The 57671-nt window shown below is 73.3% G+C and carries 48 protein-coding genes and 4 pseudogenes (1 of these 52 running past the window's edge); 33 read left to right on the top strand and 19 right to left on the bottom strand.

Annotated elements, in window-relative coordinates:
• Positions 1–1487, bottom strand: the 5' end (the start) of a protein-coding gene (locus tag QRN56_RS00260) for a S41 family peptidase (RefSeq protein WP_285100461.1). It extends 1957 nt beyond the left edge of the window; only the first 1487 of its 3444 coding nucleotides appear in the window; the start codon lies at positions 1485–1487; the stop codon falls past the left edge of the window.
• A gap of 404 nt (positions 1488–1891) precedes the next feature.
• Between QRN56_RS00260 and QRN56_RS00255 the strand changes: the two genes are divergently transcribed.
• The 7 genes and pseudogenes from QRN56_RS00255 (at position 1892) to QRN56_RS00225 (ending at position 7490) form a co-directional block, all read left to right on the top strand.
• Positions 1892–2749, top strand: a complete 858-nt coding sequence (locus tag QRN56_RS00255; protein WP_285100460.1) for an ABC transporter ATP-binding protein — start codon at positions 1892–1894, stop codon at positions 2747–2749.
• An 80-nt stretch (positions 2750–2829) separates the two neighbouring features.
• Positions 2830–3855: an aliphatic sulfonate ABC transporter substrate-binding protein gene (locus QRN56_RS00250; protein WP_285100459.1), complete on the top strand. Its 1026-nt coding sequence runs from the start codon at positions 2830–2832 to the stop codon at positions 3853–3855.
• Positions 3848–4684, top strand: a complete 837-nt coding sequence (locus QRN56_RS00245; protein WP_285100458.1) for an ABC transporter permease — start codon at positions 3848–3850, stop codon at positions 4682–4684. Before QRN56_RS00250 ends, QRN56_RS00245 begins: the two co-directional genes overlap by 8 nt.
• Positions 4651–5016 (top strand): annotated as a pseudogene (locus tag QRN56_RS00240) (AMP-binding enzyme); the annotation flags it as partial. The gene QRN56_RS00245 and the pseudogene QRN56_RS00240, both read left to right, overlap by 34 nt.
• Positions 5013–6356, top strand: a complete 1344-nt coding sequence (locus tag QRN56_RS00235; RefSeq protein WP_285100457.1) for an O-acetylhomoserine aminocarboxypropyltransferase/cysteine synthase family protein — start codon at positions 5013–5015, stop codon at positions 6354–6356. The pseudogene QRN56_RS00240 and the gene QRN56_RS00235, both read left to right, overlap by 4 nt.
• On the top strand, positions 6353–6844 hold the full coding sequence (locus QRN56_RS00230) for a CoA-binding protein (protein WP_285100456.1): 492 nt from the start codon (positions 6353–6355) through the stop codon (positions 6842–6844). The genes QRN56_RS00235 and QRN56_RS00230 overlap by 4 nt, the downstream gene beginning before the upstream one ends.
• 40 nt (positions 6845–6884) lie before the next feature.
• Positions 6885–7490, top strand: coding sequence for a nucleoside/nucleotide kinase family protein (locus QRN56_RS00225; RefSeq protein WP_285100455.1), 606 nt, complete (start codon positions 6885–6887; stop codon positions 7488–7490).
• 52 nt (positions 7491–7542) lie between these two features.
• Here the strand turns inward: QRN56_RS00225 and QRN56_RS00220 are convergent, their stop codons facing one another.
• Positions 7543–8496, bottom strand: a complete 954-nt coding sequence (locus QRN56_RS00220) for a sulfotransferase (RefSeq protein WP_285100454.1) — start codon at positions 8494–8496, stop codon at positions 7543–7545.
• Positions 8497–8584: 88 nt separating this feature from the next.
• Positions 8585–9337 (bottom strand): VOC family protein, encoded by a 753-nt coding sequence (locus tag QRN56_RS00215; RefSeq protein WP_285100453.1) that lies wholly within the window; start codon positions 9335–9337, stop codon positions 8585–8587.
• A gap of 224 nt (positions 9338–9561) precedes the next feature.
• On the opposite strand from QRN56_RS00215, the gene QRN56_RS00210 reads away from it, so the two are divergent.
• The gene (locus tag QRN56_RS00210) at positions 9562–10674 is read left to right on the top strand and encodes a hypothetical protein (protein WP_285100452.1); all 1113 of its coding nucleotides are present in this window, start codon (positions 9562–9564) and stop codon (positions 10672–10674) included.
• Here QRN56_RS00210 and QRN56_RS00205 read toward each other — a convergent pair.
• Entirely contained in the window at positions 10656–11816 is a 1161-nt protein-coding gene (locus QRN56_RS00205; protein WP_285100451.1) for an arsenate-mycothiol transferase ArsC, read from the bottom strand. The two genes, QRN56_RS00210 and QRN56_RS00205, sit on opposite strands and share 19 nt — an antisense overlap.
• 147 nt (positions 11817–11963) lie before the next feature.
• Positions 11964–13331: an NAD(P)/FAD-dependent oxidoreductase gene (locus QRN56_RS00200; RefSeq protein WP_285100450.1), complete on the bottom strand. Its 1368-nt coding sequence runs from the start codon at positions 13329–13331 to the stop codon at positions 11964–11966.
• A gap of 40 nt (positions 13332–13371) precedes the next feature.
• Between QRN56_RS00200 and QRN56_RS00195 the strand changes: the two genes are divergently transcribed.
• The 3 genes from QRN56_RS00195 to QRN56_RS00185 all read left to right on the top strand — a co-directional run bounded on the left by QRN56_RS00195 (position 13372) and on the right by QRN56_RS00185 (position 16833).
• Positions 13372–14775 carry an amino acid permease gene (locus tag QRN56_RS00195; RefSeq protein WP_285100449.1) on the top strand — a complete coding sequence of 468 codons (1404 nt, stop codon included), beginning with the start codon at positions 13372–13374 and terminating at the stop codon, positions 14773–14775.
• Positions 14776–14850: 75 nt separating this feature from the next.
• A complete protein-coding gene (locus QRN56_RS00190) occupies positions 14851–16035 on the top strand; it encodes a metallophosphoesterase family protein (RefSeq protein ID WP_285100448.1) in 1185 nt (394 codons plus the stop codon).
• Positions 16036–16119: 84 nt separating this feature from the next.
• Complete coding sequence (locus QRN56_RS00185; protein ID WP_285100447.1) at positions 16120–16833, top strand: MOSC domain-containing protein; 714 nt, start codon at positions 16120–16122, stop codon at positions 16831–16833.
• A 151-nt stretch (positions 16834–16984) separates the two neighbouring features.
• Here QRN56_RS00185 and QRN56_RS00180 read toward each other — a convergent pair whose 3' ends face one another.
• Positions 16985–17473: a DUF6194 family protein gene (locus QRN56_RS00180; protein ID WP_285100446.1), complete on the bottom strand. Its 489-nt coding sequence runs from the start codon at positions 17471–17473 to the stop codon at positions 16985–16987.
• Between the two features lie 42 nt (positions 17474–17515).
• Between QRN56_RS00180 and QRN56_RS00175 the strand changes: the two genes are divergently transcribed.
• Complete coding sequence (locus tag QRN56_RS00175) at positions 17516–18274, top strand: MerR family transcriptional regulator (protein WP_285100445.1); 759 nt, start codon at positions 17516–17518, stop codon at positions 18272–18274.
• 19 nt (positions 18275–18293) lie between these two features.
• On the opposite strand, the gene QRN56_RS00170 is transcribed toward QRN56_RS00175, so the two are convergent.
• Positions 18294–18785, bottom strand: coding sequence for a PH domain-containing protein (locus QRN56_RS00170; protein ID WP_285100444.1), 492 nt, complete (start codon positions 18783–18785; stop codon positions 18294–18296).
• Positions 18786–18818: 33 nt separating this feature from the next.
• A complete protein-coding gene (locus QRN56_RS00165; protein WP_285100443.1) occupies positions 18819–19514 on the bottom strand; it encodes a histidine phosphatase family protein in 696 nt (231 codons plus the stop codon).
• A gap of 146 nt (positions 19515–19660) precedes the next feature.
• Here QRN56_RS00165 and QRN56_RS00160 point away from each other — a divergent pair, with 146 nt between their 5' ends.
• From QRN56_RS00160 to QRN56_RS00115, 10 genes are all read left to right on the top strand, one after another.
• On the top strand, positions 19661–20647 hold the full coding sequence (locus QRN56_RS00160; protein ID WP_285100442.1) for a helix-turn-helix domain-containing protein: 987 nt from the start codon (positions 19661–19663) through the stop codon (positions 20645–20647).
• Positions 20648–20776: 129 nt separating this feature from the next.
• On the top strand, positions 20777–22612 hold the full coding sequence (locus QRN56_RS00155; RefSeq protein ID WP_285100441.1) for an FAD-dependent oxidoreductase: 1836 nt from the start codon (positions 20777–20779) through the stop codon (positions 22610–22612).
• Positions 22605–23507 (top strand): hydroxyquinol 1,2-dioxygenase, encoded by a 903-nt coding sequence (locus QRN56_RS00150; protein WP_285100440.1) that lies wholly within the window; start codon positions 22605–22607, stop codon positions 23505–23507. Before QRN56_RS00155 ends, QRN56_RS00150 begins: the two co-directional genes overlap by 8 nt.
• Before the next feature lie 147 nt (positions 23508–23654).
• Entirely contained in the window at positions 23655–24962 is a 1308-nt protein-coding gene (locus QRN56_RS00145; protein ID WP_285100439.1) for an ABC transporter substrate-binding protein, read from the top strand.
• Positions 24959–25765 (top strand): ABC transporter ATP-binding protein, encoded by an 807-nt coding sequence (locus QRN56_RS00140; protein WP_285100438.1) that lies wholly within the window; start codon positions 24959–24961, stop codon positions 25763–25765. Before QRN56_RS00145 ends, QRN56_RS00140 begins: the two co-directional genes overlap by 4 nt.
• A complete protein-coding gene (locus QRN56_RS00135; RefSeq protein WP_285100437.1) occupies positions 25762–26505 on the top strand; it encodes an ABC transporter ATP-binding protein in 744 nt (247 codons plus the stop codon). The genes QRN56_RS00140 and QRN56_RS00135 overlap by 4 nt, the downstream gene beginning before the upstream one ends.
• Positions 26505–27410: a branched-chain amino acid ABC transporter permease gene (locus QRN56_RS00130; RefSeq protein WP_285100436.1), complete on the top strand. Its 906-nt coding sequence runs from the start codon at positions 26505–26507 to the stop codon at positions 27408–27410. Before QRN56_RS00135 ends, QRN56_RS00130 begins: the two co-directional genes overlap by 1 nt.
• Complete coding sequence (locus QRN56_RS00125) at positions 27407–28438, top strand: branched-chain amino acid ABC transporter permease (RefSeq protein ID WP_285100435.1); 1032 nt, start codon at positions 27407–27409, stop codon at positions 28436–28438. Before QRN56_RS00130 ends, QRN56_RS00125 begins: the two co-directional genes overlap by 4 nt.
• Before the next feature lie 131 nt (positions 28439–28569).
• A complete protein-coding gene (locus QRN56_RS00120) occupies positions 28570–28710 on the top strand; it encodes a hypothetical protein (protein WP_285100434.1) in 141 nt (46 codons plus the stop codon).
• A gap of 482 nt (positions 28711–29192) precedes the next feature.
• Positions 29193–30719, top strand: coding sequence for a class-II fumarase/aspartase family protein (locus tag QRN56_RS00115; protein ID WP_285100433.1), 1527 nt, complete (start codon positions 29193–29195; stop codon positions 30717–30719).
• A gap of 85 nt (positions 30720–30804) precedes the next feature.
• Here the strand turns inward: QRN56_RS00115 and QRN56_RS00110 are convergent, their stop codons facing one another.
• A complete protein-coding gene (locus QRN56_RS00110) occupies positions 30805–31419 on the bottom strand; it encodes a ribonuclease H family protein (RefSeq protein ID WP_285100432.1) in 615 nt (204 codons plus the stop codon).
• Between the two features lie 130 nt (positions 31420–31549).
• On the opposite strand from QRN56_RS00110, the gene QRN56_RS00105 reads away from it, so the two are divergent.
• On the top strand, positions 31550–32734 hold the full coding sequence (locus QRN56_RS00105; RefSeq protein WP_502928731.1) for a VIT1/CCC1 transporter family protein: 1185 nt from the start codon (positions 31550–31552) through the stop codon (positions 32732–32734).
• A 225-nt stretch (positions 32735–32959) separates the two neighbouring features.
• Entirely contained in the window at positions 32960–34531 is a 1572-nt protein-coding gene (locus QRN56_RS00100) for a hypothetical protein (protein WP_285100431.1), read from the top strand.
• A gap of 648 nt (positions 34532–35179) precedes the next feature.
• Here QRN56_RS00100 and QRN56_RS27605 read toward each other — a convergent pair.
• Positions 35180–36088, bottom strand: a pseudogene (locus QRN56_RS27605) (hypothetical protein); the annotation flags it as partial.
• Positions 36089–36181: 93 nt separating this feature from the next.
• Here QRN56_RS27605 and QRN56_RS00090 point away from each other — a divergent pair.
• Positions 36182–37487: pseudogene (locus tag QRN56_RS00090) on the top strand (MFS transporter).
• 57 nt (positions 37488–37544) lie between these two features.
• Here the strand turns inward: QRN56_RS00090 and QRN56_RS00085 are convergent.
• The 3 genes from QRN56_RS00085 to QRN56_RS00075 form a co-directional block, all read right to left on the bottom strand.
• On the bottom strand, positions 37545–39014 hold the full coding sequence (locus QRN56_RS00085; protein ID WP_285100429.1) for a flotillin family protein: 1470 nt from the start codon (positions 39012–39014) through the stop codon (positions 37545–37547).
• Positions 39015–39115: 101 nt separating this feature from the next.
• The gene (locus tag QRN56_RS00080) at positions 39116–39577 is read right to left on the bottom strand and encodes an NfeD family protein (protein ID WP_285100428.1); all 462 of its coding nucleotides are present in this window, start codon (positions 39575–39577) and stop codon (positions 39116–39118) included.
• Between the two features lie 111 nt (positions 39578–39688).
• On the bottom strand, positions 39689–40912 hold the full coding sequence (locus tag QRN56_RS00075; RefSeq protein ID WP_285100427.1) for an MFS transporter: 1224 nt from the start codon (positions 40910–40912) through the stop codon (positions 39689–39691).
• Between the two features lie 118 nt (positions 40913–41030).
• On the opposite strand from QRN56_RS00075, the gene QRN56_RS00070 reads away from it, so the two are divergent.
• Positions 41031–41342 (top strand): GNAT family N-acetyltransferase, encoded by a 312-nt coding sequence (locus QRN56_RS00070; protein ID WP_285100426.1) that lies wholly within the window; start codon positions 41031–41033, stop codon positions 41340–41342.
• 265 nt (positions 41343–41607) lie between these two features.
• Complete coding sequence (locus tag QRN56_RS00065) at positions 41608–43254, top strand: glycoside hydrolase family 10-like protein (protein ID WP_285100425.1); 1647 nt, start codon at positions 41608–41610, stop codon at positions 43252–43254.
• 20 nt (positions 43255–43274) lie between these two features.
• Here the strand turns inward: QRN56_RS00065 and QRN56_RS00060 are convergent, their stop codons facing one another.
• Positions 43275–43610, bottom strand: coding sequence for a rhodanese-like domain-containing protein (locus QRN56_RS00060; protein WP_285100424.1), 336 nt, complete (start codon positions 43608–43610; stop codon positions 43275–43277).
• 135 nt (positions 43611–43745) lie between these two features.
• Here QRN56_RS00060 and pgm point away from each other — a divergent pair, with 135 nt between their 5' ends.
• Positions 43746–45431 (top strand): phosphoglucomutase (alpha-D-glucose-1,6-bisphosphate-dependent), encoded by a 1686-nt coding sequence (gene pgm / locus QRN56_RS00055; RefSeq protein WP_285100423.1) that lies wholly within the window; start codon positions 43746–43748, stop codon positions 45429–45431.
• A 60-nt stretch (positions 45432–45491) separates the two neighbouring features.
• Positions 45492–45683, top strand: a pseudogene (locus QRN56_RS00050) (hypothetical protein); the annotation flags it as partial.
• A gap of 69 nt (positions 45684–45752) precedes the next feature.
• On the opposite strand, the gene QRN56_RS00045 reads toward QRN56_RS00050, so the two are convergent.
• Positions 45753–46448 carry a TetR/AcrR family transcriptional regulator gene (locus QRN56_RS00045; RefSeq protein ID WP_285100421.1) on the bottom strand — a complete coding sequence of 232 codons (696 nt, stop codon included), beginning with the start codon at positions 46446–46448 and terminating at the stop codon, positions 45753–45755.
• A gap of 126 nt (positions 46449–46574) precedes the next feature.
• Between QRN56_RS00045 and QRN56_RS00040 the strand changes: the two genes are divergently transcribed.
• Together QRN56_RS00040 and QRN56_RS00035 are read left to right on the top strand one after the other, a co-directional pair.
• Positions 46575–49406 (top strand): MMPL family transporter, encoded by a 2832-nt coding sequence (locus QRN56_RS00040; RefSeq protein ID WP_285100420.1) that lies wholly within the window; start codon positions 46575–46577, stop codon positions 49404–49406.
• A complete protein-coding gene (locus tag QRN56_RS00035) occupies positions 49403–51778 on the top strand; it encodes a YhgE/Pip domain-containing protein (protein ID WP_285100419.1) in 2376 nt (791 codons plus the stop codon). The genes QRN56_RS00040 and QRN56_RS00035 overlap by 4 nt, the downstream gene beginning before the upstream one ends.
• Before the next feature lie 65 nt (positions 51779–51843).
• On the opposite strand, the gene QRN56_RS00030 is transcribed toward QRN56_RS00035, so the two are convergent.
• The 4 genes from QRN56_RS00030 to purB all read right to left on the bottom strand — a co-directional run bounded on the left by QRN56_RS00030 (position 51844) and on the right by purB (position 56882).
• Positions 51844–52215, bottom strand: coding sequence for a hypothetical protein (locus QRN56_RS00030; protein WP_285100418.1), 372 nt, complete (start codon positions 52213–52215; stop codon positions 51844–51846).
• 108 nt (positions 52216–52323) lie between these two features.
• Positions 52324–53715: an acetamidase/formamidase family protein gene (locus tag QRN56_RS00025; protein ID WP_285100417.1), complete on the bottom strand. Its 1392-nt coding sequence runs from the start codon at positions 53713–53715 to the stop codon at positions 52324–52326.
• Between the two features lie 202 nt (positions 53716–53917).
• Positions 53918–55324 (bottom strand): M20 family metallopeptidase, encoded by a 1407-nt coding sequence (locus QRN56_RS00020; protein WP_285100416.1) that lies wholly within the window; start codon positions 55322–55324, stop codon positions 53918–53920.
• A gap of 61 nt (positions 55325–55385) precedes the next feature.
• On the bottom strand, positions 55386–56882 hold the full coding sequence (gene purB / locus QRN56_RS00015) for an adenylosuccinate lyase (RefSeq protein ID WP_285100415.1): 1497 nt from the start codon (positions 56880–56882) through the stop codon (positions 55386–55388).
• A gap of 271 nt (positions 56883–57153) precedes the next feature.
• Between purB and QRN56_RS00010 the strand changes: the two genes are divergently transcribed.
• Together QRN56_RS00010 and QRN56_RS00005 are read left to right on the top strand one after the other, a co-directional pair.
• Positions 57154–57408, top strand: coding sequence for a hypothetical protein (locus QRN56_RS00010; RefSeq protein WP_285100414.1), 255 nt, complete (start codon positions 57154–57156; stop codon positions 57406–57408).
• A partial coding sequence (locus tag QRN56_RS00005) for a hypothetical protein (RefSeq protein WP_285100413.1) occupies positions 57405–57671 on the top strand: 267 nt, incomplete at its 3' end. The genes QRN56_RS00010 and QRN56_RS00005, both read left to right, overlap by 4 nt.

The raw sequence follows: 57671 nt of genomic DNA, 5'->3' as shown, positions 1-57671 counted from the left end.
ACGAGCACCTGGTGGTGGTCGCCCTCGGTGCCGGTCGGGCTGGACCAGGCGAGGTACCGCCCGTCCGGCGAGAACGTCGGGGACTCCGCCTCGCCGTTCGCCGACCGGCCGAGCGGGATGACGGTGCCCGCCGGCACGGCACCCTCGCCCGCACCGGTGCCGCCGTCCGTCGCGGCGGCGTCCGCGGGCAGCGCCACCACGCTGACCCGGCCGTCGTGCGAGACGGCCGCCACCTTGTCGCCGGCGGGGCTGGCGGCCAGGTGCAGCACCCGGCCGAGCTCGCCGGCCGCGAAGCGCTGCGGCGCGGCGGCCGGGGCGGCGCCGGACGCACCGGGAAGGGCATGGACCTCGAGCGCATCCTCCCTGCTCCCGGCGTCTCCGTCTCCGTCGCCATGGGCGGCGTCGGTCACGACCACCGCGCGGCCGGTGTCGCCGAGCAGCACGGGTTCCCGCACGCGGACGGACGGGTCGGCGACGAGCGCCCGGGCCGGACCCGCGCGGTGGGTCACCCAGAACGCGGTGCCGAGCCAGCCCACGACGCTCGCGTCACCGCTCTTGTCGACGGCGAGCCCGTCGACACCCCTCGCGGCCGATTGCGGGTCGGTCGAGTACGGCTCCGGGAGCGCGCCGGTGAGCGTGATGTCCAGGCGGCGCGGGGTGCCGTCCAGCGCGTCGAGCAGCCAGAGGTCGCCGCGGCTGTGCCACACGATGCGCGCACCGTCGGACGTCGCGTCGCGGACGTAGCCCTCGGCCTCGGTCTGGGTGGTGAGCAGCCGGGGCCCGGCCGCCTGCGTGCCCGTCGCCAGGCCGTCCCAGACCCAGAGGTTCGCCTGCTCGTCGGCGTGGTCGGGGAACGTCGCCGCACGGTCCGACGTGAACACCAGCGCGTCCCCGACCCAGATCGGGTCGTAGGTGCCGGCCTCGTCGTCGGGCAGGGGGCGCTCCCACTCGCCCGTGCCCCGGTCGAGCCACAGCACGGAGGCCGTGCCGCCGCGGTACCGCTTCCAGTAGGCGGGCGTGCGGTAGCCCGCCGAGACGAGGGCGGTCGTGCGCCCGCCGTCCGGGCCCTGGTGCTCGGCGACACCCCACGCGGCCCCGTAGCGCGGGGTCTCGACGGTGCCGTCGAGGCCGACCGCGCGCACCACGGTCAGGGAGCGCTCGTACGAGCCGGCGTTGGACGAGACGAGCACCCGGCCGGCGTCGTCCCAGCCGAGCACCGTCGTGGTCGTGCCGCCGAGCCAGGTGAGGCGTCGCGTGGCGCCGTCGGCCAGCTCGACCACGTAGGCCTCGGGGTGGCCGTCCTTGTGGGACACGTAGGCGAGGCGCGTGCCGTCGGGGGAGAAGCGGGGAGTCGTCGCGGGCACGTGGTCGCTGGTCAGGCGCCAGGCGCGGCCGCCGGAGACGGGGGCGAGCCAGACGTCGTCGTCGGCCACGAACGCGACCTGGTCACCGTGGATGTGGGGATACCGGAGATAGGGCTGGGTCACCGGCTCAACGTACTCGCGGCGCCCTGCGCCGTCACCGGAAATCGCTCAGGGCGAGGACCATGCGGATGCATCCTGTCCCCGCCCGTCCACATCTTGGTCTCACATCATGAAACGATCTGGTGCACGAGTTGCATCATCCGGTTCTATGGGGTTCATCGGCATTGCCTGACAAAAGATGACCGAACGCCCCATGGGAGAGGAAAGCCGGATGACGTCACCGCACGCCACGACGGCTGCCTCCGTGCGTCGGTCCTGCCGGGTGGGTGGGTCCTGCCGGATGCGCCGGTCCTGTCGAATGCGGCAGTGCGCCGGCATGTGACGCTCCTTCAGAGCCTGCCGCCCGGACCGCTCCGGGCCATGTCGGTGCACAGCGACCGCCCCACCGCACGGACCGATCGCAAGGGATGACACCCATGGTTCCCGCCGCCCCGTCCACAGCTTCGTCCACAGCCTCGCCCACCACCCGGGCGGACGCCGTCGCGTCCCCGGCGCTCCCCGTCCGGCTCGACGGCGTCTCGCGCACCTTCGCGGCGCCCGGGCGGCCCGGCCGCGCCGTGCTGAGCGACGTGGACCTCCAGGTCGCTCCGGGCGAGATCGTCGGCGTGCTCGGCCCGTCCGGCTGCGGCAAGTCGACCCTGCTGCGCCAGGTCAGCGGCCTGGACGCGCCGACGTCGGGCAGCGTCACGATCGACGGCGCGCCCGTGGTCGGGGCGGACCCGCGCACCGCCGTCGCCTTCCAGGAGCCGCGCCTGCTGCCGTGGCGCACGCTCACGCAGAACGTCGCGCTGGGCCTCCCGCCGGGCACGGCCAAGGACGCCGGCCGGGCGCGCGTGGCGCGGCTGCTCGACCTGGTCGGGCTGGCGGCGTCGGCCGGGCTGCGGCCGCGCCAGGTGTCGGGCGGCATGGCGCAGCGGGCCTCGCTCGCCCGGGCACTGGCCCGCAACCCCGGCGTGCTGCTGCTCGACGAGCCCTTCGGCGCGCTGGACGCCCTGACCCGGCTGCGCATGCAGGACCTGCTGCTCGACGTCCACGCGGCGCAGCCCGCGACGATCCTGCTGGTCACGCACGACGTCGAGGAGGCGCTCTACCTCGCCGACCGCGTGGTGCTGCTGCGCACGGTGGCGGACGGCGGGGCGCCGAGCATCGCGCGGATCGTCGACGTACCGGGCGACCGGCCGCGGGACCGCGCCGCGCGCGACCTGGCCGAGCTGCGCGCCGAGCTGCTCGACGGGCTCGGCGTGCCGACCCACCACGACCGCTGAACCACCATCGCCCGACCCGAGACCCACCGCACCGAACCACCCAGCCCGCCGACCGCCGTCGGGCAGCGAGAGGAAAACCCATGCGTATCCGTAGGCACACCGTTCTGGCGTCCGGCCTGGCCCTCGTCTCGGCGATGGCGATGAGCGGCTGCGTGGCCGGCGAGGGGTCGGCCGCCGCCGGCGGCGAGGGCGCGGGCGAGTGGAGCACCGACACCCTGAACATCGACTTCGCGACGTACAACCCGCTCAGCCTCGTGGTCCGCGAGCAGGGCTGGCTGGAGGAGGAGCTCGACGGCGTCGAGGTCACCTGGGTGCAGTCGGACGGCTCGAACACCGCGAACGAGAACCTCCGCGCCGAGGCGATCGACTTCGGCTCGACGGCCGGGTCCGCCGCGCTCCTGGCGCGCGCGAACGGGTCCCCGATCCGCACGGTCGACATCTACAGCCAGCCGGAGTGGGCCGCGATCGTGGTCCCGGGCGACTCGACGATCAAGGACGTGGCGGACCTGAAGGGGGCGTCCATCGCCGCCACCAAGGGCACCGACCCCTACTTCTTCCTGCTCCAGACGCTGGACGAGGCGGGCATCCCGCTCGACGAGGTCGAGGTGCAGAACCTGCAGCACGCGGACGGCCGGGCCGCGCTCGACAACGGCTCCGTCGACGCGTGGTCGGGCCTGGACCCGATCATGGCGGCGGCCGAGGCGGAGGCCGGCGACACGCTGATCTACCGCAACATCGACTTCAACACGTACGGGTTCCTCAACGCCCGCGAGGAGTTCGTGGACGAGCACCCGGACGTCACGCAGGCCGTCGTCGACGCCTACGAGCAGGCCCGGGCGTGGGCGCTGGAGAACCCGGAGGAGCTGTCCGCGCTCCTGGCCGAGGTCGCCTCGATCGACCCCGAGGTCGCGTCCACGGTGATCGAGGAGCGCACGGTGCTCGACCTCGACCCCGTCCCGGGCGACAAGCAGCGCGACGTGCTGGAGGTCGTGGGCCCGATCTTCGTCGAGTCGGGCGACGTGGCCGCGCAGGAGGACGTCGACACCGCGCTGGACGAGCTGTTCGCCCCCGAGTTCGCGCAGGAGGCGGTGGCCTCGGATGGCTGACCGACGAGCGGGCGGCGTCGGCCGGGCGGCCGGCGTCGTCGACGCCGCCCCGGCGTCCGCCCGCCCGGGCCGCGCCGCCGGCCGGGCCGGGCGGATCGCGCTGGGCCTGCTCGTGCCCGTGGCGCTCCTCGCGGTCTGGTGGGGCGCCACGGCCGCCGGGCTCGTCCCGCCGTACCAGCTCCCGGGCCCGGTCGCCGTGTGGGACGCCGCCGTCGACCTGGTCCAGCGCGGCCAGCTCTGGCACCACGTGGCGATCTCCACGCAGCGCGTGCTCATCGGGTTCGCGCTGGGCGCCGCGGCGGGCCTCGCCGTCGGCTCCCTGGTGGGGCTGTCGAAGCTCGGCGACCTCCTGCTCGCGCCGACGCTCGGCGCGATCCGCGCCGTACCGTCGCTCGCCTGGGTGCCGCTGCTGATCCTGTGGCTCAAGATCGGCGAGGAGTCCAAGATCACGCTCATCGCGATCGGCGCGTTCTTCCCCGTCTACACGACCATCGCGGCGGCCCTGCGGCACGTCGACCCGCACCTGGTCGAGGCCGGCCGGGCGTTCGGCCTGCGCGGCCTGCGGCTCCTGTCGGTGGTGCAGCTCCCCGCCGTGCTGCCCTCCCTGGTGGCCGGGCTCCGGCTCGGGCTCGCGCAGTCCTGGCTGTTCCTCGTGGCCGCCGAGCTCATCGCGTCGTCGATGGGCCTCGGGTTCCTGCTCAACGACTCCCAGCAGAACGGCCGGGTGGACCGCATCCTGCTCGCGATCGTGCTGCTTGCGGTGCTGGGCAAGCTGACCGACGCGCTCATCGGGCTGGCCGAGCGGCGTCTCCTGCGGAGATGGACGTGACGGCGGCGGCGCGCGTGGCCGCGTTCGTGGTGCCGTCCGGCGTGGGCGTAGGTTGGGCGGGCACGACGCCGCCGGAGGAGGCGGCCGCCGCGGCCGCCGAGCTGAGGTCGCAGGTCGCGCGCGAGATCGGCCCGGTGGCGAAGCCGCGGCACGTGATCGCGGTGCCCGAGCTGCCGAAGACGAGGTCGGGCAAGATCATGCGGCGCCTCCTGGCGCAGCTGTGGCAGGGCGAGGAGCTGGGCGACGTCACGTCGCTGCAGAACCCGTGGGCCGTCGAGGACATCCGCGCCGTCCTGGCAGACGGAGTCGCGGAGAGGAAGGCAGGACGATGACCGAGCACACCTTCGGGTTCCGCACGCGGGCCCTCCACGCCGGGGGCATCCCCGACGCGGCGACCGGGGCACGGGCGGTGCCGATCTACCAGACCACGTCGTTCGTGTTCCAGGACACGGACGATGCCGCGAACCTCTTCGCGCTGCAGAAGTACGGCAACATCTACTCGCGCATCGGCAACCCGACGGTCGCGGCGCTCGAGGAGCGCATCGCCTCGCTGGAGGGCGGCATCGGCGCGGTCGCGACGGCGTCCGGCATGTCGGCCGAGTTCATCACCTTCGCCGCGCTCGTCGGGGCGGGGGACCACGTGGTCGCGTCCGCGCAGCTCTACGGGGGCACGGTGACGCAGCTCGACGTGACGCTGCGCCGGTTCGGCGTCGAGACCACCTTCGTGCCCGGGACCGACCCCGCGGACTACGCCGCGGCGATCACGCCCGAGACCAAGGTGCTCTACACCGAGGTCGTGGCCAACCCGTCGGGCGAGATCGCCGACCTGGAGGGGCTCGCCGAGGTGGCCCACGCCGCGGGCATCCCGCTGGTGGTCGACGCGACGCTCGCGACGCCGTACCTGGTGCGGCCGATCGAGCACGGCGCGGACATCGTGATCCACTCCGTGACAAAGTTCCTGGGCGGACACGGAACGACCCTGGGCGGCGTCGTCGTGGAGTCCGGGCGGTTCGACTGGGGCAACGGGAAGTTCCCGCAGATGACCGAGCCCGTGCCGTCCTACGGGGACGTGCGCTGGTGGGGCAACTTCGGCGAGTACGGCTTCCTCACCAAGCTGCGCTCCGAGCAGCTCCGCGACATCGGCCCGGCGCTGTCGGCGCAGTCGGCCTTCCAGCTTCTCCAGGGCGTCGAGACCCTCCCGCACCGCCTCGACGCGCACCTCGCGAACGCGCGCGCCGTGGCCGAGTGGCTCGACACCGACCCGCGCGTCTCCTACGTGCTCTGGGCCGGCCTGCCGACGCACCCGCACCACGAGCGCGCGCAGAAGTACCTGCCCCTGGGGCCGGGTTCGGTCTTCGCGTTCGGCCTGCAGGTCCCCTCGCCGGGCGCGGCGCCCGACGCCGACAACCTGCCGCTCCCGGACGGGCGCGAGGCCGGCCGGCTGTTCATCGAGTCGCTGCAGCTCGCGTCGCACCTGGCGAACGTCGGTGACGCGCGCACCCTGGTGATCCACCCGGCGTCGACCACGCACCAGCAGCTCTCCGCCGAGCAGCTCGAGGCGGCGGGCGTGCCCGAGGACCTCATCCGCATCTCGGTGGGCCTGGAGGACGTCGAGGACATCCTCTGGGACCTCGACCAGGCACTGACCAAGGCGACGGGAGTGAACCGATGAGCGAGGCCACCCGGACCTGGCAGGGCCCGAGCGCCCCGGAGCGCCTGCGGATCCTGCGCTCCACGAAGTCGATCGCGATCGTCGGCGCGTCGGCGAACCCGGCGCGCGCGAGCTACTTCGTGGCCACCTACCTGCTCTCCTCGTCCCCGTACGACGTGTACTTCGTGAACCCGCGGGCGACCGAGATCCTGGGGCACCCCGTGTACCCGAGCCTGGCCGACCTGCCCGTCGTGCCCGACCTCGTCGACGTCTTCCGGCGGCACGAGGACCTGCCGACCGTGCTGGACGAGACGATCGCGGTGGGGGCGAAGACCCTGTGGCTGCAGCTCGGCTCGTGGCACGAGGACGTGGCGCGCAAGGCCGAGGCCGCCGGTCTGAACGTCGTGATGGACCGGTGCGTCAAGATCGAGCACGCGCGGTTCCACGGCGGGCTGCACCTGGCCGGCTTCGACACGGGCGTGATCAGCTCCCGCCGGGCGGAGCGCTAGGGCTCCCGCCCGCCGCAGGATGAGCACACGCGTCGAACCCGTGAGCGAGCCGCTCCTCGTCGAGCGTGTCGTCGGGCTGGTGCTGGGCCGGGGTGCCGCGAGCGGCGCCCCGGTGCGGCTGCTCGTCGACGGGCACCCGTCCACGCGTCCGGACCGGCTGGCCGACGCGCTCGTCGCGCCCCTGGAGGCCGTCGGCCGGCCCGTCGCGCGGGTCGGGGTCCGCCACTTCCTCCGCCCGCGGTCCCTGCGGCTCGAACACGGCCGGGAGGATCCGGACAGCCTGCTCGACGGCTGGATCGACGTCGCCGCGCTGAACCGCGAGGTGCTGACGCGCGTCGTCGAGCGGGGCGAGTACCTGCCCAGCCTGCGCGACCCGGATACCGACCGCGCCACGCGAGCGGGATACGTCGGCGCGGGTCAGGGCACCGTCGTGGTGCTCGACGGCGCGCTCTCGGTCGGCCGCGGGCTCGACGTGGACGTCGCCGTGCACCTCGCGATCAAGCCGGCGACGCTCCGGCGCAGGACACCGCCGGACGAGGAGTGGGTGATCCCGGCCTACGAGCGGTACGACCGGGAGATCCAGGGCACGCCCGACCTGGTGGTCCGGGTCGACCATCCCGACCACCCGGCGCTCGTGCATCCCTGACGCGGGTGCGCCTCTGGCGCTGCCGCACCCCTGGCGCCGGTGGATCCCGGCCTCAGTCGCCGCTCGCGGCGTTCGCCTCGACGTAGCCCCAGCTCTCGCACATCGGGCGCAGCTCACGCGGGATCGCGTCGGGGCGCGGGATGCTGCGCCCGGGCTGGACGGTGCCGGTGCGGATCTTGTCCCGCCAGTCGCCGATGCCCTTGTGGAAGTCGCCGTGGTCCTGCTCGCCGTAGGCGATCATGCCCGGCTCCCACGGCAGACCGAGGAAGTCGCAGATCCGGTGGAACTCGGCCGTCGGGTCCTCGGTCACGTCCTCGTAGCGCACGGTGAGGCCCGGCAGCCGCCGCCGGACGTCGTCGAGCGCCCTCATGTATTTCAGCGTGTGCAGGACGGCGCGGTTCATGGGCCGCCGCGCCGGGTCGGCGTCGTGCCACGAGCGCGCGATCGACACCGGATGGCGCAGCAGGAAGATGAAGCGGGCGTCCGGCCAGCACGTCGCGAACCGGTCGGCGGCGAACACGTTGCTGGGCGTCTTCTCCACGATGACGTCCTTGCCGCTGCGCAGCAGCTCCCGGTGGAGGATCCGGTCCCACAGGATGTGCTCGACGTCAGCGGTGTTGTGCCCCAGGGCCTTCATCGCCCGGCGGGCGAGCGGGGTCGTGAGCTCGACGGACAGCCGCCTCACGTGCGTCTCGACCGGCGCGTGCACCCGGGAGTGGCTGTCCAGCACCACCCGCAGCAGCGTCGACCCGGACCGGGGTGCGGAGAGCACGAACACCGGGGCCACCAGCAGGCGGTCGGCCGGGTCCCGCGGCGGGCGCACCCCTGCCTTCACGGGCCGGCCCGCACCGCTCGTCCCCGCTCCGCCCGCCGGTGCGCCGCCGCCCGTACCTTCCCCGCGGTCCCGGGCGCGCGGCACGCGCGTGACCCGGAGGCCCGCATGCTTCTCGAGCGCGGTGGCACAGCGGCGGGCGAGCTGCGTGCCCGTCTCTCGCAGAGTGAGCATCCCGACTCCGTTCGCGCGACCCACCGCCCTCCACCGTGGCACGACGGGTGGCCCCCCGCTTCCCGGAGCCGGAACTTAGCCCTCCGGGTCAGAGCACCAGGCAGAACGGGTGGTTGGCCGGGTCGGCGAACACGCGGAAGCCCGAGCCCTCGCCCGGCAGCCGGGTCGCGCCGAGCGCCAGCACCGCGGCCTCGCCGGCGTCGAGGTCGGGCACCCCGATGTCCAGGTGCACCTGCTGCGGATGCGCCGGGTCCGGCCACTGCGGTGCGTTGTAGTTCTCCACCGACTGGAACAGCACCGGCCGGTCGCCGCCCAGCATGGCGACGCCGTCGGCGTCGTACGCCACGGGGGCGCCCAGGACGTCCGACCAGAACCGGGCGAGGGCGGACGCGTCCGGGCAGTCGAAGGTGGGACCCATGACGGTCACGCCGTCGGACTCCTCCTTGAGGCACAGGTCGAAGGGGTGCCCCGCGAGGTCGGACAGCGTGATCCACCGCTCGTTCTCCCGCAGCACCGTCGCCCCGAGCTCCACCGCCCGGGCGCTCGCGGCGGCCAGGTCGGGCACGTACAGGTCGATGTGCGCCTGCTGAGGGTGCTCCTGTCCCGGCCACTGCGGCGGGACGTGGTCGGGCGCGAGCTGGAACGCGACGTCCCACCGGTCCGGGGTCGTGACGGTGATCCAGTCGTAGTCCGTGAACTTCACGGCGCCACCGGTCAGGGCCGTCCAGAAGCCGGCCTCGACGTCGAGGTCGGGGACGTCGAGGACCACCGATTTCAGGACGCCCACGCCGTCGGGCACGGGGCGGTCGGTCTCGGGTCCGGTGGAGGTCGAATCGGTCATGGTCCAGCCCTTCGGGAGGTCGTCGCACGAGGAACGCTTCGAACTACTACCTTGCACCCAGCCACTGACACTCCCCAGCAGATAAGTTGCGCAGCGCTGTCCACCGGGTTATCCACAGCATGCACCGCTGGCGACCGGCACCCGCGCGGAGTTATCCACAGATGTTGTCCACAGTCCTGTGAATTGTGTGGTCCTGCCCGGTGAGCAGCGGACACACTGTCCCGGTGAACGACACCGTCGCCCTTGCCGAGGCAGCCCTGGCGGAGGCAGCACTGGCCGAGACCGCCCTCGCCCCGACGTCGGGCGGCGTCCGCCTGACCGACCCGGTCGACCTGGGCGGCTCCGCCCGCTCGCAGGTGCTCCGCTGCCGGGTCGACGGTGCGGAACCGGGCGCCCCGCGCACCGTGATCGTCAAGCGCTTCCTGTCCGACGACGGCGCGTTCGTCCGCGAGACCGTCGGCCTGGACCTGTGCCCCGGCACGCCGGCCCTGCTGGCGCAGGACCCGGAGCACCACCTGATCGTCATGTCCGACCTCGGCGACCTGCCCACCCTGGCCGACCTGCTCCTCGGCGACGACCGCGACGCGGCCTGGGACGGCGCCCGGACCTGGGCCCGCGCGCTCGGCCGCACGACCGGTGGCTCCCGCGGCCGGGTCGCCGAGGCGCGCGGCCGCCTGGCCGCCGCCGAGCCGTGGGACGCCGACGCCGACCTGCGGGCCGGGCTCGACCGCCTGCTCGACGTGCCCGGCACGGCAGCGCGCCGGGCCGCGGTCGAGGCCGAGCTCGCCGCGGCCCAGCACCTGCGCACCCCCGGTACGGCTGCGATCGTCACGCCCACGGACACCTGCCCCGACAACGCGGTGCTCGGCCCGGACGGCTGGCGCTTTCTCGACCTGGAGGGCACGGACGTCCAGCACGCGGCGTTCGTCGCCGCGTACGGGCTGCTGCCCTTCGCCACCTGCTGGTGCGTGTTCGACCCGCCGCCCGGCCTCACGGACATGCTGCTGACCGAGCTCACCGCCGGCCTGGCCGACCACGCGCCCGACATCGTCGCGGGGCCCGGCTGGGACACCTCCGTGCGGCAGGCGTGCGCGATCTACCTGGTCCTCGTCACGGGCTGGCTGTGGAAGAGCACCCTCGCGGGCCGCGAGCTGGTGGGTCCGGCGGGCAGGTCACCGTCCTACCGGCAGCTCATGGTGTCCCGCTGGCGCTGGGGCGCGCTCAACCTGCGCGACGACCTCCCGGCCCTGGCGGCCGCGTTCGGCGACGCCGCGGCCTGGGCGCTGGACACGTGGGGGCTCGAGGTCGAGCCGACCGGCTACCGCGCCTTCCGCTGACCCCGGGCGCCGAGTGCGGTCGTGACGACGGTCCACGGCCGCCGGGCCAGGCGGGGCAGCCAGCCGCGCTGCTGCTCGGCGCCGAACGTGCCGTCGGCGGCCACGGCCTCCGCCGGCACGACGTCGGACGTCGCGAGCGCGAGCCCTGCGACCCCCGGTTCGTCCGCCGCGTCGATCTCCGCGACGAGCGCCCGCACCCGCGCGGTGATGTCGTCGACGATCCGCTCGACCTCCTCGATGGGCCGGCCCGCCGGGTCGTCCAGGGGCCAGTCGAGGTAGCGGCGTCCGGGGAAGACCGGGCACGCGTCGCCGCAGCCCATCGTCACGATCACCCCGGAGGTGCGCACGATGTCGTCCGTGAGCTCGCGCGGGAACTCGATGAGCCCGTCGAGGCCGCGGCGGGCGAGGACGGTCTCCGTCATCGTGTCGGGCTCGGACACCGGCCGGGTGCCCGCGGTGCGCACGCGGATGCGGTCGCCCGCGAGGCGCCGCGTCACCGCCGCCGCGATCTGGGACCGGCCGGTGTTGTGGACGCAGACGAACAGCACGTCCCGCGGCGAACCGTGCGTCACCTCGGCCATGGCGGCGAGCCGGTCCGTCGCGAGCCACGCGGTGAGCGCCGGTACCTGCTCGGACGATCGCACCTGCCTGTTCAGCGCGGCGTAGCACTCCCGGACCAGCCGGTCCACGGTGCCGGCGCCCGCGTTGGCGGCGAAGGTGACGGCGAGCGTGTCGGCCAGCCGGTCGAGGAGCGCGTCGTGGTCGCGCGCGTCGAGCGTCGCCTCGCCGGGGTACCGGGGGGCCGCGAGGGCCGCCGCACCGAACCGCGCGATCCCGCGGGACGAGACGCGGTACAGCGCCGCGTTCGAGGGCACGGGCCCGACCACGGCGACCAGTCCCACGGCGACCAGCGCCTCGAGGTGCTCCCGCACGTCCATGACGGCGTGCGCGGTGGCGACGCTGCGCGGCAGGTCGCCGGCCTCCGGCTCGCCGGGGACCGGGTCCACCGGAGCGGCGCGCAGCACCAGGTCCTCGGCGGTGCAGCGGCCGGCCGGGTGCGTGAGCAGATCGGCCAGCAGACGCAACCGATCGGGGTTCGCCATGGTGAGTTTTTGTGCCGAGCGCAGCTCGTCCGGGGTCATGGGTTTCTCCTTGGCCGACGGCGTTGTGGCCGAGCGCCAGGAGTGAGGCTACCGCGCCGTTTCGCCGGGCAGCGCGCCGAGTCTGTCAAGTGAGCGGGGGATGTCCGAGCAGCGGGCGACTCGGCGGGGCCTACGGGGGTGAAACGCTCAGGGCCGCCGGGCGCCCGTCCGGGGCGGCCGGACCGTCGGCACGTCGCCCACGATCGGGATCGGACGCCGGTGGAACGGGAACCCGTACCGCGTGACCAGGCCGGCGAGGGTCGTGACCCGGTTGCGGGGCCCGATGAGCGACATGATGTGCACGAACAGCCACACCATCCAGGCGAGACCCTTGGTGATGCGCAGCGGGCGGCCCCCGGGCAGGTTGATCTCGGCGATCGCGGCGCGGCGGCCGATCACCGCCATCGTGCCCTTGTCCACGTAGCGCAGCTCCTGCAGGGGCTCGCCGTCGAGCAGGGCGCAGATGTTCCGGCCCGCCACGAGGCCGCCCTGGATCGCGGGCTGGGCGAGCTGCGGCAGGTCCGACGGCGAGATCGCGATGTCGCCCGCGGCGAAGACGCCCGGCAGGCCCTCGACCTGCATGTCGTCGCCGATCTTGATGCGGCCGCCCTCGTCCTGCGGCAGGCCCCAGTCGGCCACCTCGTCGTGCACGCGCACGCCGGCGGACCAGACGGTGAGGTCGGCGTGGATGCGGGTGCCGTCGGTGAGGACGACGGCCTCGCGCTCCACGGCGGCCACCCCGGCACCCAGGTGCAGCGAGACCCCGCGGTGCCGCAGCTCCTTGGCCGCGTAGGACCGCAGCTTGGGCGCGAACGACTTGAGGATCTCGCCGCCGCGCTGCACCACCTTGACCTCGAACGCGTCGCCGTGGATCTCCGGGTAGGCGGGCGCGAGGCCCGCGGTCCGCAGCTCCGCGAGCGCGCCCGCCACCTCGACCCCGGTGGCGCCGCCGCCCACGACGACGACGCGCAGGCCGTCGTCGGCGCGCTTCGACTTCGCGGCCTTCTCCAGGCGGATGAAGAGGTTGTCGCGGATCCGCATCGCCTGCGAGCGCGAGTACATCGGGAACGAGAACTCCTTGGCGCCCGGCGTGCCGAAGAAGTTGGTGGTGACGCCCGCCGTGACCACGAGGTAGTCGTAGCTGATCCAGTGGTCGTTGAGCAGGCGGATCTTCTTCGCGGCGGGGTCGGCCTCCACCAGGTGCTCGTGGACCACGTGCACGTTCTTCTGCTTGAGCCGCAGGCCCCGCAGGAAGTAGGTGACGTCGCCCGGGTTCAGCCCGCCGGTCGCGACCTGGTACAGCAGCGGCTGGAACGTGTTGTAGACGCGACGGTCGATCAGCGTGATCCGTACGGGTGCGTCCTTCAGCGCCCGGACCGCCGCCATGCCGGCGAACCCGCCGCCCACCACGACCACGTGCGGCAGCGGTTCGGGGTCCTCGCTCAGGGTCTTCTCGAGGCCGTAGTCCTCGTCGTCCTCAGGGGTGTGCACGGGGGTGTGTGCAGATTCGGTCACAGGCACGAGTCTCTCACCGCCCGGGTTACCGTGGTCGGTCGTGAGCACCACCGACCACCAGACCGACCCCGCCGAACCCGCCGCCCGCAGCGAGCAGCTGGCCCATGGCCTGCGCACACGCCACCTGACCATGATGGGTCTGGGCTCCGCGATCGGCGCGGGTCTGTTCCTCGGTTCCGGCCTCGGCATCGCCGCCGCGGGCCCTGCCGTGCTCGTGAGCTACGCCATAGCGGGCGCGATCGTCGTGCTCGTCATGCGGATGCTCGCCGAGATGGCGTCGGCGCTCCCGTCCAGCGGCTCGTTCTCCGTCTACGCGGAGGCCGCGCTCGGGCGCTGGGCGGGGTTCCTGCTGGGCTGGCTGTACTGGTTCACGATCGTCATGGTGCTCGGCGTCGAGGTGACCGGCGTCGCCGGGATCGTGCACGGTTGGTGGCCGGCGGTGCCGCAGTGGGCCGTGGCGGCCGCCGTCGTCGCCGTGTTCGGCGCGATCAACCTGGTGGGCGTGCGCCAGTTCGGCGAGGCCGAGTTCTGGTTCGCCACCGTCAAGGTCCTGGCGATCGTCGGCTTCCTCGTGCTCGGCGTGCTGATCGTGGTCGGCGTGGTTCCCGTGTCGGGCAGCGTGCTGGGGGAGTGGGCCGAGTACGGCGGGTTCGCCCCGGCCGGGCTGCCCGGGATCGCGGCGGGCCTGCTCACCGTCGTCTTCGCCTTCGGGGGCATCGAGATCGTCACGATCGCGGCCGCCGAGGCGCGCGACCCGCAGTCCGCGGTCGCGAGCGCCACGCGCACCATCCTGTGGCGCATCCTGTTCTTCTACGTCGGCTCGGTGGCGATCATGGTCGCCCTGATCCCGTGGACCGACGCCGCCCGGCTCGAGTCGCCGTTCGTGTCCGTGCTGCAGATGGCCGGGTTGGACGGCGCGGCGCGGCTCATGGAGGTCGTCGTCGTGCTCGCGCTGCTGAGCGCGTTCAACGCCAACGTGTACGCGACGTCCCGCATGCTGTTCTCGCTCGGCGGGCGCGGCGACGCCCCGGGGGCCGCGACCCGGGTCTCCCGCCGCGACGTGCCGTGGGTCGCGGTGCTGGTCTCGGCGTTCTTCGGCGTCGTCGCGGTGCTGCTCAACTACCTGCTGCCGGAGTCGCTGCTCGGGGTGCTGCTGAACGCCGTCGGCTCGGCGCTGCTGGTGGTGTGGCTGCTGGTCGTCGTCTCGCAGCTCCGGCTGCGCCCGCGGCTGGAGGCCGCGGCGGCCGAGCGGGGCGGGACCCTGCGCCTGCGCGCCTGGGGCTACCCGTGGCTGTCGTGGGTCACGCTCGTGGCGCTCGTCGCGGTGGTGGGCCTCATGCTGTCCGACGCCGCCGCCCGGCCGCAGATCGCCGCGACCGCCGGACTCGTGGTGCTGATCCTGGTGGTCTACGTGATCGCGCGGGCGCTGCGCCACGTGCGGTAGGCGTTCAGCAGACCGTCACCGGGGGTCCACCCGGTGGTCGGGCGGCCGCCAGCGGGGCCCTCGATCGTCGTCGGCATGACTGAGAACACTGCGGACGGCGTGGACCGCCGGACCTTCCTGTCCCTGAGCAGCCTCGGCGCGGCGGGCGTCGCGACCGTGGCGGCCGCCGGAGCGGCAGCGCCGGCGGAGGCCGTGGAGCTGAGCCGGCACCCGCAGCGCGCGCTGCGGTTCGGGCGGGACGGGAAGTTCAAGATCGTCCAGTTCAACGACACGCAGGACGACGAGAAGATCGACCGCCGCACCCTGGAGCTCATGCGCGCGGTGCTCGACGACGAGCGGCCGGATCTCGTGATCCTCAACGGCGACAACATCACGGGCGGCTGCGACACCCCGCTGGAGATGCACCAGGCGATGAACAACGTGGTGCAGCCCATGGAGGAGCGTGCCATCCCGTGGGCCATCACCTTCGGCAACCACGACGAGGACTCGACGCCGAACAGCGGCGTGGACGAGGCCGACATGCTGGCCTTCTACCGGTCCTACCGCTACAACGTGAACGGCCCGACGGCGCGCGGCGTCACCGGGCAGGGCAACTCGAACCTGCTGATCGAGGGCCGGAACGGCCGTCCGGCGTTCAACCTCTGGCTGCTCGACTCGGGACGGTACGCCCCGGAGACGCTGGCGGGCCAGGACTTCGACGGCTACCCCCACTGGGACTGGCTGCGCATGGACCAGGTGAAGTGGTACTACGACACGTCGGTGCAGGTCGAGCGCCGGGCCGGGTACGTGGTGCCGGCCCTCATGTTCATCCACATCCCGCTGTGGGAGTACCGGTTCATGTGGTTCGGCTCGGTGGACGGGCGCACCGACGCCGACCACGAGCGCGGCAAGGCCCGGCACCGCATCGAGGGCGAGCGCAACGAGGACGAGTGCCCCGGCCCTTTCAACTCCGGCATGTTCTCCGCGATCCAGCACCGGGGCGACGTCCGCGGCGTGTTCTGCGGCCACGACCACGTGAACACCTACTCGGGCGACTACTACGGCGTGCTGCTCGGGTACGCGGGGAACACCGGGTTCGGCACCTACGGGCTGGGCGGCGCCGAGCGCAACCGCCTGCGCGGCGCCCGGGTCTACGACCTCGACGAGTCGGTCGACGGCGTGCTGACCGGCACCCGCATGCGGTTCGCCGGCGAGTACGGCATCGACCTCACGGCCAACGACCAGTGGATGGAGCCGCTGCCGCTGCCGAGGGGCAAGTAACCCCGTGTCGGACCCACAGGTCACCCGGGTGACCTGTGGGTCCGACACCTGGGAGGGGTGCCGTGCGGATGAGAAAATGACCGCATGGCTGAGCTCCTCGCGGTCTGTCGCGTGTACGTCCTGCATCCAGACCCCGGCCCCGTGGGGGTCACGGCGATCGACAAGCGTCCCGTCGAGGGGCGGGTCAAGGTGCGGCCCTACGGCCTCTACGCGGACGTGCAGGCCGACCGCGCCAACCACGGCGGCCTCGACCAGGCGGTCTACGCCTACGCCCAGGAGGACGCCGACCACTGGTCCGCCGAGCTGGGCCGGGAGGTCACGCCCGGGCTCTTCGGCGAGAACCTGCGCGTCAGCGGCCTCGACGTGAACGGTGCGGTGATCGGCGAGCGGTGGCAGGTCGGCTCGGCGCTGCTGGAGGTCACGCAGCCGCGCACGCCCTGCCAGACCTTCGGACGGCGCCTCGGCGAGCAGCGCTGGGTGCGCCGGTTCACGCAGGCCAACCGCACGGGCGCCTACCTGCGCGTGATCGAGAACGGCGATCTCGGCGCGGGCGACACCGTCGACGTCGTGCACCATCCCCTGCACGGGGTGACCGTCGCGGACTGGTTCGGCGCGCAGTACGGGCTGGCGCGCGCGGCGGCCGGAGCCGGAGCGGACGCGGCCGCCGCTGCCGAACCCGACACCCTGGAGGAGCTCGCGCAGCGGCTGCTCAACGCGCACGCCGCGGGCGAGATCCGGCTCAGCGTCGACATGCACCGCCGCAGCGAGCAGGCCGCGGCCCGCGCCGTCGTCGACTGACCGGCCACGCTCGGCTCGCTGTCGACCGGCCCTCCGGCGGGAGGCGTACACGGCCGGGTGGGTAACGCTGACGTAGCACTGCTACCTCTCCGTCACCCACCCGGCGGTGCAGGCGTTCCCCCGGCCCTTCCCGCGGGCTCGGCCCCGGACGTCAGCGACGGCGCTCGAATCGGGCGCGTGCGGCGTCGTGCGCGTCGCGCAGAAGGGTGAGCACCAGTGCTCCGGTCGCGGGTCCGGGGTTGACGACGGACACCCAGCCGGCCGTCCCGTACACCGGGTGCGGCTGGACGACGTCGGCGGTGGCCGGTCCTGGCGCCGGCTCGCCCGGCTCAGGCGCGGCGGCTCCGACGAGCTCGGCCAGCCGCGCACGACCGACGTGGACGTTCACCCGCCAGCGTCCCGCGGGGTCGAGGTCGGAGCTGGTGTCGTCCGGGTAGTTCTTGGTGACGACCGTCCCGTACGGCTGGACGTTCCGGGGCATCTGGCCGTCAGGGGCGTAGTAGAAGAACGCGTCGCCCCAGGCCAGCTCGGGGACGGTGGCGTCGCCGACCGCCGGCGCGACGACGAGGGCGCCGTCGAGCTCGCGGACGGCGTCGATGATCTGCTCGACGGTCGGGCCGGTACTCTGCTGAAGGTCCATGGTTCAAGCATCACCTTCAAGTGCTGCTGTGGGGTTGAGCGCATGACACCCGAGGAACCGCGGCCGCTCCGTACCGCCGAAGTCGCGCGGGAGTCCGGCTGGTCCGTGCAGCAGGTCCGCGACCTGGAGCGGCTGGGCGTGCTTCCGCCGGCCGCGCGCTCGGCCAACGGCTACCGCTCGTACGGGCCGGTGCACGTCCGCGCGCTGCGGGCGTACCGGGGGCTGGCGAGCGCCGCCGGGCCGGTGGTCGCGCGGCGTCTGCTCGCCGAGGCTCGCACCGGCACGCTCGCCGACGCCGCGGCCGCGATCGGCGCCGTGCACGTCCGGCTCGCCGCCGACCGCGACGAGGCGCTGCGGGCGCAGGCGGCGCTCGCGGCCATCGAGGGCGAGGAGGACGGGCCCGACGCCGGTACCGCGCACGTCGACGCGGATGTCATGACCATCACCCAGCTCGCCGCCGCGCTCGGGGTGCGCACGTCCACGCTCCGGTTCTGGGAGCAGGAGGGGCTGGCGGTCCCGGAGCGTGTGACGACCCTGCGGGCCCGGCAGTACGGGCCGGCCGTGATCCGGGAGGCGCGCGTCGTGGCCGCGCTGCGCTCCAGCGGGTACGGCATCCCGGCCGTGCGCGACGTCGTCGTGAGCCTGCGCCGCCTCCCGGGTGCCGACGACGGCGGCGGCGAGGGGACCGCCGAGGCCCGCCGGATCCTGGACCAGCGCCTCGACCAGATCGCCACCCGCACGGTCGCGCTGCTCCGCGCGGGCGCGGACCTGGCCGAGATCATCGACCCCGCACAGGTGTGATCGCGCGCGGAGGGTCCGGTCAGTCGTCGCTGAGGAGCTTGCCCTGGCGGACCAGGTCCTGGAGGGTGCGCTGCACCTGCTCGACGTCGGGCACGTCGTCGAGCACCATGCCCGGCTGGTCCGTGCCGTCGGAGATCACGAGGGTGCCGCAGCCGAAGATCCGGTCGCTGAGCTGCTTCTCGAACGTGACGTTGTTGATCCGGTAGAGCGGGATGTCCCGGCCGGTCTGCGTCAGGATGCCGGTGCGCAGCGCGACCCGCTGGTTGGTGATGATGTAGCGCGTGGTGCGCCAGCGCAGGAACGGCCCCGCGGAGGCGACCAGGCCGAGCACCACGAGGATCGCCGTCGCGAACCACAGCACGATCGGGTCGATCGGCAGCGGCAGCACCCAGACGGCGATCAGGATCACGACCAGCACCAGGAGCAGCAGGATCGGCTTGACGATCTTCTTCGGGTGAGTGCGGAGCTGCAACACGATGGTCTCGCCCTCGGCGAGGTGCTCTTCCCTCATGCCGCGAATACTGCCTTACTGCGCCAACTGGATCTACTGTGCGGCCAGGTTCCATCCCTCGATCGTGCGCAGGCTGTGCCCGTACCCCAGCAGGCACACGGCCGCGGTGCCGAGCTCGAACCGGGCCCCGAGCCGCGGGTCGACGCCGAGCCACACGGTGGCGAGCACGCGCAGCAGGTGGCCGTGCGCCACGAGCAGCACGTCGCCGCCGGCTCCCGTCCCCGCCCCGGCCAGCACCTGCTCCGCCCGGGCGATGACCCGCGCGGCGCGCACGGCGACCTGGTCCAGCGTCTCGCCCGGCCGGCCCTCGCCGTGCTCGTCGGACGGCGGCAGCACCTGGACGCCGTCCTCGAAGATCTGGAACTCGCGCCCCAGGATCTCCGAGACGTCGCGCGAGGTGCGGCCGTCCACCGGCCCGTAGTCCCACTCGGCGAGGTCCTCGTCGACGACGGCGCCGGGGTGGCCCGCGAGCTCCGCCGTCCGCCGCGCCCGGGTCCGCGGGGACGTGAAGACGGCCGCGAACTCGTAGGCGGCCAGGGTCGCGCCCGCGGACCGGGCCTGCGTCTCGCCGGCCGCCGTGAGCGGCAGGTCGGTGCGGCCGGTGTGCCGGCCGCTCGCGCTCCACTCGGTCTGGCCGTGCCGGAGCAGCACGAGCTGCGGGTCGCGCGTGGGCCGCAGGGCGGGGGGCCGCGCCGCGGCGGGCGGGGGCGGCAACGTCTCGTCGGACATGGGACGAGCATCCTGCGTCCGGCGGCCGAGCGCACCCCTGGTCGCCGCCAGCGGCTCTGACCTGGGCGAACACGCCACGGGGCAACACGCCGGTCGAGCGCGGCGGGTCCTGGTGCGCGCCGGGTGCTGCACCTACTGTGGGGCTCGTGAGTCGTGCCACACCGGCGTCGCGCGGCGCCGTCGACCGCTTCTCCACGCGAGGCCTGCCCGCGGCGCGCCGGATCGAGCTCTGGGAGGAGCACAACGCCGACGCCCTCGTGGCGTTGCAGTGCCGCATGTTCGAGGACGACTCGGCGCTCGAGGCGTCCGAGGCGAACCTCCAGCTCGACCGGCTGCACCTGGCGCACGTCGAGGCCAACCCGCACGCCGTGGAGCGCACGGCCCGCACGGTCCGCACCCGACCGACCGAGTCCGTGGCCCTCTACTTCACGCTGAGGGGCGAGGCCTTCTTCTACCACGACGACGGTGTGCGGATGCTGCGACCCGGCCAGCTCCTGGTGTGCGACGCCGACCGGCCGTTCCTGCGCGGGTTCTCCCAGGGGCTGGAGGAGCTGGCGGTCAAGGTGCCGTACGACGTGTTCCGCGCCGCGGGCGGCACCATGCCGCGCACCGCCCAGGTGATCGAGTTCGGCACGCCCTCCCCGTCGGGCGGCAACGCCCACGCCGCGGCCCTCGCCGAGCTGGTCGCCCGCGCGGTGGGTCCGGACGGCGACGGCGCGGCCGACGAGGACGCCGTGCTCGACCTCGTCACGGCGGTGCTGGTCCGGCCGCTGGGATCCGGGGCGCAGGCCGCGGGCGCGCACTTCGCCGCGGCCGAGCGGTACGTGCGCCGGTGGCTGCGCGACCCGACCATGTCGGCCCGCCGGATCGCCGACGCGATCGGCCTGAGCGAGCGACAGCTTTCGCGGGTGCTCGCCGAGCACGGCACGAGCGTGCCGCGCCTGGTCGCCCGCCGACGCGTGGAGATGGCGAGCCGGATGCTGCGCATGCCGTCGTACGCGGAGCAGACCGTCGAGGCGATCGGCCGGCGTTGTGGGTTCTCGTCGGCCGCGCAGTTCTCGCGCGTCTTCCGGGAGCAGTCGGGCATGTCGCCGTCCGAGGCCCGCAGGTACGCGCTCGCCGTGCGGCGCTGAGCACGCACCCGCCGACGCCGCCGTCGGGCCGTGCCCGGCGCAGAGTCGCCCACACCCCGTCTTGATGATTTCCGCCGACTTTCATGGCCGACCCTTTTCCCAGGTCGGAGCACACGGCACCCTGTGCGCATGCCTGAGTTCGACGACGGTCAGACCGAGACCGCACTGCCCAGCACCGCCGCCGGCACGACCCCGGAGGGACACGGCACGGTGGTCGAGACCGACGTGCTGGTCGTGGGGTCCGGCCCGGCGGGGGCGTCCGCGGCGCTCTTCCTGTCCAGCCTGGGGATCGGCAACATCATGATCACCAAGTACCGCTGGACCGCGAACACGCCCCGCGCGCACATCACCAACCAGCGGACCATGGAGATCTTCCGCGACCTGGGCATCGAGGACCAGGTGCTCGCGGACGCGACGCCGCACGAGCTGGTGGGCGACACCGTGTTCTGCACGACGATCGCGGGCGAGGAGATCGGCCGCATCCTGACCTGGGAGACCCACCCCGCCCGCGAGGCGGACGCACGGCTGGCCTCGCCGTCGCTCACCGTCGACATCCCGCAGACCTACCTCGAGCCGATCCTGGTGAAGAACGCGACCCAGCGGGGCACCCAGTCGCGGTTCTCCACGGAGTACCTGGGCCACACGCAGGACGCCGACGGCGTGAGCACCCGCGTGCTCGACCGGGTCACCGGCACCGAGTACACGATCCGGTCGAGGTACCTGATCGGCGGCGACGGCGCCCGCTCCCAGGTGGCCGCGGACATCGGCCTGCCCATGGAGGGGGCGATGGACATCGCCGGCTCCATGAACATCACGTTCAAGGCCGACCTCACGCACCTCGTGGGCCACCGCCCGTCCGTCCTGTACTGGGTGCTGCAGCCCGGCTCCGACGTCGGCGGCATCGGCGCCGGCCTGGTCCGCATGGTCCGGCCGTGGAACGAGTGGCTCATCGTCTGGGGCTACGACATCGCCGGCGAGCCGCCGCAGCTCGACGACGCGGCGGCGACCGAGATCGTGCGCCAGCTCGTGGGCGTCGAGGACCTGGACGTCGAGATCACGGGCTACTCGCTGTGGGGCAACAACCAGATGTACGCGACGCACCTCCAGCAGGGCCGCGTCTTCTGTGCGGGCGACGCCGTGCACCGGCACCCGCCGAGCAACGGCCTCGGCTCCAACACGTCGGTCCAGGACTCGTACAACCTGGCCTGGAAGATCGCGGCCGTGCTCAAGGGGCAGGCGGCGCCGTCGCTGCTGGAGACCTACTCGGCCGAGCGCGCGCCGGTCGCCGAGCAGATCGTGCTGCGCGCCAACAAGTCGGGCGGCGAGTTCCGCTTCATGGAGGTGCTCGGGGTCCTGGACGCCGAGACGCCGGAGGCGATGCAGGCCGCGATCGACGAGCGCAAGGCGAACACGCCGGCCGGCGCGGCCAAGCGCGCGGCGCTCGTGGAGGCGATGGACCTCAAGCACTACGAGTTCAACGCGCACGGCGTGGACATGGGCCAGTTCTACGCGTCGGCGGCGATCGTCCCCGACGGTTCTCCCCAGCCTGTGGACGAGCGCGACCCCGAGCTCTACTACAAGCAGTCCACCGTCCCGGGCGCGCGGTTCCCGCACGTGTGGGTGGCCGACGTCGACGGGCACAAGCGCTCGACGCACGACCTGGTCCCGTACGGGCAGTTCACGCTCGTGACCGGCATCGCCGGCGAGGCCTGGGCCGACGCCGCCGCGAAGGTCGCGGACGAGCTCGGCGTGCCGCTGGAGGCGGTCGTCATCGGGCCGGGGCGCGAGGTCATCGACACCTACTACGACTGGGCGAAGATGCGCGGCGTCGAGGAATCGGGCGCGATCCTGGTCCGCCCGGACGCGCACGTGGCCTGGCGCGCCCAGACCCTGGCCGACGACCCGGCGGGGGCGCTGGGCGACGCGCTGCGGTCGGTCCTCGGACGGGTTGAGCACGATGGCTGAGCCAGGCGGTTCCGCCGAGCGCGCCGGGGCCGAGCAGGCCGCCCGCGAGCAGGAGCTCACCGACCGGGTGGCGGCGTCCTTCGCGGGCGCCGGCGACGCACGGCTCGCGACCGTCATGCAGTCCCTGACCCGGCACCTGCACGCGTTCCTGCGCGAGGTGCGGCTCACCGAGGACGAGTGGAACCGGGGCATCGAGTTCCTCACCGCCGCCGGGCACATCACGGACGACAAGCGGCAGGAGTTCATCCTGCTGTCCGACGTGCTGGGCGCCTCCATGCAGACCATCGCCATCAACAACGCGGCGTACGAGAACGCGACGGAGGCCACGGTCTTCGGCCCGTTCTTCGTGGACGACGCGCCGCGCATCGAGGACGGCGGCGACATCGCGGGCGGCGCGACCGGGCAGCCCTGCTGGGTGGAGGGCACGGTCACCGACACGTCCGGCAAGCCGGTCCCGGGCGCGCGGATCGAGGTGTGGGAGGCGGACGAGGACGGCTTCTACGACGTCCAGTACGGCGACGAGCGCACCTCCGGCCGCGCGCACCTCTTCTCCGCCGACGACGGCGGGTACCGGTTCTGGGGCGTCACGCCCACGCCGTACCCGATCCCGCACGACGGACCGGTCGGCGCGCTGCTCGCGGCGTCGGGGCGCTCGCCGATGCGCGCCGCGCACCTGCACTTCATGGTGACGGCGCCCGGGCTGCGCACGCTCGTGACGCACATCTTCGTGCGCGGCGACGAGCTGCTCGCGTCGGACTCGGTGTTCGGCGTCAAGGACTCGCTCGTCATGGACTTCGAGGAGCTGCCCGCGGGCACGCCGACGCCCGACGGCCGGGCGGTCGAGGGCACCTGGGCTCGCACCCGCTTCGACGTCGTCCTCGCCCCGGCCGACTGACCCACCCGAACACCGAACCACCAGCACCACCCGAACCTGCACCAAGCACTACCGGCAAGCCGCACTCCCCGTGTCAGACCCACAGGTCACCCCGGTGACCTGTGGGTCTGACAGCCAGAGGCTCGACGACAGACTTGGAGTACGACGATGGTTGGCAACGGACGGTCCCTGAACGCGCGGGCGCTGGTGGTCTGCGCGTCGACGGCAGCCCTGGCGGGCGCCCTGGCGGGCTGCGGCGACGTGGGCGGCGGCACGGTCGGGGGTGGCGGGGACGACGACGTCCTGAAGATCGGCTTCGTCTCGACCGAGACGGGCTCGTCGGCGCCGTTCGGTGAGGCCAACACCTACGTGATCGAGTCCATGGAGAAGTGGTTCGCGGACAACCCGGTGACCGTCGACGGCGCCGAGCAGACCGTCGAGATCATCGTGAAGGACTCGCAGTCGGACTCCGCCCGCGCGGGCGAGGTGGCGGCCGAGCTGATCAACAGCGACGGCGTGGACCTGGTGCTCACGTCGTCCACGCCGGACATCACCAACCCTGTCTCGGAGCAGTGCGAGGCCAACTCGGTCCCGTGCATCTCGACGGTCGCGCCCTGGCAGCCGTTCGCGATCAGGGAGGGCGACGAGCCCGCCGACCTGAAGTACAGCTACCACGCGTTCTGGGGCCTGGAGGACGTCTCCGCGGTGTACGCGGACATCTGGAGCCAGGTGGACACCAACCAGAAGGCGGCCGGCCTGTTCCCGAACGACCCGGACGGGCAGGCGTGGAGTGCCAACTTCCCGGCCCTCACGAAGGACACCGGCGTCACGATCGACGACCCGGGCCTCTACCCGAACGGCACCCAGGACTTCTCCGCGCAGCTCTCCGCGTTCGAGGGCCACGACATCCTGGTCGGCGTGCCGATCCCGCCGGACTTCACCACGTTCTGGCAGCAGGCCGGCCAGCAGGGCTACCGGCCCAAGGTCGCGACGATCGGCAAGGCCCTGCTGTTCCCGTCGTCGGTCGAGGCGCTGGGCAACGCGGGCGACGGCCTCACCTCCGAGGTGTGGTGGCACCCCACGGCGCCGTTCACCTCGTCGCTGACCGGGCAGACCGCGCAGGAGCTCGCCGACCAGTACGAGACGGACACGGGCAAGCAGTGGACGCAGCCCCTCGGCTTCGCCGAGGCCCTGTTCGAGATCACGGTCGCGGCCGTCCAGGAGGCCGGCTCCACCGAGCCGGACGCGATCACCGAGGCCCTGTCCACGCTGGAGGTCTCCACCGTGGTGGGCGACATCGCCTGGGGCGTCGACGACAGCGTGCCGCCCTACGTGGCCAAGACCCCGCTGGTCGGCGGCCAGTGGCGCCTGGACGACGGCGCGGACGAGGGCCAGAACCCCTACGAGCTCGTGGTGGTCTCCAACACGCTGGCCCCGGAGATCCCGACGGGCGGCGAGGTCGAGCCGCTCCGGTGACGGAACCCCTGCTGCGGGTGACCGGCGTCGCCAAGCGCTTCGGCCGGGTGGTCACGGCCCGCGACGTCTCGTTCGAGCTGTCCGCCGGCGAGGCCCTGGGCCTCGTCGGCCCGAACGGCGCGGGCAAGACCACGCTGCTCGACGTCGTCGCGGGCACCCTGCGGGCCGACGCCGGGACCGTGACGCTGGACGGGCAGGACGTCACCCGGCTCGGCGCGGCCGCCCGCGCCGACCGGGGCGTCGCGCGCTCGTACCAGGTGCCGCGCCCCTTCGGCCGACTCACCGTGTTCGAGAACGTGCTGGTCGGGGCCTCGTTCGCCGGGAGGCGGCCCGGCGGCGGTGGCGCACCCGGCGGTCGCGCCGACGGCGCGGGCCCCGCCGGCGACGCCCGGGACCGGGCCTGGCACGCGCTCGCGGTGACGGACCTGACCGGGGCGGCCAACACGCCGTCGGGCAGCCTGCGCCTGCTGGACCGCAAGCGGCTGGAGGTCGCGCGGGCCCTCGCGACCGGGCCACGCCTGCTCCTGCTCGACGAGATCGCGGGCGGCCTCACGGACCGCGAGCTGCCGCAGGTCGTGGGCCTGGTCCGCCGCCTGCGGGACGACGGTGTGGCAGTGGTCTGGATCGAGCACGTGCTGCACGCGCTGCTCGACGTCGTGGACCGGCTGTTGTGCCTCGCCGCCGGCGAGGTGATCGCGCAGGGCGACCCGCACGAGGTGATCCGCAGCCCGCAGGTGGTCGAGGTGTACCTGGGCTCCACCGTCGACTCAGTGCCTGACTCCGTCCCGGGGGAGCCGGCATGAGCGTCCTGGAGGTGGCCGGCCTGGAGGTCCGGTACGGCGACCTGCTCGCCGTCGACGGCGTCGGGCTGACCCTCGCCGAGGGCGAGACCCTCGCGGTGCTCGGCGCCAACGGCGCCGGCAAGTCCACGCTGCTCGCGGCGCTCGCGGGCACCCACCTGCCCACGGCAGGCACCGTGCTGCTCGACGGCGACCCGGTCACCCGGGTGCCCGCGCACCGGCGGGTGCGGCGCGGCATCGCGCTCGTGCCGGAGGGGCGGCGCCTGTTCCCGTCGCTCACCGTCGAGGAGAACCTGCTCATGGGCCGCTACCCGAGGCGGTTCGGGCCGTGGGACCTGCGTGCTGTCTACGACGTGTTCCCGCACGTCGCCGAGATCCGGGACCGACGCGGCGGCGTGCTGTCGGGCGGGCAGCAGCAGGCGGTGGCGATCGGCCGGGCCCTCCTGACCAACCCGCGCGTGCTGCTGCTGGACGAGGTGTCGCTCGGGCTCGCGCCCTCCGTCGTCACCCAGATCTACGACGCCGTCCGCCGCATCACCGCGGAGGGCACCACCGCGCTCGTCGTCGAGCAGGACCTGGACCAGGCGCTGCGCGTGGCCGACCGCGTCCAGTGCCTCCTGGGCGGGCGCACCGTGCTGGAGGCCCCGGCCGCGGGGCTGGACCGCGAGGCCGTGGCGGACGCCTACTTCGGCATCGCCGCCGCCCCGACCCCCGCCCCCGCCCCGAGACCCACGGAGGCCTGATGGACTGGCTCAACGCCGGCGTGCAGGGTGTGCTGCTCGGCGGGCAGTACTCCCTGCTGGCCTGCGGCCTGTCGCTGATCTTCGGCGTGATGCGCATCGTCAACCTGGCGCACGGCGTGCTCGCGGTGCTCGCCGCCTACCTGTCGCTCGTGCTGGTGCAGCAGGGCCTGCCCCTGTGGCTCGCGGTCGTCGTGGTGGTGCCGGTGTTCGCGGTGCTCGGGTACGCGGTGCAGCGCGGCCTGTTCAACCCGGCCCTCGCGCAGGTGCGGGGGTCGGACTCCGCCCGCCAGGGCTCGCGGGGTGCGGGCGAGCTCGCGCCGCTGCTGGTGTCGTTCGGCGTCGCCGTCGCCCTGACCAGCCTGCTCCAGGAGGTGTTCAGCGCGGACACCCGCAAGATCCCCACGGGTGACCTCGCCTCGGCGGGCGTGCCGCTCGGCCCGCTCTCGGTGGGGCTGCTGCCCCTGATCACGCTGGTCGTGGCCGCCGCGGTCATCGCGGCGGTCCAGGTCTTCCTGGCCCGCACGGCCACGGGGCGCGCCATGCGTGCCGTCGCCGACGACGCCGGCGCCGCCGCGATGTACGGCGTCGACCCGAGGCACACGTACGCCGTGGCGACCGCCCTGGCGTTCGCCACGCTGGCGCTCGCGGGCGTGTTCGTCGGCATGAGCACGCAGTTCTCGCCGGGCTACGGCGACCTCGTGCTGCTGTTCGCGTTCGAGGCCGTGATCATCGGCGGGCTCGGGTCGCTGTGGGGCACGCTCCTGGGCGGCATCGTGCTGGGCCTGGCCCAGACGATCGGCGCGCAGATCGACCCGCAGTCCGGGGTGCTCGCCGGGCACCTCGTCTTCCTCGCCGTGCTGGTGGTCCGGCCCGGCGGCCTGCTGCCGAGGAGCGTGCCGGCATGAGCGCACCGAACACCACCGCGGACGCCGCCGTCCCGGCTGCGCCTCCGGCGACCCCGACGGTGACGCGGGGCGGTCGTGGGTCCGTCGTCGGGGGCGGGGTGCTCGTGCTCGTCGTGGTGCTCCTCGCCGCCGTCGTCCCGTACGTCGTGACGCTCGGCGCGCTGTCCAGCCTGGTCATGCTCTTCGCGCTCGTGATACTCGGTACCACCTGGAACCTGCTCGCCGGGTACGGCGGCATGGTGAGCGTGGGCCAGCAGGCGTACGTCGGCGTCGGCGGGTACGCCCTGATCCAGCTCGCCGACGCGGTCGGCGCCCCGCCGTGGGCCGCCGTCCTCGCGGCCGGCCTCGTGGGCGCCGTGCTCGCCCTGCCGACGAGCTACCTGGTGTTCCGCCTCGCCGGCGGGTACTTCGCGATCGGCACCTGGGTGGTGGCCGAGGTGTTCCGCCTGGTCACGATGCAGATCGGCGGCCTCGGCGGCGGCAGCGGGCTGTCCCTGAGCGCCTTCCGGGGCACCGACCGGGTCGACCGCGTGGCCTTCGTCTACTGGTTCGCGCTGGCGCTCATGGTCGCCGTCGTGCTCGGGACCTACCTGCTCATGCGGTCCCGCGTGGGACTCGGGCTCACGGCGATCCGCGACGACCGCGTCGCGGCGAGCAGCCTGGGCGTGGCCGTGGACCGGGGCCGCCGCATCGTCTACGTCGCGGGATCGGCCGGCGCCGCGCTCGCGGGCGCGCTGATCGCGCTGAGCACGCTGGGCGTCACCCCGGGGTCGATCTACTCCGTGAACTGGACGGCCGCGATGATCTTCATCGTCGTGGTCGGTGGCATCGGGACCATCGAGGGGCCGCTCGTGGGGGCCGTCCTCTACTGGGCGCTGCAGCAGGCCCTCGCGCCGCTCGGCACCTGGTACCTCGTGGTGCTCGGCGGGGTCGCGGTGGCCGTCGTGCTCCTCGCGCCGCGCGGGTTGTGGGGCCTGGTGGCGGGGCGGTTCCAGATCTTCCCCACGACGTACCGGGTGCGGATCTGACGGCGCGGTGAGGCCGACGTCACAGCCTCTTCAGTCGACGCGCGACTCGGTATCAACGAGGATGGTTGATCCGCAGACCAGCGGGTGAACCACGTGCAGCGGAGCCGTAAGCCTGCACCGGAGGAGGACCCATGACGGACGCCGACGACGCCCAGTACCACTCCATCGCCAACCCTCGCCGGACCACGCTCATGCACCGGAGCGTGACCGACACGTACGGGTCGCAACACGACGAACGCGAGACGCCGGCCGACGACGCCGCCGCGGGCTGACCGCGCGGAGCGTTCGAGCCGAGAGCTGGTGCCCGCGACGGAGGGCCCGGCCGCACGCCACGTCGTGGCGCACGCGGCCGGGCCCTCTGCGTTGCCCGGGCGGCCGAGGTCCGGTCGGCGCCGTTCCGCGATGCGAGACGCGCCAAAGTTCACCCACGCTCCCCGGAAGGCCTGGTCCGGGGCCAGATGTCACCGGAAATTCATGTGACGGACCTCACTCCCGTTACATTCTGGAAACACTTCCGCTAGCCTGGTGCGCGCATCCTCTCCCACAATTCGGTAGAGCAAGGCGGTACGGCGAGTCGATGCAGGCGCATGAAGCACAGCGAGTTCGGCACGGTGAGCGGGCAGGCTAGGTCCTGCGGCGACCGGTACGACGTGGAACAGGGAACTCGCCGGCGGCCTGACCCCGAGACGGGGTACGGGCCCAGCAGAGCACGTCCAGTCACGTACGACACAAGAACTGAGTGGGGTTACCAGGGATGAATGGCGAATCGATTCGACACTTCACGGACGGACGCGTTCCCGACGCCGGGATCGCGCACCTCTTCAGCGTCGAGAACCGATTCCAGGCGCGCCTCGACGTCGAGGCCGCGCTCGCGCTCGCAGAGGCTGAGATCGGCCTGATTCCGGAGCCGGCCGGCGAGACGATCGCCCGGGCCGCGCAGATCGAGAAGCTGGACCTCGACCGCGTGGCGGCCGAGACGGCGTCCGCCAGCCACCCCCTGATGCCGCTCATCGAGGAGTTCGCCCGCGTGGTCGGGCGCCAGTACGGCGGCTGGGTGCACTGGGGCGCCACCACGCAGAACATCACCCAGACGGCGGACGTGCTCGTGCTGCGCGACGCGCACCGGGCGGTCAAGGACCTGCTCGCCAAGGTGCTGCGGGGCATGTCCAAGCAGGCGGACGCGTCCGCGGCGGTGCCGATGGCGGGCCGCACGCACAGCCAGCACGCGGTGCCCGTGACGTTCGGCTTCAAGGTCGCGGTCTGGATCGACGAGCTCACGGCGCACACCGACCGGCTCGAGCGCCTCGAGGACCGGCTCTTCCGGGTGCTCATGGGCGGCGCCGTCGGCACGTTCGCGTCGTTCGGGCCCGCGGGCCGCGAGGTCGAGCGCCGGGTCGCCAACCACCTCGGGCTCGGCACCATGCCCGTGCCGTCGCGCGCGATCAACGACGGCATCGTCGAGCTCGTGCTCGTCCTGGGCCAGGTCGCCGGCACGGCCGGCAAGATCGGCAAGGACATCTACTCGATGATGCAGCCGGAGTTCGGCGAGGCGTTCGAGCCCATCCCGGAGGGCACCGTCGGCAGCTCGACCATGCCGCACAAGCGCAACCCGCAGCTCGCCCTCGACCTCCTGTCGATGAGCGCCCAGCTGCGCGCCCTCGCGGCGCCCGCGCTCGAGTCGATGCAGCACGACCACGAGGCGAACGGCGGCATGACCGACCTCCTGGAGTCGACGGTCTCGCGTGCCGCCGTCCTGGCCGGTGACATCCTGACCCGCCTGGACGTGATCCTCGACGGCCTGGAGCTCGACGAGCAGCGGATGCGCGCCAACCTGGCGCTGAGCGAGGGCCTCATCGGCTCGGAGTCGCTCATGATGGAGCTGGGCGAGCGCATCGGCCGGCAGAAGGCGCACGAGGTCGTCTACGAGGTGGCCCAGGAGTCGGCCGTGGGCGACGTGCAGTTCCTCGACCTGCTGGTGCGGAACGCGACCGTCAGCGCCTACTTCGACCGCGACGAGATCTGCCGCCTGATCGACCCGAGCGCGTACCTCGGCCAGAGCGTCACCATCGCGCACGACATGGCGCAGCACGCCCGTGCGGTGGCCGACCGGCTCGAGTTCAGCGCCCGCACGGCCAAGCCGGTCCCGCTGTTCGTCCGCGAGGTGGCCGACGAGCCCGCCGACGAGGCGGGCACCGGGGACGACGTCGTCCGCACGGTCGACGACACCAGGGTCGCCGCGGCGGCGCGGACCCCGGAGGAGCTCCTGCTCGTCGGCCTGTAGCCCTCGCTCGACGCGGCTGCCCAGCCGTCGCGCCCGGAACCAGCAACTTTCCGGGCGTGCTGGCTGGGCAGCGTTCTCGTTCTCGCTAGAAGAGGGTGTCCGACTGCCAGGTGCGGCCCGCGCCGGCGCCGGTCACGACCGGCGTCGGCCGCGTCACGGGCGCCGTGCTCTCGCGGGCCTCGACGGTGAGGCTGCCGTCCCGCAGCTCCGCGTCGGGGATCATCCCGGCGTCGGGCACCAGCATCTCGCCGACGCCGCCGCGTCCCGCGGCCCACTCCTCCGCGGCGAACCCGGCGAGCTGGTCGACCCGCTCGTTGTACGGGTTGCCCACGTGACCACGTACCCAGTGGAACCGCACGGGACCGGTGCGCTCGGTGACGGCGCGGTCGATGTCCTGCACCAGGCCGACGTTCGGCACGGGCTCGCCCGCGGGGGAGCGCCAGCCGTTGCGCTTCCACCCCTCGGACCACTCCGACACGGACCGCACGGCGTACTGCGAGCCGGACTCCACGAGCAGCGGCTCGCTGCCGGGGTGCGCGTCGATGGCGCGGAGCAGAGCTGAGAGTGCGGCGACCTGATCGTTGCCCTGGGCCGCGCCGCCCGAGTCGAACTGCCCGCCCGCGTGGTTGATCCACGCCCATCCGATCGCGCCGCCCGGCGCGGCCGACCCGTGCGTGCTGACGATGATCACGGCGTCCATTGTGCATCCTTCTGCCCGAGAATCCGGACGCCTGGCCGGTGCTGGACGGCGTTCGAGAGTTCGGCGCGGCGAAACCGAGGCCAAGGGCCTACGAAACCCACGACCGGCGATCCACGGGCATGATGGCGGTGTGCCTCACGTACCCTCCGACCCCGCCCGACGCTCGTCCGGCGGCACACCCACGCCCGAGCAGCGCGCGCAGGGGCTGCATCCCTCGCGCCCCAGGACCCGCGCCGACATCCGGCGGTGGCGCCGGCTGCTCGCCGACGAGCGGGCCGAGGCCGCGGTCTACCGCGACCTGGCGGGCCGGCGCACGGGCGAGGAGCGCGAGATCCTGCTCGCGCTCGCGCGGGCGGAGAAGCGGCACGAGTCGCACTGGCTCGACCTCCTCGGTTCCGACGTCGGTGCGCCCGTGCGCGGCGACCTGCGGACCCGCGGCCTCGGCTTCCTGGCCCGCCGGTTCGGCGGCGTCTTCGTGCTGGCGCTCGCCCAGCGGGCCGAGGCCCGGTCCTCGTACGCGCACGACGCGGACGCCACCGAGACCATGGCGGCCGACGAGCAGATCCACGAGGAGGTGGTGCGGGCGCTGGCCACCCGCGGCCGCAACCGGCTGTCGGGCACGTTCCGCGCCGCGGTCTTCGGCGCGAACGACGGTCTGGTGTCGAACCTCGCGCTCGTGCTCGGCATCGGGGCCTCCGGCGTCGCGACGAGCACGGTGCTGCTCACCGGGCTCGCGGGCCTCCTCGCGGGTGCGCTCTCGATGGGCGCCGGCGAGTTCGTGTCGGTGCGCTCGCAGCGGGAGCTGCTCGAGGCGTCGTCGCCGTCGCCCACGGCCGACGACGCGCTGCCGCACCTCGACGTCGACGCGAACGAGCTCGCGCTCGTGTACCGGGCGCGGGGCATGGCCAGCGAGGAGGCGACGGCGCGTGCCGACGCCGTGCTCGCGCGGCTCGCCGTGGCGCCCTCGTCGGGCGGGCTGCTCCTGGAGCCCGCCGCGGAGAACGGCCCCGCCGCCGACGTCGACGACCTGGAGACGCACGGGACCGCCTGGGGCGCGGCGGTGTCGTCGTTCCTGTTCTTCGCGTCGGGTGCGGTGGTCCCGGTGCTGCCCTACCTGTTCGGACTCGACGGGCTGGCGGCGGTCGTCGTCGCGACCGCGCTGGTGGGGATCGCGCTGCTGGTGACGGGCGCCGTCGTGGGCCTGCTGTCGGGTACCTCCCCGCTCACCCGGGCGCTGCGCCAGATCGCGATCGGGCTCGGCGCGGCCGCTGCCACCTACCTCCTGGGGCTGGTGTTCGGGGCCACCGTCGGGTGATCCACGAGAGTTCACCCGCTCTGCTCCAGTGCCCTGCCGATAGCGCTTGATGCCCTGAAATAACCGGGATATCGCACCTCTTCCGACATACGCCGGTACCCATGCACAATATTCTCGATCCGCAAACCGCAGGTTTGTAGTTGCCGAACCTCGGAACGCCCCGCAGATTAAATGTGTATGCATGACTGCTGAGCGGCCCGCCTCGGGCCGGAGAGCGGGAGACCGATGTCGAAGGACGCGCTGACGAGCACGGGGGACCACCTCCGTCGCGTCGTCGTGCGTGCCGTCGGCAGCCTCGCGCTCGGCGCCGCGGGCCTCGCGCTCGGCGTCGGCCTCGCGGCCCCCTCGGGCGCTGCCGAGCGCCCGTCGCTCGGCTCGGTGCTCGGCGACACGGTGGAGGCGACGGTCCAGACCGTCGTGAAGACGACCGAGGTGCTCGGCGCGGTCACGACGATCGACCAGGCCGCGACGGGCGGCACCGGGGCGGCGACCAAGCCGGATGCTCCGGGGTCCGCGACTCCCGCGCCTGCGGCTTCTCCTGCTGCGCCTGCGCCGGCGGCTGCGCCCGCCGCGAAGCCGGCCGAGCCCGCTGCCGCTCCTGCCGCCGCACCCGCTCCCGGCTCCGCCGGGACCACGGGGACCGCCACACCGGAGCCGGCCTCCGCAGAGCCCGCGCCGTCGTCGGCCGCGAAGCCGTCGCCCGCTGGGACGTCGTCGGCGCAGAAGCCGGCGGAGCCTGTCACGCAGGCCGTCGACGACGTCGTCGCGGCCGTCTCCGGAGGCGTGCTGGAGCCGGTGACGACGCCGGTCCGGACGGCGGTGACGGAGCCCGTGGGGCAGATCCTCACCGGCGTCACCGAGAAGCCCGTCGCGCAGGTCGCCGAGGTCGTCGAGCAGGTCTCCGACCCGGTCCTCAAGCCCGTCACGGAGCAGGTCGGCAACGTCCTGACCCCGGTGACCGCCCCGGTCGGCGAGGTGCTGGCCCCGGTGACGGGCGTCGTCGGGCAGGTCGTCTCGCCGCTCGCTCCGGTGCTCGGCGCCGTGACCGAGCCGCTGGCCCCTGTGACGGGCGGCCTCCTGACCCCCGTGGTCGACGTGCTGGCCCCGGTGACCGACGTCGTGGGCGGCGTGACCGCCCCGATCACGGGGGCGCTCACGCCGGTGACCGCCCCGGTCACGGACGCCCTGGCGCCCGTGCTGACGCCGGTCGGCGAGGCCGTCGCCCCCGTCGGCGAGGTGCTCGCCCCGGTCGTCGAGCCGCTGGACCCGGTCGTGGAGCCGCTCGTTCCCTCGGCGCCCGGCGTGCTGCCGGCCGAGCCGGCCACGGGCGAGCCGACGACGGTGGTCCCCACCCAGCGGGTCGACGACCCCACAGAGCCGACGTACCCGGGGGCGCTGCAGACCTCCGGTGACGTCGCGGGTGTCGTGGTCTGGACCTCGGCCGGGGTCCAGCACGCGATGCTCGACCTGATGCGTGCAGCCGCCCCTGCGGCCGCCGTCGACACCGTCGACACGCTGAGCGTCGTGACGGCGGGCGTCGTGGAGACGGGCGGTCCGGGCCTGCTCGGGGCGGGCCTCCCGCTCGCCGCCGGCGGTGTGGGCACCGCGGCGTCCGCCGGGAGCGCCGGTGGCGCCCTGGGCGGCGGCGCGCCGCAGCTCAAGGTGCCGGGCGGCGACGCCCTCGCGGTGCTCTCCGCCCTGCTGGTCTTCCGGGCGCGCTCCTGGCGCGTGTCGACCGACGAGTCGCGCGCCAAGCTGGCGAGCAGCTACACGGACATCCCTGTCTCTCCTGCCTGACCTGGCTGGTCCGCGCACGCGTGTGCGGCACCACCCGACGGCGTATGTGCCGTCGGCTCCACGCCAGGCAAGGAGAGACCCATGCACAAGAACTTTCGACGGGCGCTGTACACGGCACTCGTGACAGGCGGCCTCGTGGTCGTCGGCGCCGCCTCGGCCTACGCCGCGGGCGACGGTCTGCCGGATCCTGCTCAGGGAGCACCCGAGGCGATCGAGGGTGCTGCCTCGCCTGCTGCTGCGCCCGAGGGGTTGGCGGGCGACACGGCGGAGGTCGATGCGGCGGTCACTCCGGCTGATGACGCGACGGAGCTCGCTCCGGCCGGCGACGCCGCCGAGTCCGTCGTGCACACCGACATCTCCGGCGTCGTCGAGGAGGTCCTCGACGGGACGCTCGGTGAGGACGGCCTGGTCGACGGGCTCCTGGAGGGTCTCCTGCCTGTCGAGACCGAGGTGCCCGGCGGCGAGCCTGGTGCCGGCGAGCCTGGTGCGGGCGAGCCTGGTACCGACGAACCAGGAACCGACGAACCCGGCACGGAGGCGCCCGGTGCCGGAGAACCCGGTACGGACGAACCTGGCACGCCGGGCACGGACCAGCCGAACGAGCCGGGCACGGATCAGCCGGGCACCGACGAGCCGGGCACCGACGAGCCGGGCACCGACGAGCCGGGCACCGACGAGCCGGGTACGGATCAGCCGGGCACCGATCCCGGCACCGACGGACCGGGCATCCTCGATCCCGGCATCCTCGACCCCGACGCGGGTGACCCCGACGTCGTCGAACCGGGTGCCGGCGAGCCCGGACCCGGCGAGCCCGCGACCGGTGGTCCCGGCCGCGACACGCTCGGGACCGGTGGTTCGCGGCCCGGCCACGAGACAGAACTTCCCGGGGCGCACGTCCCCGGGATCGCACACCCCACTGGTGACCGGTCCGGCACCGCGGCTCCTGGCGCCTTCGGTGCGCCCGGCCAGGCCGCGCCCGGATCCGCCGACGCGGCCGACGCCGACGCGGCCGACGCCGACGCGGCCGACGCCGACGCGGCCGACGCCGCGCCGTCCGGCGACCGGGTCCAGGACGTCGACGCAGAGCAGGCCGGCGTCGACATCAGCTGGGGTGACAAGGCGGTCGTCGTGCCGACGACCAACGGCGGGGCGATCCTGTCGGGCGGCCCCGGTGCGGGCTACCTCATCGGCACGTCGACCGGGCTCGACGGGCAGGTGGTGCCGGTGGACGTTCCCGGCGAAACCCTTGCCCAGACGGGCCCCATGATCACGGGGCAGCTCGCGCTGGTCTCGCTCCTTCTGGGGCTGGGCATCGTGGTGCTCCGTATGCGTCGCCGTCGCTACGTGGTGTGACCACGGAGCGACGGGCGACAACGGCCCGGATGCGGTTCCGCCGATGAGCTTGTCAAGGGGCTCGTGACGCAGGACCGGCTCAGTCCGGGTCGGGGAGGTTCGTGAGGTCGGGGCGCCGCTGGGGGGCGCCCCGGCCCACGGACCGGACAGAACAGAGCGGGAGCTCAGGGCATCGGGGGGTGACCTGGGCGCCCGCTCTGTCATGTCCGGGGTCGTGTGCGGGCCCGGCGGGTGCGGCGTATGTCATAGGGGACAGCGCCACCCGACCGCGTTGCCCGGGCATACGATCGGTGCACCATGCGCCATCTGCTCGCCGACACCACGCCCCTGAAGGTGTCGCCGGACTACCGGCGCCTCTGGTTCGGCCTGTCGATCTCGAACATCGGCACGCAGGTGACCATCGTCGCGGTGGGCCTGCAGGTCTATGCCCTGACCGGGTCCACCCTCGCCGTGGGCGTGCTGCCTGTTCTCGCTCGTCCCGCTGGTGGCACTGGGCCTGTACGGCGGGGCGCTGGTGGATCACTACGACCGGCGCAAGGTGTCGCTCGTGTCCTCGGCCGTGCTGTGGCTCGTCGTGGCGGGCATCGCCGCGCAGGCCTGGCTCGGCCTGGAGTCCGTGGAGCTGCTGTACGGCCTGGTCGCGGTGCAGAGCGCGGCGTTCGCGATCAACAACCCCGCCCGCTCGGCGATCATCCCGCGGCTGCTGCCCAAGGAGCTCATGCCCGCGGCCAACGCGCTGGCGTCGCTCTCGATGAACGTCGCGCTGACCGGCGGGCCGCTGATCGGCGCGCTGCTCGTGGCACAGCTCGGCTACGCCTGGGCGTACACGCTGGACATGGTGCTGTTCCTGGCGGCGCTCTGGGCCGTGTTCCGGCTGCCGCCGGTGCTGCCGGAGGGCGTGGGCGAGGGCGGGAGCGGGAACGGCCGCAGCCGGGTGGGCGCCGTCGGGCTGCGGTCCGTGCTGGACGGCCTGCGCTACCTCGCCACCCAGCCCAACGTGCGCACCACGTTCCTCGTCGACATCTGCGCCATGGTGCTGTCGTTCCCGCGGGTGCTGTGGCCCGCCGCCGGCGTCATCTACCTGGGCGGCGGCGAGACGACGACGGGTGTGCTCGCCGCGGCCTTTGCCGTCGGCGGCATCCTGGCGAGCGTGTTCTCCGGCGGGCTGACGCGCCTGCGCAAGCAGGGGCAGATCATCGTCTGGGCCATCACGGCGTGGGGTCTGTCGATCGCCGCGTTCGGGCTGGTGCTGGTGCTGGTGGGCCGCGGGTCACCCGACGGGACGATCGTCTGGGCCGTGGTGGCGGCCGGGATCGCGCTGGCGTTCGCCGGCGGATCGGACAGCATCTCGTCCGTGTTCCGGCAGAGCATCCTGCAGACCGCCACCCCGGACCACATGCGCGGGCGGCTACAGGGTGTGTTCATCGTGGTGGTGGCCGGGGGCCCGCGTCTCGGGGAGATGGTGCTCGGCGCCGAGGCGACCTGGTTCGGCGAGGGCTGGGCGGCCGTGGCCGGCGGGCTCACCTGCGTGGTGCTGCTCTGGGTGATCGTCCGCCTGACGCCGCGGTTCTGGCGGTACGACGCGCGGCACCCGGAGCCCTGACGTGTCAGACCCTCAGGTCACCCGGGTGACCTGAGGGTCTGACACGTGGCCGGTGGCTCAGTTCTTGTCGGCGACGTCCCCGCCCGCGGAGCCCGCACCGTTGCCGTTGGTGGGACCGGCCAGACCCGAGATCAGCGTGTTGATGTCCACGCCGGTGAGCTGCTTGATGACGCCCTGGCCCTCGCCGAGCACGGCAGCCACGTTCTTGGTGAGCGCGGAGGCCCCGTCGGTCGAGACCACGGTCATGCCCTGGATCGACGCGATCGGCTCGGCGGCGGCGCGGACGATGTCCGGCAGGCGCTCGATGAGCTCCTGCACCAGCGCGGCCTCGCCGTACTTGCGCAGGGCCTCGGCCTTGGCGTCGGTGGCCGTCGCCTCCGCGAGACCCTCGGCCTCGACGGCGGCCGCGCGCGCCCGGCCCTCGGCCTCGATACCGGCGGCGAGGGCGACCTGCCGGTCGCGCTCGGCCTCACCGGCACGGCGGACCGACTCGGCGGACGCCTCGGCGTCCTGCAGCGCCGCGGTCTTGTTCGCCTGGGCGATCGTGGTGCGCTTGAACGCCTCGGCCTCGGTGGCCGCGTTGTTGGCGTCACGGCGGGCGTTCGCGCCCTGGACCTCGGCGTACGCCTTGGCCTCCGCGGGCTTGCGGACCTCGATGTCCAGGCGCTCCTGCTCCACGCGCGCCTTCTCGGCCATGGCCTCGCGCTCCTGCTGAGCCACGAGCCGGTCCTGCTCGGCCCGGGCGAGCTGGCCGGCGGCCTCCGCCTCGGCGTTCGCCCTGTCGGTCTCCGCCTTGATGGCGGCCTTCTTGAGGTCCAGCGCCTTCTGGCGCTCGGCGATCTGCTCGGCGGCCTCGATCACCGCGAACTCGGACGCGCGGTTCGCCTCGGCCTCGGACACCTCGGCGAGCTGGCGGGCGTTGGCGGCCTCGGCACGGCCGAGGTTCGCGAGGTAGTCCGATCCCGGCGTCGAGATGTCGGAGATGTTCAGCAGGTCGACCTGGAGGCCCTGCTCCGAGAGGTCCGTCTTGGTCGACTGCACCACGCGGTCGGACAGGCCCTTGCGGTCCGAGATGATCTGCTCGATCGTCATGTCGCCGACGATCGACCGCAGCGAGCCCTCCAGGGACTCCTTGATGATCTCGGTCAGCAGGTGCTGCTGGGACAGGAAGCGCTGCGCGGCACGCCGCACACCCTCCTCGTCGCCGCGCACCTTGAAGTTGATCGACGCCTTGATCGCGATCTTGATGCGGTTCTTGTCGACGCCCTCGACGGTGATGCCGATCTGCCGCTGCTCGAGGGAGATCGAGAAGCCCTGCTGCAGCACCGGCCACACGAAGGCCCGGCCACCGACGACCACCCGCTGGCTCGCCGTCTGGGCCTCGGACTTCCCCGCGCCGCGGCCCACGACGATCAGCGCCTCGTTCGGCGGCACCCGCCGGATGCGGCTCGCGACGAACGCGAGGACGAGGAAGATCGCGAGGACGCCCGCGGCGACGGCGATGACACCTATGAGTTGACCGGTCATTTCGGCTCCTGGGGTGGGGTGTGCCGGCCGAGCCGTCGAGCGGTCCCGGCCGAGGGTGCGTTCGGGGGAGGGGCGGGGGACGGGAGGCGCCGGGGCACGCCTCAGCGCACGGGCTCGACCTTGACGCGGGCACCGTGCTGCTCGACGACGACGACGCGGGTGCCCTGCTCGATCGGCTCGTCCGAGAACGCGAGCCGCGTCTCCAGCTCCGTAGCGGCGTCCAGGGAGACCTCGCCGTGACCGCGGTCGACGTCGGAGGTCACGCTGCCCTGCGCGCCGACCAGGGAGACCGGGCCGCCGTCCTCGCCGGCCTTGAGGCGCTTGATCAGCACGTTGACCAGGATGATCACCAGCACGGCGACGACGAGGCCCGCCGGGTAGGCCACCCAGACGGGCAGCCCGTTGGACAGGATCACCGTGCCGGTCGCGCCGAAGAGCAGGGCGCCCGCGCCGAGCGACGTGCCCGAGATGGCCCCGTCGGCCAGCTCGAAGAAGTCGCCGAGCAGCAGTGAGGCGAGCGCTAGGGCGAGTCCGAGGAGACCGATGACGATGAAGACGAGCATGCGCGTCCGTTCGTGAAGATTCTGGGAGTCGCCCGCAAGTTATCAAGGAATCACATGTCATATCCTGATAAAAGGGGTGAACTTCTGCGACCTCGGCGACGCGCCGGCCGGCTACTCCCGTGCCGCGGACTGGCGCCGCAGCGTGCGGCTCGCGGCCAGCGTCAGGAGGGTGGCGAACCAGGCCGCGGCGACGGGCACCAGAAAGCCGGCGGCCGCCCCGGCGTCGTCCACCCGTAGCCCCGCGACGGACGCGCCGAGCGACGCGCCGATGCCGATCGACGTGCCCACCCAGGTCAGGGCCTCGGTGAGCTGGTGCTTGCCGACCATGTCCTGCACCAGGCCGTTGCCGGTGATCACGGTGGGTGCGATGGCCAGTCCGGCCACGAACATCGCGGCCGCCAGCGCCCAGAGCGTGTGCGCCAGCAGGAAGAGGGACACACCCGGGCCGAGCGCTGCCATGCCGATCACGAACCGCCGGACCGCCGGGCTCGTGAAGTGCCGGGCCCCGTAGACGAGTCCCGCGACCATGGAGCCCAGCGCGAAGACCGCGAGCACGAGGCCGGAGGCACCCTTGCTGCCCTGCTCCTCCGCGAACGCGACCGTGACCACCTCCATGGAGCCGAAGATCATGCCCATGGCCACGAAGACGAGCACCAGCACGGGCATGCCGGGCACGAGGACCACCGGCCGGTGCCGCACCTCGGCGTCGGCGGCCACGACGGCCGGCTCCGTGGCCCGCTGCACCAGGAACAGCAGGCCGCCGACCAGCGCCGCGATCCCGGCGACCACCAGGGCGGACGGCGCGGCCACCGCCGTCGCGAGCGTCGTGGCCAGCACCGGGCCGACGATGTAGACCAGCTCGTCGACCGACGACTCCAGCGAGTATGCGGTGTGCAGCCGGCGCGGGTCGTCCAGCACCCCGTTCCAGCGGGCCCGGACCATGGAGCCGTACGAACCCTGGCTCCCGCCGGCGATCGCGGCGAGCGGCCACAACACCCATTCCGGGGCTCCGAGCACGGCGGCGGTGACGAGGCCGCCCAGCCCGGCGACGGACAGGAGCAGAGCGGGCAGGAGCACCTTTCGCTGACCGCGCCGGTCCACCCAGCGCGCGATCTGCGGGGCGAGGAACGCCTGAGCCAGGCCCAGCACCGCCGCGACGCGGCCCGCCATGGCGTAGCTGCCGTACAGGCCCTGGACCATGAGCACGGCGCCGATGCCGACCATCGACATCGGGAGCCGGGCCAGCGCGCCGGCCGCGGAGAACTTGAGCGCGCCCGGGGTGCGGAGCACCGCCGTGTAGGGGTTGGAGCGGGGTGAGGCGGCGGTCTGTGGCACGGATCGAGTCTCGCACCGACCACTGACACCGGCCCCGCGTTCCCTGGTGACCCGCCTCACGGCGCGACCGGCCGGACGGGGCTGGCAACCGGCGGGCACGTGCCGCACGATGGGCCCCATGACGGACGAACCCGAGGTGACAGTGGTCGACAACCCCGACGAGTCCCGGTTCGAGGTGCGCGTCGACGGCACCCTTGCCGGGTTCGCGGCCTACGAGACCGATCCGGGCGTCGTGTACTTCGTGCACACCGAGGTCTTCGACGAGTTCGCGGGCCAGGGTCTGGCGGGCCGGCTCGCCCAGGCGGCACTCGGCATGGTGCGCGAGGCGGGGAACAAGATCGTGCCGCTGTGCCCGTACATCCGGGCCTACGTGCGCAAACACTCGCCCGAGTACGACGACCTGCTGGGTGCGCCGGCCGCGGAGGCGTGAAAGTAAGTTTCACAATCTCGCTCACAGTGCAAACTTCACATCTGACGCGACATGTGCGAGAGTTTCCCCACGGCGTCGCCCGGTGGCATTGTTCGTCACTGCAGTCTGCCTGTCGATCGTGTGTACCGATCGACGCCGGCCAACCTAGCAAAACCACATCACCGAGCACCACGGCACCAACCCCCAGCAGCCAGCACCGGAGGTCAAGCACGTGAGGCACCCCGCCCGCCGTGAGGCGACCGATCTGCCAGCCTATGCGCGCACCGTGTCGCTCCAGCAGGAACGGCAGGCGGGGGTGATGTCGGGGATCGGCCGCCGTGAGTTCCTCACCATGGCGGCGACGGGAACGGCGGCCGCCGCGATCGGCGTCACGATCGCGGCCCTCGACCCGGCCACGGCGCTCGGCGCCCCGGCCATGACGGGCAACGCGACGCCGGAGCCGTCGTCGGCCCTCGGCCTCAAGCGCGAGCTGCGCGCCATGTGGATCGCCTCCGTGGCCAACATCGACTGGCCGTCGACGAGCGGCCTCGACGCGGACACCCAGAAGGCGGAGTTCCTGCACTGGCTCGACGTGGCCCAGGAGCACCGGCTCAACGCAGTGTTCGTGCAGGTGCGCCCCACGGCCGACGCGTTCTACGACAGCCCGTACGAGCCCTGGTCCAAGTACCTGACGGGCACGCAGGGGCAGGACCCGGGCTACGACCCGCTCGCGTTCATGGTCGAGGAGGCGCACCGGCGCAACATCGAGCTGCACGCCTGGTTCAACCCGTACCGCGTCTCGATCGAGGCCGACCTGTCGCAGCTCGTCCCCGAGCACCCGGCGCGGCAGCACGCCGACTGGGTGTGGGAGTACAACGGCCGCCTCTACTTCGACCCGGGCATCCCCGCGGCGCAGGAGCACATCCAGCAGTCGATCCTGCACGCGGTGGAGCACTACGACGTCGACGGCGTCCACTTCGACGACTACTTCTACCCGTATCCGGTGGACGGCCACGTGCTGCCCGACATCGGCACGTACGAGCTGTACGGCGCCGGCTTCGACACGATCGAGGACTGGCGGCGGAACAACGTCGACCACTTCGTCGAGACGATGAGCGTCCGCATCAAGGAGACCAAGCCCTGGGTCAAGTTCGGGATCAGCCCGTTCGGGATCTGGCGCCACTCCACGACCGACCCGCTGGGTTCGGACACCGGCGGGCAGGAGTCGTACGACGACCTCTACGCCGACACCCGCAAGTGGGTGCTCGAGGGCTGGCTCGACTACGTCAACCCGCAGATCTACTGGCAGATCGGGCTGGCCGTCGCCGACTACGCGAAGCTCGTGCCGTGGTGGGCCGAGGTCGCCGCGCAGTCGGGCACGCAGCTCTACGTGGGCGAGGCCCTCTACAAGGTGACGAGCGGGGTCTTCACCGACCCCGACGAGCTCACCAACCACCTCGACCTCTGCCGGGAGGTCAGTCGCGACGTCGGGCCGATCCACGGCAACGTCTACTACTCGGCCGTGCACGTGCCGGCCGACCCGCAGGGCGCGATGACCAAGGTGGTCGCCGACCACTACCAGCACCCGGCGCTCGTGCCGGCGATGCCGCACCTGCCCGCGGACCCGGTGGTCACCCCGGTGCTCACCAAGGCCCGCCGGGTGCGCGACGGCGTCCGGATCCATCTGGCCGACATCGGCAACAAGGCTGCGCGCGCGACGTCGTTCGCCGTCTACCGCGTGAACGGCGCCGCCGACGTGGTGGACACGAACGACCCCGCGAACCTCGTGGGCACGTTCCGCGCGGCGAGCGGGCGCGTCCAGTCGTGGCTCGACACCTCGGCGGAGCGCGGCAGGACGTACACCTACGCCGTCACCGCGCTGGACCGGGTCTGGAACGAGACCGACCCGAGCCAGCCGCGCGTCGGCGAGTAGCCCTCAGCCCCGAGCGGCGGTCAGCGCTCGACCGGCAGGCCGGCGCCGGCCCAGGCGACGATGCCGCCGTCCAGGTTGGTCGCCTCGAACCCGACCGCCTCGTTGAGCCACTGCGTGGCGCGCGCGGACCGGCCGCCGGAGTGGCAGATGACCAGGATCGGCGCGTCGGCGTCGAGCTCGCCGTACCGCACGGGCAGGTCGCCCAGCGGGATGTGCACCGCGCCCGGGGCGTGCCCGGCGTCCCACTCGTCCTGCTCCCGCACGTCCAGCAGGACGGAGCCGGCGGGGACGGGGGCGGACGGGTCGAGCTCGCTGGGGTGGAGCGAGGGGATCTCGGGCTGCATCGGCGGGAACATGTCGCCAGCCTACGACGGCGGCGTGGCGGCGGGGCCGTCGTCTCCCGGGAGCGGACACGGGGCGGGCGTGGGGCCCAGGGGTGATCGCGGGCGTGGGCGACGACGGACCCGCCCGGACCTGGCAGTATCGGGCGTATGGATGCGCGTGCCGGAACTCCCGCCCAGCCCAGCGACCTGATCGACGTCGACCGGGTGGTCGGGGCCTACTACGACCTCTCCCCGGATCCGGGCGACCCTGGCCAGCAGGTCGCCTTCGGCACGTCCGGGCACCGCGGGTCGAGCCTCGACCATGCCTTCAACGAGGACCACATCGTGGCGATCACCGCGGCGATCGTGGAGTACCGGCGTGGTCAGGGCACGGACGGGCCCCTGTTCATCGGGCGGGACACGCACGCGCTGTCCTACCCGGCGTGGCGGACGGCGCTGGAGGTGCTCGCCGCGGCCGACGTCGACGTCATGGTCGACGCGCGCGACTCGTGGACCCCGACGCCTGCCGTCAGCCAGTCGATCCTGCTGCACAACCAGACGCGGTTCGCCGAGGGGACCCCGGGCCTGGCCGCTCCGGGTCTGGGCCTCGCGGACGGCATCGTGGTGACGCCGTCGCACAACCCGCCGCGCGACGGCGGCTTCAAGTACAACCCGCCGCACGGCGGACCCGCCGACTCCGACGCGACCGGGTGGATCGCGGACCGGGCGAACGAGATCCTCCGCACCGGCGTCGGGCAGGTGAAGCGGGTGCAGCTCGACCAGGCGCTCGCCGCCGAGACCACGCACCGGCACGACTTCCTGTCGACGTACGTGGACGACCTCGCCAACGTGCTCGACCTGGAGGCCATCCGCACCTCCGGGGTGCGGATCGGCGCCGACCCGCTGGGCGGGGCGTCGGTCGAGTACTGGGGCGCGATCGCCGAGCGGTACGACCTCGATCTCACCGTCGTCAACCCGCAGGTCGACCCGCGCTGGTCGTTCATGACGCTGGACTGGGACGGCAAGATCCGCATGGACTGCAGCTCCCCGTACGCGATGGCGTCGCTGGTGCAGCGGATGACCGGCGGCGACGGTCCGGCGCCCTTCGACGTCGCGACCGGCAACGACGCGGACTCCGACCGGCACGGCATCGTCACGGCCGACGGCCTCATGAACCCCAACCACTTCCTCGCCGTGGCGATCGAGTACCTGTACGGCGGGGCGCGGCCCGGCTGGCCCGCCGACGCGGCGATCGGCAAGACGCTCGTGTCGTCGGCGCTCATCGACCGGGTGGCAGAGGGGCTGGACCGCCGCCTCGTCGAGGTGCCGGTCGGCTTCAAGTGGTTCGTCCCGGGTCTGCTCTCGGGCGAGGTCGGCTTCGGCGGGGAGGAGTCGGCGGGCGCGTCGTTCCTGCGCAAGGACGGCCGCGTCTGGTCCACCGACAAGGACGGCCTGCTGCTCGCGCTGCTCGCCTCGGAGATCCTGGCGACCACCGGCAGGTCTCCCTCCGAGCACCACGCCGACCTGGTCGAGCGGTACGGCCAGAGCTGGTACGCGCGCGTCGACGCCGCCGCCACGCGGGAGCAGAAGGCCCGGCTCGGCGCGCTGTCGCCGTCGGACGTCTCGTCCACCACGCTCGCGAGGCAGGCCATCACGGCCAAGCTCACCGAGGCGCCCGGCAACGGCGCCAAGGTGGGCGGGCTCAAGGTCACGACGCGGGACGCGTGGTTCGCCGCGCGGCCCAGCGGCACCGAGGACGTGTACAAGATCTACGCGGAGTCGTTCGTGTCCGCGGACCACCTCACCGAGGTGCAGGACGCCGCCCGGACGCTGGTCGACGAGGCGCTGGCCTGACCTGCTCCGACGTGTCAGACGTACAGGTCATCCCGGTGACCTGTACGTCTGACAGGTCCCCAGCTCGGCGACTGCGACGGACAGGGCGATCGCGTCGGGTATCTGCGGTACGCGGCGGCGTCGCCGGCCGACGTCGGCGCGCGGGTCTACGTCGACGACGCGACGGCGCTCGACGCGCTGCTCTGGGTCAAGCTCCCCGGCGAGTCGGACGGTGCGTGCAACGGCGGCCCGGCGGCCGGCGCGTGGTGGTAGGAGATCGCGCTGGAGCTGGCGCGCAGCGCGAGCTGGTGACGGCCGCACGGCCGGCTCGCCTGCAGCGGGTCAGTCGGCGGCCGTGACCAGGAGGTTGACGAGCTGGCTCAGGGCGGCGGTGCCGGGTGCGGCATCGCCGCCCTCCTGCGTGGGGTCGGCGACGACGGCGGCCCGCGCGGACGACTCGTACACGCTGAGCAGCAGGTCCACCGCCGTGCGCCGGTCCACCGTGAACCGCAGGCCGAATTCCTGGAGGATCCGCTCGATCGCGGCGCCCAGCTCGGTGCGGAGGGTCTGCTCCTGTGCGAGGAACGGCTGCCCGACGGTGGGGTCGCGCATGGCGAGGAGCTCCAGCTCGGCACGCATCAGCGCCCCCTGCCGGGCGTCCCCGGCATCCGGGACGAGCACCGAGAGAATCCTGCCGATGGCGTCGGGGTTCACGGCGCCGCAGTGGACGACGTCCGGCTCCATGTTCCTGGTGACGGACTCCAGCGCGACGAGCTCTCGGCGCATCGCCCGTTCGGCGAGCGCGAGGAACAGCTCCTCCTTGCTGGAGAAGTTCGAGTAGAAGGCACCACGGCTGAAACCCGCCGCCTCGCAGACGGCCTCGATCGACGCGCCGCGGATGCCGTGCTGGGCGAAGACCGCGAAGGCGGCGTCGAGCAGGCGTTCGCGGGTTCGTTCACGTCGCGGGGTCAGGGCCGTGGCGAACGCACGCTCGACGGACGACCCTGAGCCGACGTCGCTGGCGGGCTCGGTGGTCACAGCAGCTCCTCGGGGTATCGAGCGGCCAGTCTATCAATACATCCGTGTATTCGATGCACTCCTGTATCGGATACAGTGGTGCATCGAACGTCCCCACATCGGTCCCCGCCTCGTCCAGGAGTGTGCGTGTCCTCCGTTCTCTACTCGCTCGGCCGCTGGGCCGTCCGCGCCCGTCGGCTCGTCGTGGCCGGCTGGGTCGTGGCACTCGTCCTCGTGGGCGGTGCGGCTGGCCTGCTGCAACAGGGCCTCGACAACCAGGTGTCCATCCCCGGCACCGAGTCGCAGGAGGCGCTCGATCGCCTCGCTGCAACCTTTCCGCAGGTCAGCGGCGCTTCCGCACAGGTGATCGTGGTCGCGCCCGAGGGCGAGACCATCAACGACGACGCGATGCGCACGGCCATCGAGGACGGCGTCGCGGACCTCGAGGACGTCTCGCAGGTCGAGGTGGTCACGTCGCCGTACGACGACCTGATGCCTGCCTCGGTCTCCGACGACGAGCGCGCCACCCTCCTGACGATCCAGCTCGACGGCGACCAGGGTTCGATCACCGACGAGACCAAGGACGCGCTGGGCGTCGAGGCCGACGCGCTGGCGCAGGCCCTGCCCGCCGGCGCCGAGGCGCACCTCGGCGGCCAGCTCTTCTCGTCCAAGTTCCCCGAGATGACGCTCACCGAGGGCATCGGCCTGCTGGTCGCGCTCGTGGTGCTCGTGCTGACCCTCGGCTCGCTCGTGGCCGCGGGGCTCCCGCTGCTCAACGCGCTGCTCGGCGTCGGCGCCTCGATGGGCCTGCTGTTCGCCGCGACCGTGCTCGGCCCGATCAACTCGACCACCCCGATGCTGGCGGTGATGCTGGGCCTGGCGGTCGGCATCGACTACGCCCTGTTCATCGTCTCGCGGCACCGGGAGCAGCTCGGCAAGGGCCTCGAGGTGCACGAGTCGATCGCGCGGGCGACCGCCACGGCCGGCTCCGCCGTCGTGTTCGCGGGCCTCACCGTGATGATCGCGCTGGTCGGCCTGGGCGTCGCGGGCATCCCGTTCCTCACCATCATGGGTATCGCCGCGGCGGTCACCGTGGGTGTCACCGTGCTGGTGTCGCTCACCCTGCTGCCCGCGCTGCTCGGCTTCGCCGGGGAGCGGCTGCGGCCCCGGCCGTCGCGCAAGGAGCGGCGTGCGGCGGCCCGGGCGGCCGCGGCGGCCGCGGCGGCGGACGACGACCCCGAGGCGACCCGGTCCCGCGTCGCCGTCGTGACGCTGCCCGAGCAGAAGCCGAACCGGTTCTTCACCGGCTGGGTGCGCGCGGTGACCAAGATCCCGGCGCTCACCGTGGTGCTGGTGATCGCCGCGATGGGCGCGCTGAGCTACCCCGCGCTGGACCTGCGCCTCGCGCTCCCGGACGCGGGCGTGATGGCCAAGGAGGACCCGGCGCGCGTCACGTACGACCTGGTCTCCGAGCACTTCGGCGACGGGTTCAACGGTCCGCTGATCGTGACCGGGTCGATCGTGACCAGCACCGACCCGGTGGCGCTCATGGACCAGATCGGCGACGAGATCGCGGACCTGCCAGGCGTGGCCGACGTGCCGCTCTCGACGCCCAACGAGACCGCGGACACCGGCATCATCCAGGTGGTCCCCGAGGGCGGCCCGACGTCCGCCGAGACCGAGGACCTGGTGCGCGAGATCCGCTCGCTGCACGACCACTTCCTCGACGAGTACGGCGTGGACCTGTCGGTCACCGGCTTCACCGCGGTCGGCATCGACGTGTCGGACAAGCTCGGTGACGCGCTGCTGCCCTTCGCCCTCGTCGTCGTGGGGCTGTCGCTCATCCTGCTCACGATGGTCTTCCGGTCGATCGCCGTGCCGATCAAGGCGACCATCGGCTACCTCTTCTCGGTGGGCGCGGCGTTCGGCGTGGTCTCGCTCGTCTTCGAGCACGGTGTCCTCGCCGAGGCGCTCAACGTGACACGGACAGGGCCGGTCATCAGCTTCATGCCGATCGTGCTCATGGGCATCCTGTTCGGCCTCGCCATGGACTACGAGGTGTTCCTCGTGTCCCGCATGCGCGAGGACTACGTGCACGGCGGCAGCGCCAAGCACGCGATCACCACCGGGTTCCAGGGTTCCGCCAAGGTGGTCACCGCCGCGGCGATCATCATGATCGCGGTCTTCGTGGCCTTCGTGCCGCACGGCGACATGAACCTCAAGCCGATCGCGTTGGGCCTCGCGGTGGGCGTGGCCGTGGACGCGTTCGTCGTGCGCATGGTCTTCGTCCCCGCGGTGCTCGCGCTGCTGGGCGAGAAGGCCTGGTACATGCCGAAGTGGCTCGACAAGGTGCTGCCCTCGTTTGACGTCGAGGGCGAGGGACTGACCCGCGAGCTGTCGCTGGCGGACTGGCCCGAGCCGGGGGCGACCGACGCGGTCGCGGCCGGCGACCTGGAGGTGCACGGCCCGGCCGGCACGATCGTCGGCCCGGTGAGCGTCCGGGTGCCCGAAGGCGGCACGCTGCTCGTCCACGGTGACGCGACGGCGCCGGTCAGCGCCTTCCTCCTGGCCGTGGCCGGGCGGATCAAGGTGTCGGGCGGGGTGGCGAAGACCGTGGGTCTGGTGCTGCCCGAGCGGGCCTCGTCCGTGCGTCACCGCGTCGCGGTGGTCGACGCGTCCGCCGAGGGCGGGACTCCCGCCGCGGCGGTCCGGCGGGCGCTGGGCGACAAGCCGAAGGTGCTCGTCGTGGACGCCACCGAGACGGTGGGCGACCTGGCGGCGCGCGCCGAGCTGGCCCAGGCCGTCGCCGCCGCCCAGAAGGTGGGCATCGCGGTGCTGCTCGGCTCGACCGGCTTCGCCGCGACCGACCTCGCACCGACCGGCGCGCAGGTGCTCGACGTGACCCCGGGCGACAGAACGACGGCAGGCGCCCACCTTGACCAGAACACAGACGTGACCGAGCAGGAGGTGCGGGCATGACGACCGCGACGAGGTGGCTCCGGCCCGAGCCCTTCCGCAACCCGTGGCGCGCCGTGGCAGTGGCGCTCCTTCCCCTGATGATCCTGGGCCTGCTCATCTCGGCCCTGTGGAACCCGCAGGACCGGCTCGACACCGTCAAGGCCGCGATCGTGAACCTCGACGAGCCGGTGGAGATCGAAGGCCAGACCGTGCCGCTCGGCCGTCAGCTCGCCGCCGGCCTGGTGAGCGGCGGCGAGACCGCCGACGCCGAGACGGGCGAGGCCGCGGCGATCCCGGCGTCGGACGCGAGCTACGACTGGGAGATCTCCGACGCGGCGACGGCGGCCGACGGCCTGGCCGACGGCACCTACGCGGCGGTCATCACCATCCCCGAGGGCTTCTCCGCGGCGGCGACGTCGTTCAGCAGTGACGACCCGGAGGAGGCGGAGCAGGCGACCATCGACGTCGCCACCGCCCCGGACGGCCGTGTGCTCGACGACGCCCTCGCGCAGGTGGTCGCGCAGACCGCCACGAGCGTGCTCGGCAGCACCCTCACGGAGACGTACGTGGACAACGTGCTCGTCGGCTTCTCCACGCTCTCGGAGGAGCTGGGCAAGGCGGCCGACGGCGCCGGCCAGCTCGCCGACGGCGCCACCGAGGCGGGCAAGGGCGCGCAGCAGCTCGCGGACGGCGCGGGCGAGCTCGCCGACGGCGCGACCGAGGCCGGTGAGGGTGCGCAGCAGCTCGCGGACGGCGCACACCAGACCGCGGCCGGCGTGGCTGGCGTCGGCAACGGCGTCTCCAGCCTCGCCGGCGGTGCAGGGCAGTGGGCCTCGGGCGCCGAGCAGTGGGCGGCGGGCGCGGACCAGGCGGCAGCGGGCGTGGACCAGCTGGCCGCGGGTGCGGGGCAGTCCGCCGTGGGCGCGGGCGAACTGGCCGACAACGCGGACCTGCTCGCCGCCGGTGCGGCGGGTGTCGACACTGGAGCGAAGGAGCTTGCGGGCGGTCTCGCCGAGACGGCTGCGAAGCTTGAGGGTAGTTCCGGCACACCGGGTCCGGCCGATGCGGCGACCCAGCTCGCCTCGGGTGCGTCTGACGTCTCCGGCGGGGTGTCCGACCTGGTCGACGGCATGGAGCTGGCCTGTGCCGCTCCCTCGCTCGACCCCCGCCTGACCGCTCTGTGCGACCAGGTGCCGGAGCTCAAGAAGCTCGAGGCGGGCGCAGAGCAGGTCGCCGGCGGCATCAGCGGTCTGGCAGGGACACCTGGCAAGAAGCCCACGGGCCTCTACGAGCTGACCGCTGGGATCTCCGGTCTGGCCGGCGGCAGTGCCGAGCTCGTTGGCTACAGCGGCCAGGTCTCGGGTGGCGCCTCGGCGCTGGCCGGTGGTGCGCACCAGCTCTCCGGTGGCCTGGACGAACTGGCGGCAGGTGCCGACCAGGCGGCCGGCGGCGTGAGCGCGCTGTCCTCCGGAGCACGTGAGCTCTCCACCGGTGCCGGCGGCATCTCGTCCGGTGCGTCGCAGCTCGCGACCGGTGCCGGCCAGCTGGCGGCGGGTTCCAGCCAGCTCGCCACGGGTGTGGATGGCCTGGCCGGCGGCGTCACCGAGCTGGGCACCGGCACCTCCCAGCTCGCGACCGGCGTCGACGGTCTGGCCGACGGTGTCGGCGAGCTGGCCGGCGGCGCGTCGGACCTCTCCGACGGCCTGGGTCAGGCGACCGAGGAGATCCCGTCGTACACGGAGCAGGAGCGCAAGTCCCTGGCCTCCGTCGTGGCCGACCCGGTCGCGACCGACGGCGAGGTCACGGACCTCAACACCGGCGCGACCGGGCCGATGTTCGCGGTGCTGGCGCTCTGGCTCGGCGCGCTCGCGCTGATGATCGTGTTCCCGCCGGTGCCGCTGCACGCCCGCGGCTCCACGCGCGGCGCGCTCCGGCTCACGCTCGGGACGTTCGCGATCCCGGCCGCGATCGGTCTGTTCACCGGCATCGCGACGGGTGCGATCCTGGCCGGCATCGAGGGCCTCGACGTCGGCGGCTGGCTCGCGGCGATGGGCTTCGGCGCGCTCGTGTCGGTCGCGTTCGTCGCGGTCAACCAGGCGTTCGCCGCGTCGCTCGGTCACATCGGCCGGGGCGTGAGCCTCCTGATCGCGGTGCTCGTCATCGCGACGGGTGTGGTCTCGACGGTGCCGGGCGTGCTCGAGGGTCTGGCCGGGTTCCTCCCGGTGGGCCCGGCCCAGGTGGGCCTCGTGCGGCTCGTCGAGCCCGGCACGGGCGGCATCGGCATGGCGATCGCCGCGATGGTCCTCTGGGCCGCCGCGGGTCTGGTCGTGACCACGCTCATGGTGGCGCGCGAGCGCACCGTCCGGGTCGCGGAGCTCCTCCGCACGGCCTGACCGTCTACCGCTGAGTGCGGGATATTCGCCCTTCCGGAAGGCTGGAAAGGGCGAATATCCCGCACTCAGTCGTTGACGCGGCGGAGGCGGCCCGCCGTGTCCGGCCAGGGCACGTGCACCGCCTCCAGCGGGACCAGGGCCTTCGCCAGGAAGGCGTCCCGCAGCACGATGCCGGCGGGGGAGAGCTCGCTGATCGCGAGCTCGGCTCCCGCGCCGTCGAGGAGCCAGTGCTCCGCGAGCTCGCGGAGGCCGCGATCGAGCACCAGCTCCTCGGCCGCGTGGTAGTCGCACACGTCACCCACGGCGTGGCCGAGGCGGTTGCGCGGGATCACGTCGGCATAGTCCTCGGTCACCGGTTCGAGGTAACCGACGGTCTCGCCGTCCTCCCGCGTGACCGCGAGCCAGGTGTCGACAGGGGCAGTCTCCGGCATCGTCATGGCTCGACCCTAGGGTCGCCCGCCGCGCCCGCGCCCGCTGTTTTCGGGCACGGCACGGGCACGCGCACGCGCACGGGCACGGGTGCACAGCACGGGCGCGCGGCACGCTCAGCGCAGGTCGGACTTCCGGATCAGCCCGTGCACACCCACCGTCCGGTCGACGACCTGCGAGACGGCGAAGTCGGCCGCCGCAGAGAGATAGGCGTAGGCGACCGCCCGGTCCAGGCCGTGGTCGTGCTGCAAGAAGTCCAGCGCGTTCACGACGGCCCGGCGCATCGCGACGTCGAGGTCGCTGAGCTGGCCACCCGCCGAACCGTCCGGGTCGGACAGCCCGATCGGGATCCAGGCGTCCGCGGTCTCGGCAAAGGGGTACGAGTAGGCGACCGACGGCGCGTCCCCGGAACCGGGCTTGCAGACGGTGAGCCGGAACGTCCCGCGCAGCGAGCCCTCCATGGCGGTCAGCGCCACCTCGCCGTCGCCCATCGCCATGTGCGGGTCGCCGACGTAGAAGAGCGCGCCCTCGGCACTGACCGGCAGGTAGAAGGTGGAGCCGGCGCCGAGGTGGCTGATGTCGATGTTGCCGCCGCCCAGCGTCGGCGGGATCGAGTTGGCCTCGGGCGCGGTCAGATTGGTCGTCTCGGCGTAGGCGACGCCCATCATCCCGAAGAAGGTCCGGAGCGGGAACCGCACCCGTCCCCGGCCGGAGCCCATGGTCGCGTGGTCACCGTCCACCTCGGCGAACACGGACACGTTGCCGTACTCGGTCGGGACGCCGGAGCCGCGGCCGTCGGTCGCGACGGGCGGCATCACCTCGTCGAGCGTGATCCCGGCGGGCGCTCCCGCGGCCGTCGCGGCCAGCGAGCCCTTGCCGTGGCGCGACGAGACCACACCGTACGGCACGCGGGGCGTGGCCTCGAGCGTCTCGATCTTCAGCACGTCGCCCGGCTCGGCCCCCTCCACGAGCACGGGCCCGGTCACGACGTGCGGCCCGTCGACGTCGAAGTTCCGCGCCGTCCGGGAGTACCCGGCGGCGATCGCGGCGGCGTCGTCAAGCACCTCGCGGCGTCGCACACCGTGCTCGGCGAAGTACGCGACCGGGTCCCGGCCCTGGTCCTCGAGGATGCCCTCGTGGGAGACGGAGTCGATGGTGATGGTCCGTCCCGAGCGCACGCGTGCCACGGCGTCGGCGTGCACCGACGGGACGTAGCCCCACAGGACGTCGTCGGTGTCCGAGCTCAGGTAGACGTCGCCCCGGATGCGGCCCCGGCCGGGCTGCAGGATCCCGGAGAACTTCCCGGAGCCGCGCCCGCCCGCGCCCCGCGCGGCGGACGCGCCCGTCGATGCCGACGACGTCGCGGCCGACGCCGACACCGCCGACCCGGCGGCCAGTGCCGAGCCCGCCCCCACACCGAGCGCGGCCTGCAGGAACCGGCGCCTGCCCAGTGCCGCGACCAGCGTCTGTGCTGCCGTTCGTCCGTCTTGCTGTCCGCGAGGTGTCACGGGTCCACGCTCCTTCGGTCGAGCGCGCGGTCGGGCACCGCGCGCCCCTGACGCTAGGAAGCGGAGATTTCGCCCCGATGTGCGGGCCGTTACGACGGCGACCATGCATCTGCTGCCACGTGGCCCCCGGAACTGGCAGCAGATGCATGGCCGATGCCGGGTCGCGGCCGGGCGCGTCGACACGCCCGCCCGCCGGCGGCCGTCAGTCGAAGTAGCGCACCACGTCCACCGCGCCGCCCTGCGCGGCGAACTCCTCGTGGACGGCGGCGCGCAGCCCCGCGTCGTACAGGTAGTCCAGGGCGGTCGCCGCGAGCCCGGCGGCGCTGTCGACGGCGGCCGAGACCGCCGCCGGGGTCGCCGCGGCGGCCGCGAACTCCGCCGTGTGCAGCGCGACGTCGGGGGCGGAGACCCGCACCAGCGGGTGGATGCCCGGGATCCGGAACGAGACGTTGCCGAAGTCGGTCGACGCCGCGAGCGTCTCCGAGAGCACGCCCGCGGGCAGCGGGTCGCGGCCGCGCCGGCGCTGCGCCGCGACCCAGCGCTCGGTCAGCGTGTCGTTGGTCCGCACGGGAAGGCTCGGGTGTGCGCCGTCGTCCCAGGTGATCTCCACCTCGGTGCCCGTCATCAGGGCGGCGCCACGGGCGATGTCGTCGAGGCGGCGCGAGAGGTCGCGCAGGGTGTCGGGGTACTTGGACCGCGCGTACAGGTGGACCACCGCGCGCTCCGTGATGATGCTGGGCCGCGTGCCGCCCTCGGCGATCGTGGCGTGGACGCGATCGACGGGCGGCATCTGCTGCCGCAGCAGGCCGATGCCCTGGTAGGCGAGGGTCGCGGCGTCCAGCGCGTTGCGGCCCATGTACGGCTGGGCCGAGGCGTGCGCCGGCCGCCCCGTGAAGGTCCAGGTCAGCAGGCGGCGGCCGAGCCAGACCTGGTCGGCGACGTCGAGCCCGTACGGGTGCACCATGATCGCGGCGTCGATGCCCTCCAGCGCCCCGTTGCGGGCCAGGACCTCCTTGCCGGAGTGCCCCTCCTCCGCGGGCGTGCCGAGCAGGACGACGCGGCCTGCCGGGACCGCGCCGGACGCGGAGCCGGCCGGACCACCCGACGTCAGGACCTCGTGCAGCGCGAGGAACGCACCCACACCGGACGCCGCGATGACGTTGTGGCCGCAGGCGTGCCCGATGCCGGGCAGCGCGTCGTACTCGGCGCAGATGGCGATGGTCGGCCCGGCCGGGTCGCCTACCTCGGCCCGGAACGCCGTCGGCACCCCGTGGGCACCCAGCTCCGCCTCGACGCCGTGCCGGGCGAGCACCTCCACCAGCGTCGCGGCGCTGCGGTGCTCCTCGAAGGCGGGCTCGGGGTGCTCGTGCAGCCGCCGGACGATCTCCGCGAGCTCGGGTTCGAGCCGGTCCGCGGCCCGCTCGACGGCGGCGACCAAGTGGGCGGGCGCACCGCCGTCGGGCCGGGCCGTGCCCTCGCCGGCCGCCCCGCCGGAGGAGGCCCTCGCTGAGGCCGCGCCGGCCAGGACGGCCCGCCGCCCGGCGGTCTCGGCGACCAGGTGGTCGAGGTAGGCGGTGCTCGGCGGGGTGGGGCGGCTCATGCGGTCCATCGTATGGAAAGCGTTACAGGACCGGAGAAATCACCCTTTGCACGCCGCGCCACACCCCGCCTCAGTCCAGGTAGTCCTTGACGAGCTGCTCGGCCAGGCCGGTGTACGTGGCGGGCGTCAGCTCCGCGAGGCGAGCCGCGACGTCGTCGGGCAGGCCGAGGCCCGCGACGAACTCGCGCATGCGCGCGCCGTCCACCCGCTGGCCGCGCGTGAGGTCCTTGAGGCGCTCGTACGGGTTCTCCATGCCGGGCACACCCGCGACGGACGCCGCGCGCATCGCGGACTGGACGGGCTCGCCCAGCACCTCCCAGTTGGCGTCGAGGTCCTCGCGCAGCAGGGTCTCGTTCACGGCGAGCCGGTCCAGGCCGCGCGCCACGTTGTCGATCGCGAGCAGGCTGTGCCCGAACGCGGGGCCGATGTTCCGCTGCGTCGTGGAGTCGGTGAGGTCGCGCTGCAGGCGGCTGGTGACGAGCGTCGCCGACAGGGTGTCCAGGAGCGAGCACGAGATCTCGAGGTTGGCCTCGGCATTCTCGAACCGGATGGGGTTCACCTTGTGCGGCATCGTGGACGAGCCCGTGGCGCCCGCCACCGGGATCTGCGTGAAGAACCCGAGCGAGATGTAGGTCCACACGTCCGTCGCGAGGTTGTGCAGGATCCGGTTGAAGCGGGCGACGTCGGAGTAGACCTCGGCCTGCCAGTCGTGCGACTCGATCTGCGTGGTCAGCGGGTTCCAGTCCAGCCCGAGACCCTCGACGAACGCCTTCGACACCGCCGGCCAGTCGGTCGAGGGGACAGCGACCGTGTGCGCGCCGTAGGTGCCGGTGGCGCCGTTCAGCTTGCCCAGGAACTCGGCTCCCTCGACGCGCCGGAGCTGACGCCGCAGGCGGTGCGCCAGCACCGCGAGCTCCTTGCCCAGGGTCGACGGCGTGGCGGGCTGGCCGTGCGTGCGGCTGAGCAGGGGGGCGGCGGCGTGCTCGTGTGCCATACCCGCGAGCTGGTCGACGACGGCGGTCGCGGCCGGCAGCCAGACCTCCCGCACCGCACCGCGCACCATCAGGGCGTAGGACAGGTTGTTGATGTCCTCGCTGGTGCAGGCGAAGTGCACCAGCTCGCTGGCCGCGGGCAGGCTCGTCTCGCCCAGCGCCTCGGGCGCCGCGGCGATCCGCCGCTTGATGAAGTACTCGACGGCCTTGACGTCGTGCACGGTCTCGCGCTCGATCTCGGCCAGCTCGGCGATCTCGTCCGCGCCGAACGTCGCGGGGATCGCGCGCAGGTAGTCGATCTCCTGCTGCGAGAGCGCGGGCGCTCCGGGCACCACCGGGGCGTCGACGCCGGGCGCGCCGTTGCACAGCGTGATGAGCCACTCCACCTCGACGTGGATGCGCTCGCGGTTCAGCGCGGCCTCGCTCAGGTGGTCCACGAGCGGGGCCACCGCCTTGCGGTACCGGCCGTCCAGCGGGCCGAGCGCGATGGCCGGGCTCACCTCCGCGAGCGCGACGCGGGTGACGGAGCCGGCGGAGTCGGCAGGGCTGGCAGCAGGGGCGGTGGTCTCAGGCACGTGCTCCATTCTCCCATGGGCCGGTCTTCCCGCGGCCTCGTCGTCCACAGCACCGGTCCGCTGCGGGCGCGCAGCTTCGGTGCGAGGCAGCGTGACCGCCCTTCCCGACGGCGTTCCGCGGGTGCGAGCCCGACCACAGGCGACAGTTCCGCCCGTCCGTGCACAGGTGCTCCGCTCCACCCGACGTGCCCTGCGGGGCCGGTCTAGCGTCACAGGGAGACGTGACCGGCCGACCCAGGGGAGTGCGAGCGCCGATGAACAGAGCCCGTCCATGAACGGCAGCGACCCGTCGTGCGCGTCGAGCACGGCGCCGGTGGCGGAAGACGTGCTGCTGGCGCTCGCGCGGGCCGTTGACCTCGTGGACGGGGCGGCCGCCGGGGTACGGGCGGCCGGTGACGTCGAGTGGAGGGCGCGTGCGGCCGAGCTGTACCGGGCGGCGGTTGCCGACGCGGCGCGCGCCCTGGCCCGGGACCGCGTGCTGCTGGACGGTGCGGTGCGGCTGGCGTACGGCGGGTGGGCGCGATGAGCGGCGACCCGCGGCCGCCCCGGGGCGGCGATCCGCTCCTGCCGGGAGACACCGTCACGGTGTACGGCGGCGGGGGTTCGTCGGCCGTCGAGACGGCGTCCGTCCGACGTGCCGCGGCCCTGCTGGCCCGCGCTGCGGACGACCTGCGTGCGGCCGCCCGGTGCTGCCTGGGCGTGAGCCGTGACCTGGTGCCGGGGCCGGTCCTGGGCGGGGCCGGGCGGACGGGCGAGGCGTGGCCCGGCGCGGCCGGCGCGGCCTGGCCG

The sequence above is a fragment of the Promicromonospora sp. MEB111 genome, assembly GCF_030209445.1.
In the GTDB taxonomy this organism is placed as follows: domain Bacteria; phylum Actinomycetota; class Actinomycetes; order Actinomycetales; family Cellulomonadaceae; genus Promicromonospora.
The sequence above is the reverse complement of the archived record's forward strand: the minus strand, read 5'-3'. Positions and strand labels throughout refer to the sequence as shown.

What these genes read in the sequence shown, in the direction of transcription:
- QRN56_RS00255 (WP_285100460.1), top strand. Translation starts at nt 1,892, where the DNA reads ATGACACCCATGGTTCCCGCCGCCCCGTCCACAGCTTCGTCCACAGCC.
- QRN56_RS00250 (WP_285100459.1), top strand. Translation starts at nt 2,830, where the DNA reads ATGCGTATCCGTAGGCACACCGTTCTGGCGTCCGGCCTGGCCCTCGTC.
- QRN56_RS00245 (WP_285100458.1), top strand. Translation starts at nt 3,848, where the DNA reads ATGGCTGACCGACGAGCGGGCGGCGTCGGCCGGGCGGCCGGCGTCGTC.
- QRN56_RS00235 (WP_285100457.1), top strand. Translation starts at nt 5,013, where the DNA reads ATGACCGAGCACACCTTCGGGTTCCGCACGCGGGCCCTCCACGCCGGG.
- QRN56_RS00230 (WP_285100456.1), top strand. Translation starts at nt 6,353, where the DNA reads ATGAGCGAGGCCACCCGGACCTGGCAGGGCCCGAGCGCCCCGGAGCGC.
- QRN56_RS00220 (WP_285100454.1), bottom strand. Translation starts at nt 8,496, where the DNA reads ATGCTCACTCTGCGAGAGACGGGCACGCAGCTCGCCCGCCGCTGTGCC.
- QRN56_RS00215 (WP_285100453.1), bottom strand. Translation starts at nt 9,337, where the DNA reads ATGACCGATTCGACCTCCACCGGACCCGAGACCGACCGCCCCGTGCCC.
- QRN56_RS00205 (WP_285100451.1), bottom strand. Translation starts at nt 11,816, where the DNA reads ATGACCCCGGACGAGCTGCGCTCGGCACAAAAACTCACCATGGCGAAC.
- QRN56_RS00190 (WP_285100448.1), top strand. Translation starts at nt 14,851, where the DNA reads ATGACTGAGAACACTGCGGACGGCGTGGACCGCCGGACCTTCCTGTCC.
- QRN56_RS00185 (WP_285100447.1), top strand. Translation starts at nt 16,120, where the DNA reads ATGGCTGAGCTCCTCGCGGTCTGTCGCGTGTACGTCCTGCATCCAGAC.
- QRN56_RS00180 (WP_285100446.1), bottom strand. Translation starts at nt 17,473, where the DNA reads ATGGACCTTCAGCAGAGTACCGGCCCGACCGTCGAGCAGATCATCGAC.
- QRN56_RS00175 (WP_285100445.1), top strand. Translation starts at nt 17,516, where the DNA reads ATGACACCCGAGGAACCGCGGCCGCTCCGTACCGCCGAAGTCGCGCGG.
- QRN56_RS00170 (WP_285100444.1), bottom strand. Translation starts at nt 18,785, where the DNA reads ATGAGGGAAGAGCACCTCGCCGAGGGCGAGACCATCGTGTTGCAGCTC.
- QRN56_RS00165 (WP_285100443.1), bottom strand. Translation starts at nt 19,514, where the DNA reads ATGTCCGACGAGACGTTGCCGCCCCCGCCCGCCGCGGCGCGGCCCCCC.
- QRN56_RS00155 (WP_285100441.1), top strand. Translation starts at nt 20,777, where the DNA reads ATGCCTGAGTTCGACGACGGTCAGACCGAGACCGCACTGCCCAGCACC.
- QRN56_RS00150 (WP_285100440.1), top strand. Translation starts at nt 22,605, where the DNA reads ATGGCTGAGCCAGGCGGTTCCGCCGAGCGCGCCGGGGCCGAGCAGGCC.
- QRN56_RS00145 (WP_285100439.1), top strand. Translation starts at nt 23,655, where the DNA reads ATGGTTGGCAACGGACGGTCCCTGAACGCGCGGGCGCTGGTGGTCTGC.
- QRN56_RS00135 (WP_285100437.1), top strand. Translation starts at nt 25,762, where the DNA reads ATGAGCGTCCTGGAGGTGGCCGGCCTGGAGGTCCGGTACGGCGACCTG.
- QRN56_RS00130 (WP_285100436.1), top strand. Translation starts at nt 26,505, where the DNA reads ATGGACTGGCTCAACGCCGGCGTGCAGGGTGTGCTGCTCGGCGGGCAG.
- QRN56_RS00125 (WP_285100435.1), top strand. Translation starts at nt 27,407, where the DNA reads ATGAGCGCACCGAACACCACCGCGGACGCCGCCGTCCCGGCTGCGCCT.
- QRN56_RS00120 (WP_285100434.1), top strand. Translation starts at nt 28,570, where the DNA reads ATGACGGACGCCGACGACGCCCAGTACCACTCCATCGCCAACCCTCGC.
- QRN56_RS00115 (WP_285100433.1), top strand. Translation starts at nt 29,193, where the DNA reads ATGAATGGCGAATCGATTCGACACTTCACGGACGGACGCGTTCCCGAC.
- QRN56_RS00110 (WP_285100432.1), bottom strand. Translation starts at nt 31,419, where the DNA reads ATGGACGCCGTGATCATCGTCAGCACGCACGGGTCGGCCGCGCCGGGC.
- QRN56_RS00100 (WP_285100431.1), top strand. Translation starts at nt 32,960, where the DNA reads ATGTCGAAGGACGCGCTGACGAGCACGGGGGACCACCTCCGTCGCGTC.
- QRN56_RS00085 (WP_285100429.1), bottom strand. Translation starts at nt 39,014, where the DNA reads ATGACCGGTCAACTCATAGGTGTCATCGCCGTCGCCGCGGGCGTCCTC.
- QRN56_RS00080 (WP_285100428.1), bottom strand. Translation starts at nt 39,577, where the DNA reads ATGCTCGTCTTCATCGTCATCGGTCTCCTCGGACTCGCCCTAGCGCTC.
- QRN56_RS00070 (WP_285100426.1), top strand. Translation starts at nt 41,031, where the DNA reads ATGACGGACGAACCCGAGGTGACAGTGGTCGACAACCCCGACGAGTCC.
- QRN56_RS00060 (WP_285100424.1), bottom strand. Translation starts at nt 43,610, where the DNA reads ATGTTCCCGCCGATGCAGCCCGAGATCCCCTCGCTCCACCCCAGCGAG.
- pgm (WP_285100423.1), top strand. Translation starts at nt 43,746, where the DNA reads ATGGATGCGCGTGCCGGAACTCCCGCCCAGCCCAGCGACCTGATCGAC.
- QRN56_RS00035 (WP_285100419.1), top strand. Translation starts at nt 49,403, where the DNA reads ATGACGACCGCGACGAGGTGGCTCCGGCCCGAGCCCTTCCGCAACCCG.
- QRN56_RS00030 (WP_285100418.1), bottom strand. Translation starts at nt 52,215, where the DNA reads ATGACGATGCCGGAGACTGCCCCTGTCGACACCTGGCTCGCGGTCACG.
- QRN56_RS00020 (WP_285100416.1), bottom strand. Translation starts at nt 55,324, where the DNA reads ATGGACCGCATGAGCCGCCCCACCCCGCCGAGCACCGCCTACCTCGAC.
- QRN56_RS00010 (WP_285100414.1), top strand. Translation starts at nt 57,154, where the DNA reads ATGAACGGCAGCGACCCGTCGTGCGCGTCGAGCACGGCGCCGGTGGCG.